38 protein-coding genes (1 of these 38 running past the window's edge) are annotated in these 57,671 nt (G+C 66.6%); 19 read left to right on the plus strand and 19 right to left on the minus strand.

Going from position 1 to position 57,671, the window contains the following annotated elements; translation table 11 throughout:
- Window positions 1-534: 534 nt before the first annotated feature.
- Window positions 535-1,299: an SIR2 family NAD-dependent protein deacylase gene (locus KIH73_RS01920; protein WP_219079996.1), complete on the plus strand. Its 765-nt coding sequence runs from the start codon at window positions 535-537 to the stop codon at window positions 1,297-1,299.
- A gap of 835 nt (window positions 1,300-2,134) precedes the next feature.
- On the opposite strand, the gene ilvA is transcribed toward KIH73_RS01920, so the two are convergent.
- The 7 genes from ilvA to KIH73_RS01955 all read right to left on the minus strand — a co-directional run bounded on the left by ilvA (window position 2,135) and on the right by KIH73_RS01955 (window position 13,552).
- On the minus strand, window positions 2,135-3,400 hold the full coding sequence (ilvA, locus tag KIH73_RS01925; RefSeq protein WP_219079998.1) for a threonine ammonia-lyase: 1,266 nt from the start codon (window positions 3,398-3,400) through the stop codon (window positions 2,135-2,137).
- Window positions 3,401-3,583: 183 nt separating this feature from the next.
- Window positions 3,584-5,404 carry an alpha-glucosidase gene (locus tag KIH73_RS01930; RefSeq protein WP_219080000.1) on the minus strand — a complete coding sequence of 607 codons (1,821 nt, stop codon included), beginning with the start codon at window positions 5,402-5,404 and terminating at the stop codon, window positions 3,584-3,586.
- Window positions 5,405-5,756: 352 nt separating this feature from the next.
- On the minus strand, window positions 5,757-8,120 hold the full coding sequence (locus KIH73_RS01935; RefSeq protein ID WP_219080002.1) for a Sip1-related alpha-galactosidase: 2,364 nt from the start codon (window positions 8,118-8,120) through the stop codon (window positions 5,757-5,759).
- Between the two features lie 350 nt (window positions 8,121-8,470).
- On the minus strand, window positions 8,471-10,246 hold the full coding sequence (locus KIH73_RS01940) for an alpha-glucosidase (protein WP_219080004.1): 1,776 nt from the start codon (window positions 10,244-10,246) through the stop codon (window positions 8,471-8,473).
- 11 nt (window positions 10,247-10,257) lie between these two features.
- Window positions 10,258-11,088, minus strand: coding sequence for a carbohydrate ABC transporter permease (locus KIH73_RS01945; protein WP_219080006.1), 831 nt, complete (start codon window positions 11,086-11,088; stop codon window positions 10,258-10,260).
- Window positions 11,085-11,978, minus strand: coding sequence for a carbohydrate ABC transporter permease (locus KIH73_RS01950; protein WP_219080008.1), 894 nt, complete (start codon window positions 11,976-11,978; stop codon window positions 11,085-11,087). Before KIH73_RS01950 ends, KIH73_RS01945 begins: the two co-directional genes overlap by 4 nt.
- Before the next feature lie 89 nt (window positions 11,979-12,067).
- The gene (locus tag KIH73_RS01955; protein WP_219080010.1) at window positions 12,068-13,552 is read right to left on the minus strand and encodes an extracellular solute-binding protein; all 1,485 of its coding nucleotides are present in this window, start codon (window positions 13,550-13,552) and stop codon (window positions 12,068-12,070) included.
- 324 nt (window positions 13,553-13,876) lie between these two features.
- On the opposite strand from KIH73_RS01955, the gene KIH73_RS01960 reads away from it, so the two are divergent.
- Window positions 13,877-14,899 (plus strand): LacI family DNA-binding transcriptional regulator, encoded by a 1,023-nt coding sequence (locus tag KIH73_RS01960; protein ID WP_219080012.1) that lies wholly within the window; start codon window positions 13,877-13,879, stop codon window positions 14,897-14,899.
- Window positions 14,900-15,591: 692 nt separating this feature from the next.
- On the opposite strand, the gene KIH73_RS01965 is transcribed toward KIH73_RS01960, so the two are convergent.
- The 3 genes from KIH73_RS01965 to KIH73_RS01975 are packed head-to-tail and all read right to left on the minus strand — an operon-like array spanning window position 15,592 to window position 18,686.
- Window positions 15,592-16,473 (minus strand): carbohydrate ABC transporter permease, encoded by an 882-nt coding sequence (locus KIH73_RS01965; RefSeq protein ID WP_219080014.1) that lies wholly within the window; start codon window positions 16,471-16,473, stop codon window positions 15,592-15,594.
- Window positions 16,473-17,372: a carbohydrate ABC transporter permease gene (locus KIH73_RS01970; RefSeq protein WP_219080016.1), complete on the minus strand. Its 900-nt coding sequence runs from the start codon at window positions 17,370-17,372 to the stop codon at window positions 16,473-16,475. The genes KIH73_RS01965 and KIH73_RS01970 overlap by 1 nt, the downstream gene beginning before the upstream one ends.
- Window positions 17,373-17,381: 9 nt before the next feature.
- Window positions 17,382-18,686 (minus strand): ABC transporter substrate-binding protein, encoded by a 1,305-nt coding sequence (locus tag KIH73_RS01975; RefSeq protein WP_219080018.1) that lies wholly within the window; start codon window positions 18,684-18,686, stop codon window positions 17,382-17,384.
- Window positions 18,687-18,936: 250 nt separating this feature from the next.
- On the opposite strand from KIH73_RS01975, the gene KIH73_RS01980 reads away from it, so the two are divergent.
- Window positions 18,937-20,109 (plus strand): ROK family protein, encoded by a 1,173-nt coding sequence (locus KIH73_RS01980; protein WP_219080193.1) that lies wholly within the window; start codon window positions 18,937-18,939, stop codon window positions 20,107-20,109.
- A gap of 221 nt (window positions 20,110-20,330) precedes the next feature.
- Here the strand turns inward: KIH73_RS01980 and KIH73_RS01985 are convergent, their stop codons facing one another.
- Window positions 20,331-22,529, minus strand: coding sequence for an alpha-galactosidase (locus KIH73_RS01985; protein ID WP_219080020.1), 2,199 nt, complete (start codon window positions 22,527-22,529; stop codon window positions 20,331-20,333).
- Window positions 22,530-22,744: 215 nt separating this feature from the next.
- Here KIH73_RS01985 and KIH73_RS01990 point away from each other — a divergent pair, with 215 nt between their 5' ends.
- Entirely contained in the window at window positions 22,745-23,560 is an 816-nt protein-coding gene (locus KIH73_RS01990; protein WP_219080022.1) for a sulfite exporter TauE/SafE family protein, read from the plus strand.
- Between the two features lie 179 nt (window positions 23,561-23,739).
- Here the strand turns inward: KIH73_RS01990 and KIH73_RS01995 are convergent, their stop codons facing one another.
- On the minus strand, window positions 23,740-24,201 hold the full coding sequence (locus tag KIH73_RS01995) for a nucleoside deaminase (protein WP_219080024.1): 462 nt from the start codon (window positions 24,199-24,201) through the stop codon (window positions 23,740-23,742).
- A gap of 242 nt (window positions 24,202-24,443) precedes the next feature.
- On the opposite strand from KIH73_RS01995, the gene KIH73_RS02000 reads away from it, so the two are divergent.
- Window positions 24,444-26,522: a cation:proton antiporter gene (locus KIH73_RS02000; RefSeq protein WP_219080026.1), complete on the plus strand. Its 2,079-nt coding sequence runs from the start codon at window positions 24,444-24,446 to the stop codon at window positions 26,520-26,522.
- A gap of 99 nt (window positions 26,523-26,621) precedes the next feature.
- Here the strand turns inward: KIH73_RS02000 and KIH73_RS02005 are convergent, their stop codons facing one another.
- The gene (locus KIH73_RS02005; RefSeq protein WP_219080028.1) at window positions 26,622-27,383 is read right to left on the minus strand and encodes an alpha/beta hydrolase; all 762 of its coding nucleotides are present in this window, start codon (window positions 27,381-27,383) and stop codon (window positions 26,622-26,624) included.
- Between the two features lie 166 nt (window positions 27,384-27,549).
- Between KIH73_RS02005 and KIH73_RS02010 the strand changes: the two genes are divergently transcribed.
- Both KIH73_RS02010 and dcd read left to right on the plus strand, forming a co-directional pair.
- Entirely contained in the window at window positions 27,550-28,428 is an 879-nt protein-coding gene (locus KIH73_RS02010; RefSeq protein ID WP_219080030.1) for an SDR family oxidoreductase, read from the plus strand.
- Window positions 28,429-29,714: 1,286 nt separating this feature from the next.
- Window positions 29,715-30,296 (plus strand): dCTP deaminase, encoded by a 582-nt coding sequence (gene dcd / locus KIH73_RS02015; RefSeq protein ID WP_219080032.1) that lies wholly within the window; start codon window positions 29,715-29,717, stop codon window positions 30,294-30,296.
- A 166-nt stretch (window positions 30,297-30,462) separates the two neighbouring features.
- Here dcd and KIH73_RS02020 read toward each other — a convergent pair whose 3' ends face one another.
- Window positions 30,463-33,435 (minus strand): cation-translocating P-type ATPase, encoded by a 2,973-nt coding sequence (locus KIH73_RS02020; protein WP_219080035.1) that lies wholly within the window; start codon window positions 33,433-33,435, stop codon window positions 30,463-30,465.
- 472 nt (window positions 33,436-33,907) lie between these two features.
- Between KIH73_RS02020 and KIH73_RS02025 the strand changes: the two genes are divergently transcribed.
- Together KIH73_RS02025 and KIH73_RS02030 are read left to right on the plus strand one after the other, a co-directional pair.
- Window positions 33,908-34,534: a helix-turn-helix domain-containing protein gene (locus KIH73_RS02025; protein ID WP_219080037.1), complete on the plus strand. Its 627-nt coding sequence runs from the start codon at window positions 33,908-33,910 to the stop codon at window positions 34,532-34,534.
- Between the two features lie 344 nt (window positions 34,535-34,878).
- The gene (locus KIH73_RS02030; RefSeq protein ID WP_219080039.1) at window positions 34,879-36,270 is read left to right on the plus strand and encodes an MFS transporter; all 1,392 of its coding nucleotides are present in this window, start codon (window positions 34,879-34,881) and stop codon (window positions 36,268-36,270) included.
- 37 nt (window positions 36,271-36,307) lie between these two features.
- Here KIH73_RS02030 and KIH73_RS02035 read toward each other — a convergent pair whose 3' ends face one another.
- Window positions 36,308-37,633, minus strand: a complete 1,326-nt coding sequence (locus tag KIH73_RS02035; protein WP_219080041.1) for an MFS transporter — start codon at window positions 37,631-37,633, stop codon at window positions 36,308-36,310.
- A gap of 135 nt (window positions 37,634-37,768) precedes the next feature.
- Between KIH73_RS02035 and rlmB the strand changes: the two genes are divergently transcribed.
- Window positions 37,769-38,761, plus strand: a complete 993-nt coding sequence (rlmB, locus tag KIH73_RS02040) for a 23S rRNA (guanosine(2251)-2'-O)-methyltransferase RlmB (protein ID WP_219080043.1) — start codon at window positions 37,769-37,771, stop codon at window positions 38,759-38,761.
- Between the two features lie 165 nt (window positions 38,762-38,926).
- Here the strand turns inward: rlmB and KIH73_RS02045 are convergent, their stop codons facing one another.
- Both KIH73_RS02045 and KIH73_RS02050 read right to left on the minus strand, forming a co-directional pair.
- Window positions 38,927-40,357 (minus strand): DUF4032 domain-containing protein, encoded by a 1,431-nt coding sequence (locus KIH73_RS02045; protein WP_219080045.1) that lies wholly within the window; start codon window positions 40,355-40,357, stop codon window positions 38,927-38,929.
- A gap of 864 nt (window positions 40,358-41,221) precedes the next feature.
- Window positions 41,222-42,349, minus strand: a complete 1,128-nt coding sequence (locus KIH73_RS02050) for an ABC transporter ATP-binding protein (RefSeq protein WP_219080047.1) — start codon at window positions 42,347-42,349, stop codon at window positions 41,222-41,224.
- 624 nt (window positions 42,350-42,973) lie between these two features.
- Between KIH73_RS02050 and KIH73_RS02055 the strand changes: the two genes are divergently transcribed.
- The 5 genes from KIH73_RS02055 to KIH73_RS02075 all read left to right on the plus strand — a co-directional run bounded on the left by KIH73_RS02055 (window position 42,974) and on the right by KIH73_RS02075 (window position 48,631).
- Window positions 42,974-43,933, plus strand: coding sequence for a nucleoside hydrolase (locus KIH73_RS02055; RefSeq protein ID WP_219080049.1), 960 nt, complete (start codon window positions 42,974-42,976; stop codon window positions 43,931-43,933).
- A 51-nt stretch (window positions 43,934-43,984) separates the two neighbouring features.
- The gene (locus KIH73_RS02060) at window positions 43,985-45,388 is read left to right on the plus strand and encodes an MFS transporter (protein WP_219080051.1); all 1,404 of its coding nucleotides are present in this window, start codon (window positions 43,985-43,987) and stop codon (window positions 45,386-45,388) included.
- Between the two features lie 40 nt (window positions 45,389-45,428).
- A complete protein-coding gene (locus KIH73_RS02065; protein ID WP_219080053.1) occupies window positions 45,429-46,388 on the plus strand; it encodes a ribokinase in 960 nt (319 codons plus the stop codon).
- Between the two features lie 207 nt (window positions 46,389-46,595).
- On the plus strand, window positions 46,596-47,312 hold the full coding sequence (locus KIH73_RS02070) for a LytR/AlgR family response regulator transcription factor (RefSeq protein WP_219080055.1): 717 nt from the start codon (window positions 46,596-46,598) through the stop codon (window positions 47,310-47,312).
- A complete protein-coding gene (locus tag KIH73_RS02075) occupies window positions 47,309-48,631 on the plus strand; it encodes an ATP-binding protein (protein WP_219080057.1) in 1,323 nt (440 codons plus the stop codon). Before KIH73_RS02070 ends, KIH73_RS02075 begins: the two co-directional genes overlap by 4 nt.
- Window positions 48,632-48,915: 284 nt before the next feature.
- Here the strand turns inward: KIH73_RS02075 and KIH73_RS02080 are convergent, their stop codons facing one another.
- Both KIH73_RS02080 and gluB read right to left on the minus strand, forming a co-directional pair.
- A complete protein-coding gene (locus tag KIH73_RS02080; protein WP_236022520.1) occupies window positions 48,916-49,554 on the minus strand; it encodes a hypothetical protein in 639 nt (212 codons plus the stop codon).
- Window positions 49,547-51,970, minus strand: a complete 2,424-nt coding sequence (gluB, locus tag KIH73_RS02085) for a beta-glucosidase GluB (RefSeq protein ID WP_219080059.1) — start codon at window positions 51,968-51,970, stop codon at window positions 49,547-49,549. Before gluB ends, KIH73_RS02080 begins: the two co-directional genes overlap by 8 nt.
- 390 nt (window positions 51,971-52,360) lie before the next feature.
- Here gluB and KIH73_RS02090 point away from each other — a divergent pair, with 390 nt between their 5' ends.
- From KIH73_RS02090 to KIH73_RS02105, 4 genes are all read left to right on the plus strand, one after another.
- Entirely contained in the window at window positions 52,361-55,252 is a 2,892-nt protein-coding gene (locus KIH73_RS02090; RefSeq protein ID WP_219080061.1) for a glycoside hydrolase family 3 N-terminal domain-containing protein, read from the plus strand.
- A gap of 262 nt (window positions 55,253-55,514) precedes the next feature.
- Window positions 55,515-56,840, plus strand: coding sequence for an ATP-binding protein (locus tag KIH73_RS02095; protein ID WP_219080063.1), 1,326 nt, complete (start codon window positions 55,515-55,517; stop codon window positions 56,838-56,840).
- A 15-nt stretch (window positions 56,841-56,855) separates the two neighbouring features.
- Window positions 56,856-57,557, plus strand: coding sequence for a LytR/AlgR family response regulator transcription factor (locus KIH73_RS02100; RefSeq protein WP_219080065.1), 702 nt, complete (start codon window positions 56,856-56,858; stop codon window positions 57,555-57,557).
- Window positions 57,558-57,562: 5 nt separating this feature from the next.
- A protein-coding gene (locus KIH73_RS02105) for a sensor histidine kinase (RefSeq protein WP_219080067.1) crosses the window boundary here: on the plus strand, window positions 57,563-57,671 show its 5' portion. It continues 1,190 nt past the right edge of the window; the window shows 109 of its 1,299 coding nt (coding positions 1-109); its start codon is at window positions 57,563-57,565; its stop codon lies off the right edge, out of view.

Consider the following 57,671-nt stretch of genomic DNA (forward strand, 5'->3'; position numbering starts at 1 on the left):
ACCCTCCACAAAAAACCTTGCGAAAAGCCGAAAAACGACTCACAACAAAATGACGGGACATCCTATAAGGAAGGACGTCCACACAAAAACCCCGACACCCCATGAACCGCGCTAACGGACCCCCAAAGGGGCGGGCATCGGACTGGCAATCATTGACTCACAAAAAAAGTAGTACAAACACGCTCTTGAGTTCTCAAACCACCACCACTCGAACCAACCCGGGCACCCCAGGAGGGGAACCCGCGCCGACCGGCAGCAAGGGAATAACTTACACGAAAACCAACCCCAACGCAAACCACCACCCCAAAAACCCCGGAAACAAGCCACTCCACCGGCGTGTCGCACACCACCAAAAACACGACACAACCAACCCCACCACCACCAAACCACCACCACAAACCACACCACCACGGCGTGTCACCAACCAACACCATGCCGACGAAGCACGGACCGCGCATTCCCGGGGCAGGCCCAGACGTCCACATACGATCCACCCGCCGCGCCCGAGCACCCGAAGGCGGGTAGCCTGAAACCATGAAGAAGATCGCAGTACTGACCGGCGCCGGCATCTCCACGTCGGCGGGCATCCCCGACTTCCGCGGGCCGGAAGGCGTGTGGACCAAGCATCCCGAGCAGATGAACGTATACGACATCGACGCCTTCCTCTCCGACCAGGAGGCGCGCGAGTACTCCTGGCGATGGCAGAAGGAGTCGCCCGTGTGGAACGCGCGGCCCGGCGACGCGCACCGCGCGCTGGCGGAACTCGAACAGGCCGGCATGCTCACGCTGCTCGCCACCCAGAACTTCGACGCGCTGCACGAGAAGGCGGGCAACACCGACAAGGTCGTCGTGAACCTGCACGGCACCATCGGCACGTCGCACTGCATGAAGTGCCGCGCGCGGTACGACACCGCGGACATCATGGACCGGCTCGACGACGAGCCCGACCCGCACTGCCACCGTCGGCTGCCGTACAGCGGCAACATGCCGTGCAACGGCCTGATCAAGACCGACGTCGTGTATTTCGGCGAAATGCTGCCGGACGGCGCCATGGAGACCTCGATGCGGCGCGTGGCCGCGGCGGACGAGTTCTGGGTCATCGGCTCGACGCTCGAGGTGTTCCCGGCGGCGTCGCTCGTGCCGGTCGCGGCGCAGGCCGGCGTGCCGATCACCATCATGAACATGGGACGCACGCAGTACGACCGGCTCGCCACCACGCTGATCCACGAGGACATCGCCGTCGCGCTGCCACGGCTCGTGCATGAGACCATCGCGGCGGAGACCGGCGCACAGCGCTGACGCCGCGGCGGCAACGACTCGGCGCCCGCCGAAGCCGGTGCCGCGGCGCCGCCGCGTGAACCGACGCCGTAGAGATGTACGTGACATGACGCCTCGCGGCACGTGAGACCGGCCTGTATCGGGTTCGTGCGGCACCGCCGATGACGCGGCACCGCTCGATGACGCCACGCGGTCCCGATGACGGGCGATCGACGGTCCGTACGGCGTCCCGAAGCCACATAGCTGCATTATCTGTGGCGGATTCGGCGCCTTGCAGACACCCAACTGCGCTACGTGGGGCACCCCGACGGCGCCCTGCCCGGTATGAATGGCGGAATACCGCCATCGATACTCGGGGTCTTCCGATAAGACCGCCTCACCTAATGCAGTTGGATGTCCGCAAACCGCCAAATCCGCTACACATAATCGATAAACCCGTCCATCTGGTGAAAATGCGCCCGGCCAGAGCCAGCCCCGCGCCTCACAGTTGGCCAAACGCCGGCCCACACCGTCCAACGGCTGCCCGGGCCCGGCTCCGAAAACGGCATCCAGCCCACGCTCTACGCCATCGATCGCCGACGGCCGATCGGCACGGCTCCAAAGCAGTAACATCCACGCGACTGGAGCCGCACGCAGCAGCATGGCGGTCTGGTACAGGATGGCGGCCAAGCCCACACATCCTGAACTGTCCGGAAGATGCTCGGTTTGTTCGGGTCGCGGAAACGCCCACATGTCAAAACCCGCACCATTGTCAAGGCGACGGGCACACCGTGCGGGCGGCCCTCCACGCAAAAGCCGTGCGCCCAACACGCTGGGACGCACGGCTTCCGACGATCTCCGGGGACCTGGAACCGGTTCAGTAGATGCGCCGGGGCTCGAACCCCGCGTTGCGCAGCGCCGCGAGGATGCGGTCGATGTGCTCCGGGCCGTTGGTCTCGACGGTGACGCCGAGCGCGACCGCGTTCGTGTACACGCCCGCCGCCTTGAACTGGTCGTGGTCCAGCGCGATGACGTTGGCGCGCTCCTGCGCCAGCAGCGTGGCGACCTTGACCAGCTGGCCCGGGGTGTCCGGCAGCTCGACCTCGAAGTTCATGATGCGGCCGCGCGCGATCATGCCCTTCTGGATCACCGCGCCGATCGTGACCGTGTCGATGTTGCCGCCGGAGATGATCGGCACCACCACATGCGGCCCCGGCGCGGACGCGAACTTGCGGGAGCGCAGGTTGAGATGCTCGAGCGCGGCCAAAGACACCGCGCCGGCGGCCTCGACCACGAGCTTGTGCTTCTCCAGCATGAGCAGGATCATCTCGTTGATGTCGCGTTCGCTGACCGTGACCAGGTCGTCGAGGAACTCGTTGAGCAGCGCGAACGTCAGGTCGCCCGGCCGCTTCACCGCCACGCCCTCGGCGGAGGTGACCACCTGGTCGGCCGCCACCACGCGCCCGGCCGCGAAGGAGTTCTTGAACGCCGGCGAGCCTTCGGGGATCGCGCCGATCACCCGCACCTCGGGCTTGAACGTCTTGACGGCCAGCGCCACGCCGGCGCCGAGGCCGCCGCCGCCGAGCGGCACGACGATGTCGGTGACGTCCGGCACGTCCTCGAGGATCTCCATCGCGATGGTGCCCTGGCCGCACAGCACCTCATAGTCGTCGAACGGCGCCACGTACACCATGCCCTGTTCCTCGCTGAGCCTGGCGGCGTAGGCGGCGGCCTCGTCGAACACGTCGCCGTGCAGCACGACCTCGGCGCCGTAGGCCTTGGTGGCGTCCACCTTGAGCGGCGGGGTGATCTGCGGCATCAGGATCGTGGCCTTGGCGCCGCGCTCACGGGCGGCGTAGGCGACGCCCTGCGCATGGTTGCCGGCCGACGCGGTGACGATGCCGCGCGCCAGCTCCTCGTCGCCGAGCGAGGCGATCTTGTTGTAGGCGCCGCGGATCTTGAACGATCCGGTGACCTGCAGGTTCTCCGGCTTGAGCAGCACCTGGTGGCCGGTCATCTCCGACAGGGCCTGCGAGGGGATCATCTCGGTGTGCCGCGCCGTGCCCTTCAGTCGCTCGGCGGCGAGCCTGAGCTCGGCGGCATGGTCACGCTGCAATGCTTTGAGAACGTCTTTCTGCTCCATAATCCGTATTGTAGGCGGAGGGACGCCGAGACCGCGGTCCGCGTCCATGGACGCGATGCGGGACGGCGAAGCCCGTGGACCCGCAACGACGGCGGACGGCGGAAACGACGGCGGACCGCCCTGCGGCATATGCGCAGGGCGGCCCGCCGAATCGATCGGTTCGCCGGCGACGGCGACGCCGCGTCACAGCCGCACGACCATGCCCTCCCACGGCTCCAGCTCGTTGACGGCCAGCGCGGCGACCGCGTGCTCCGGATCGTACGTGGCGATGACGATGTCGGAGGACTCCACGCCCTCGCCGAGCAGCTCGTCGCATTCGCGCGGCAGACGGGTGCGTTCGCCGGACATGTTCACGATCGTCAGCAGCGTCTCGTCGCCGAGCGTGCGGGTGAACGAGTACACCCGCTCGTCGTCGGCGCCGACCAGCGTCCAGTCGCCGGCGGCGACCGTCGGGTCCTCGTGGCGCAGGGCGATCAGCCGCTTGTAGAACGCGTGCACCGACTGCGGGTCGTCCACCTCGGCGGCCGCGTTGATGGTCGCATGGTTCGGATTGACCGAGATCCACGGCTCGGCGGCGTCCTCGGCGGTGAACCCGGCGTACTTCGAGGCGTCCCACTGCATCGGCGTGCGCGAGTTGTCGCGGCTGCGGCGGGCGAACGCGTCCATCATCGACTCGGGGCTCTGCACCTTCGCCTCCTCCACACGCTGGCGGTAGGCGTTGAGCGTTTCGAGGTCGCGGTACTGGTCGAGGCTGGTGAAGTGGGCGTTGGTCATGCCCAGCTCCTCGCCCTGGTAGACGTACGGGGTGCCGCGGTGCATGTGCAGCAGCAGGCCGATCGCCTTCGCCGAACGCGCGCGCGACTCCTCGCTCGAGTCGTCGCCCCAGCGCGAGACCACACGCGGCTGATCGTGATTGCAGAAGAACAGGCTGGTCCAGCCGGCCTCGGCGACCGCGGCCTGCTGCTCGCCCAGGGTCCGCTTCAGCTCGGTCAGCTTCAGCGGGGTCGGGTTCCACTTGGTGCCGTTCTCGCAGTCGACGTCCATGTGGGTGAACACGAACAGCATGTCGAGCTCGCCATTCCTCGGGTCGGTGATCACGCCGTTGCGCGCGGCGTCGACGCCCGGGGCCTCGCCGACGGTGATGAAGCCCTCGCGCCCGGCGAACACCTCGCGGCGCATCTCGGCCAGATACTCGTCGACGCGCGGGCCGTCCGAGCAGAACGGGAACGGCGACGAATAGCCCTCCTCGCCGACCGGGTTGTCCTCGATCAGCGAGCCGTCCTCGCCGGGCAGCTTGCCGTTGGCGTCGTAGGTCTTGGAAATCTGGGTGATGACGTCCATGCGGAAGCCGTCGATGCCGCGGTCCATCCACCAGTTCATCATGTCGTACACCGCATGGCGCACCGCCGGGTTCTCCCAGTTCAGGTCCGGCTGCTTCTTCGAGTACTGGTGCAGGAAGTACTCGCCGCGCTGTTCGTCGTACTGCCAGGCCGAGCCGCCGAAGTACGAGCCCCAGCAGTTCGGCTCCGCGCCCGGGGTGCCGGGCTCGTGGCCCGGGCGGGCGGGACGCCAGATGTACCAGTCGGCGTGCGGGTCGTCCTTGTCGCGCGAGGCCTGGAACCACGCGTGCTCGTCGGAGGTGTGGTTCACGACGAGGTCCATGATGATCTTCAGGCCGCGCTTGTGCGCCTCGGCGAGCAGCTCGTCCATGTCGGCGAGCGTGCCGAACATCGGGTCGATGTCCTGGTAGTCGGCGATGTCGTAGCCGTTGTCGTCCTGCGGGGACCTGAACACCGGCGACAGCCACAGCACGTCCACCCCGAGGTCGGCGAGGTAGTCCAGGCGCGAGGTGATGCCCTTGATGTCGCCCATGCCGTCGCCGTCGGAGTCCTGGAAGCTGCGCGGGTAGATCTGGTAGACGACGGCGTTCGCCCACCACGGGTTCGGCGTCGCGCCGTTCGTGCGGACACCGTCGGGCAACGCGGTTCGCTGTTCGGTGGTCATGGCTCTTCCTTTCCGCCGGACGTGATGCCATGCGGCGTGCCACCGCAGATCCATGCACGGTGCCGGACCACGTCCGCCGTCACGGCCGACGGCGGTGTCGTTCATGGTTATCGGTCGGCCCCCAAGGGGCGTGACACCGGTCGGACGGCTGGATTGCAGACGCTTTCATGCACCGTCGACGGCATCGCTCACCCAAGTATCCACCAACTTGAATGGCCCGTCAATTCCCGCGTTTCAAGTCGAGGAACCACGCTCGAACCCGTATGAGCCGGCTTGTATACACGTTATTCACATGCTTGCGAGGCATCGCATATGCATACGCATACAGCCCGGGGTGGCGGGTGCCACACGCCTAGCTCATCAGACGAACCCGACGGCCGGCGCACCCGACCAGGCACAGCGCGCCGCGGCGCCCCACCTCGGCGGGCGCGTCGTCGCACAGCACACGCGTGCAGCGGCCGTCGGGGTCGAGGAACGCGAACGTGCCCGACTCGGACAACGTGACGTCAACCGACTCGACGGCGCCCCGCGCATCACGGGTCTCACGGATCTCCTCGATGCAGGCGGGCGCCAGGTACTTATCGATCAGACCGATCGGCACGACGCCGTCCGCTCGTCCGCTCCGCCGTGCCGCCTCATGCACGTAGCACAGCCGCGTCTCGCCGTACGCGAGCTTCACGGAAAACGTCTCGCCGGCCGCCAGCAGACGGGCCGAACGTTCATCCCAGTCGATCAGCCAGCCGCCGTCGGGGCCTGCGCTGATCTCGGCGGTCTGCACACCGTCGGCGAGCAAACCTACGTACGCCGACACCGTCCAGTCGCCGCTGGGCGCCGCGACGCACCACGCGCGATCCGAGCGCGTCGGGTCGGCAAGCAGCGCGCCGCCCACGGGCACGGCGGCGCGGTCGGGGCGCAGCACGCTGCCGTCGGCCAGCATCAGCGGCGTCAGCACCGCCGGGTCGCTGCGTCCGGCGGCGTCCGAACAGTACACCGGCCCGCCGCTGAGCGCGCGCATCAGCGCGTGGGTGCGCGCATGCGGGTGTTCGCTCCAGAACATGTCCCAGTCGCAGCGGTACAGCTCCCCCATCAGCAGCGAGCAGTAGGCGTTCTGCATCAGGTGCTCGGCCAGCGACGACGGGTCGTGCGGCAGGAAGTCGTCGCTGGTGCGCGTCACCGCCGACGACGGCCGGTGCCAGTAGTCCTCCGGGGCCATGCCCATGCAGTTGATCAGCGCGCCGCCCATCTCGCTCGCGGCCATCCGGTCAAGCGCGGCGTGGCGGCCGATCGTCGCCTCGCCGTAGCTCTCGACGCCACGGGTCATCACCGAGGTGGAGCTTTGCGAGTCGATCTTGATGCAGTCGATGCCGGCGCCGCGCAGCAGCGACAGCCACGTGCCCCAGAACATGCCGGCCTGGCGACGGCCCGGCGCGGGGATCAGGCATCCGTTCGAGGTCGCCGTCAGGTGGTCGGCGACCATGCCCGCGGCCGGGCCGCCCGGCTCCAGGCCGCTCCAGTAGCCCTGGAACGCCGCCCAGACGCCCACGTGCCGCACGCCGTACCGCTCGCGCAGCAGCGCGGCGGTGTGCGCCAGACCGTGCGGGAAGCGCTCGGGGTCGGCGTCGAAGCCGATCAGGGTCTCGGCGTCGCGGTCGGTGCGCGACCAGCCGTCGTCGATCATGACCCACGACACCGGGATGCCCTTGGCCCGGAACTCCTCCATCTTCTCGACGATGGCGGCCTCGCTCACGTCGCGGCCGAGCGAATCCCAGGTGCACCAGCCGAATCCGGACAGCGCCCCGGGCAGCGGGCGGTCCTCGACCGTGGCGACGCCGAGCCGCGCGGCCGCGGCCTCGACGCAGGCGCGGACGGCGTCGGACGGGGTGCCGGCGAGCGCCATGTACGCGGCCACGTCGGCGAGCGCGGTGCGGCCGGACCGGTTCGAGGACAGCGCGATATGCAGGCCGGGCGTACGATCGGCCGGCGAGCCGTGGGTCGCCGCGCCGCAGGTCTCCGGCTTCGAGGCCGCCGATCCGGCCGACGCCGGAGATACTCCGGCCCCCACGTCCGAGGTGGACGTTTCGTTGGCGGTACCGTGCGGATCAGCAGTGTCCCGCAGATCGGCGGCACCTTGTGAACCGGCGGCACCGCACGGATCGACGGTTCCGTGCGAGTCGGCGGAGTCATCACACGGATCGGCCGCTTCGCCATGCGCGCCGCCGACGCCGTACAGGTCGGCGCGGGCGTCGTCGCCGCTGACGGCGACCAGCGCGGCCCACGCCTCGCCGTCGCGCCACAGCATCATCTGCGTGCGTTCCGGCACCTGAGCCAACGTATCGCACCACGCGGGGCGCATCCACCACTCCTTGTGCTGGTATAGGCACAGGAACGGCCCGGCGGCGCGGCCGGCGAAGCCGAGCGCCGCGTCGAGGCCGCGGTCCGGGTCGAGCGTGTCCTGCTCCTGGAAGCGCGCGCCGCGGTCCTGCGGCTGCGGGAGCGCGACGTTCGCGTCGATGCGCCACACCCGGTCGTTCTCGGCGACGACGGACAGCGCATCGTCCGGCAGGGGCAACGGCATGGGTGCGGCGGCGCGGCCGGCGAGGCCGCGCAGACCGGAGCGGACGAAGGCGCGCACGCCGCGCGCGGACAGCGGCGCGGCGGCGGCATCGGACGATACAGCAAAACCTGTCGTATGGTCTACAGGCAGGGACAAAGGCATAACGGTCTCCTTCACTCTCATGACCGACAACCATCACTGCATGATATGCAATACCTGCACGATGCAGCATAACAAAATGCCGCAGGAACACCGTTCCCCCCAACGGCATCTCCTCAAGTCGGCAATTGCCACCCGCACATCAGCCAACTCATCGAGACACTCGAAACATTCGGCATTGAAAATGCCGGTAGCCTCACCCCATTAGCGAAGATACGGCTACCGGCCCAGGATGATGCGCCAGTTGCAATCAGCAAAGCCATCATCTGTTCACGACGACACCACGTCAGGCAGCGAATCTCAGCATCTCCGATGCTTCGGGACACCGATCCGTCTGAACGATACAGATCGCCTCAGGCTAGGACTATCGCCTCGTATGGCTCCAACATCAGGGTGTCTCCGGATAACGTTCCTTCACGCCCGACATTGGACAGCAGCACCCGTATCTTGTCGTCCAACGATACGGAGACGGACTCGTGCTGGAAATTGCAGAGCACCCGCACAACGCTGCCATCAGCGCCTACTCGATCGTAGGCCACCACGTTCTCCTTCTGTTCGAACACCGGCGTACATAGCCCTTCGGACAGGCTTGAGCTCCACCGCGGATCCATCCGTAATGCAATCAAGCGTTTGTAATACCACAACACCGACGTATCATCGTCGCTCTCGACTTCAACATTCGTTTTCTGCCAATCGCGATTGATCGGAAGCCACGGTTGCCCTTCCGTAAAGCCCGCGTGCTCGCCCGGAGTCCACTGCATCGGCGTACGGGCATTATCACGGCTGCGGAATGAGACAACACGAAATGCATCCTGCTCGCTTAATCCCGCCTCCAGCGCGACGCGGTACTGATCATGGGTGAAGACATCATCGAATTGATCGATGTCATCGATTGTCGCATTGCCCATGCCCAGTTCCTGTCCTTGATAGATAAACGGCGTACCACGCAGAAGGAAGAACAGCGTGGCCAGCATCGTGACGCTCTCATATGTCGCCTCCGGCAGCAGTCGGCTGATGGACCGCGCCGAATCATGGCATTCCAGATGGGTCGGCGACCACACCCCCAGCCGCTGCTGTTCTCTCTGCGCTTTGAAAACAAGCGCTTTCCATTCCTCGACGCTCCACGGACGCACCGCATACCATGCAAGATTGTCGGGGTCCACATACGGATCTTGATAGTGGAATTCGAATATCATCGAAAAAAATCCATCAGGCCCCGCATAATCACGCAACTGCTCGTAAGGCACATCGCTGGCCTCCGCGACAGTCAGGCAGCCTCGCCGATCAAAAACCTCCTGACGCATCTCGGTGAGGAACGCACCGATGCCGGGCTGGTTGCTGCTGCCCACAGCGACACCGACCAAGCCATCGGGGCCGTCAGCCGGGAAGCTCTCAAAACGCTGATCCTTCTTGATATAGGTAATCGCATCAACCCGGAATCCGTCGACCCCATGGTCCAGCCAGTAGTTGATCATTCGGTACAGCTCATGGCGCAGCCGGGGATTCTCCCAATTCAAATCCGGCTGTTCCTTGGCGAAGACGTGCATATAGTATTCATCAGGGTTGCCCGGCATCGGCTCCCACACGGAGCCACCGAATACGGAGCGCCAGTTGTTCAGCTGATTCTTATGCCGGATGATGAAATACCCATGTTCGTCGCTAAAAGGATCGTTGCACGCTTTTTTGAACCACTCATGCTGATCGGAACAATGGTTGATCACCAAATCGCACAGGACCCGAATACCTCGAGCATGCGCCTGACGCACCAATTCGTCGAAATCCTCATTGGTACCGAATAACGGATCCACATGATAATAGTCCGCGATATCGTAACCGTTATCCACCATCGGCGAGACGAAAAACGGGGAAAGCCAAATCACGTTCACGCCAAGCCATTGCAGATAATCCAATTTACCGATCACGCCGCGTAGATCCCCCACGCCGTCGCCGTCACTGTCGGCGAAGCTTTTGGGATATATCTGGTACACAACCGAAGATCGCCACCATTGCGCATCCGCCATTCCCGAGCTATCGTTCCCGCACTCCGACAGATCTCGACCTTCCGCCCGAACACATGTCTGCATCATAATCTCCCTGTCAGAAGCCGTCTGAACATCCGTCTTACGCATGTCGCATCTCCCTACTCCTTGACGGCGCCAGCCGTCACGCCCTTCATGATCTGCTTCTGCAGAATCAGGAAGATGACGATGATTGGCACGATGCTAACGAGCACGGCGGGGAACACCAAATCCCAAGCATTGCCATACTGGCCGTTCTCAGCTTTGGCGAAGTACACCGATAGCGTCAACGTTTTCAGCGGCTTGTTGCCGATAACGAGGAATGGCAGCATGAAGTCGTTCCACAGCCACATGCCGTTAAGAATCGCGACCGTGGCGGTCGTCGGCTTCAGTAATGGCATGATCACGCGCGTATAGACCTGAAACACGTTGGCCCCATCCACGATGGCCGCCTCTTCGAGGGATTTCGGAATCGACTTGATGAATCCGTGGTACAGGAACACCGACATGGACAGACCGAAGCCGGCATACATGATGATCAGTCCGGGAACATTCTTAAGTCCCATTTTGTCGAACTCTGAAATCAACGGATACATCAACGCTTGGAATGGAATCAGCATCGAAGCGGTGAAGCAGAGCAACAGCACGGTCGAAGCCTTGCCCTTATAACGAACCATCATCCATGCCACCGCAGAGGATATGACCACAATCAGCAGCACTCCGACGACCGTGATCAATAGCGTCACCAAGAACGATGGGACCAGGTCGATTTTCTCAATGGCTGCGGCGATGTACTGAAGATTCAGCCCTTTGGGCAATGCCAACGGAGTCTTGACGATCTCCGTCTGCGATTTCATCGAATTAATCAGCAGAAAGACAATCGGAAAGAGCGTGACCAGCGCTCCGATGATGAGTACCGCGTAAATGATGACTTTTGGAAACTTCCTGCTCATGCTTCAATCTCCTTGCGCTTGGTGAGCACGACCTGCGTGACCGACACGGCGGCCACCATCAGGAAGAACAGCACCGCTTCGGCCTGAGCCAGGCCATAGTTGTTACTGGTGTCCGCCGGCACTCGCATGACCTGCAGCGCAAGCATCCTTGTATCGAACTCGCCATTGGTCAACGCCACATTGGGATCCAACATCTTGAAGCAACCGGACAACGTCATGAAGAACACGATGGTGAAACTGGGCATCAGCATCGGAACGGTCACGTAGAAGAAACGCTGTACCGCATTCGCGCCATCGATCTGCGCGGCCTCGTAGTAGTCGCGCGAAATGTTGGCCAGACCTGTGGTGTAGATCAGCATCATGTATCCGGACTGCTGCCAGACCGTGATGATCAGCATGGCTATGATGTTCTTCCACCGATCTTGCGTCATATTGCATAGCAGGTCGATCGGAATAAGCCCGTCCGGCCCGAATAGCAACTTCGAAAAAATATTCTCGTAAATGAACAGCCAGATGTATCCCATCGCCAAACCACCAAGCAGGTTCGGCAGGAAGAACGTCGCACGGAACAGACCGATGGCATGTCCGATTGAATTAATCAGCAAAGCCTGGGCGAGCGCAACGATATTCACCGCAATCACCGCAACGATCGTAAACACGATCGTATACCCCAGCGCATGTTGAAAATCCTCATCCTGGATGGCGTTCACGTAGTTCTTCAGACCGACCCATGCCTCGAATGCATTGGACCCGCCTTTGTAGTACACACCACGCCATGCCGAGAACGAGTTAATCACGCCGATGATGAACGGCACCAACACCACGATGCCGAACAAAACAATCGCGGGGATGACAAATGGGAAAAACCATTTCTTATAGAACTTATTCATAGCTAGACTTCCAATACCAACAAGATCGCAGGGCGACCGGCTCTCCGTCCGGTCCGCGCGGCGCCGATCGCCCAACGATCATCGTCGAATCACTCGCCGGTCAGGCTCGCCTTCAGTTCCTTCCAATGCGCGATTTCCTTGTCCGCAAACTGCGCATATGTCGAAGGATCCCATTCAGCCTGCACCATGTACTGCTGTTTCATGTCGTCACCGACATCGACCAGCCAGCTTCCCGGAGCCGCGTCAAACGGATTGCTCAGGGTGTCGCCCTGGTCAAGGTAATAGCGCACGGCATCGTTCAGAATATTTTCATTCCTCATGTCAAGATCGTTATAGACGATGAAACCACATTCATCATTGAGGAACTGCTTGCCTCGTTCGGAAGAATACAACCAGACGATAAAGTCCTCTGCATTCTTCTTCTGCTGTTCGCCCGCCTGCTTGTTGATCATCCAGTAGCTGGGCATCACCGGGATCGTGGTGTTGAACGTTTCTGGAGTACGCCCTTCCACCTTGATATCGCTTTGCTCGAACGGCATCTTGATGGGAATGATGTCGAGCGTCTCAAGATTCGACGCGCCGATCTTCTTCAGGTTCGGATAGATCCAACTGCCCTGCTTATAGAACAGCCCCTTGTTGTCGGCGAACAACTGAAGCGAATAGTCATACGAACCGGTGGTGGAGTCGACGAAGCTGGAACCGCGCGGGTTCGGTCCATCCTCACCGGCCGCGTGCGACGTGTTGTATTCCACGACTTCCATCTCTTTGACGATGGCGCTCTTGGCATCCTCGATACGGTCGGCATCGCCGTACACGGCGTCGGAGAAGGTGGAATACACCGTATTAAGGGGGAGATTGATCATATGATTCGCATAAGTCCACGTCTCGGCGCCAGCTTCGACGAAAACTCCGGTCAGGCTGCCGGTCAGATCGGTCTTCTGAGCGGCGGTGGTGTACTCATGCCCGTTCACAGTGACGGTGGACGACTGCCCCTTGATAAAGTCATCCACCGCATCGGTGAAGGAACGGAAATCGTCATAAGAGCATTTCCGCAGATCCTCCACCAGTTGCGCGGCGTCATCGAGATTGAACAAATCACGGAGCATATTGGTGTTGACGATATAGCCATATCCCTCAAGCGTGATCGGGATGGCAAAGGTCTCATCGTCCGGCCCCGTGATACGCGCCGAATCCGGAATCTCATCAAGCAGTTGCTTCAGCTCCTGATTCTGCGTCTGCGACAGGTCCTCGATGAAATCCCCGCCGGACGGCCCCCACGAAAGCAGATCCGTGGTCGCCCAAATCACAGGTGGATCCTGAGAGGTCATTTCCGTGTTCATGATTTCGGTGACGTTCTGTCCGGAACCAGCCGAAAACACTTTTACCTGCACTCCGGTTTCATCCTGGTAGTCCTGCGCAAGCTGTTCGAGCGCAGCGCCAATCTCGCTTTTCCCGTTGAAAATGTATAACGAATTGGCATCAGACGACGAAGAGCTGCACGCAGCCACCGACAACAGACACGCAATCGCCGCCCCTCCGGCTATTGCTTTCTTTGCTTTTGACGAAATACTCATCTTGGTTTCCTTTTCTCTCGCGGATCATCCCACGGTGTCTTCTTCGGCACCACGCCAAGCTGTTTTGCTAAGCGCTTATGCGTAACTATAGGAACACTCAAGTCAGATTGTCAACTCAGCGCTTAGGCACAGGGGGGCCACGGCGTGTCGAACCGGTTTATTGAGGGGTTGCACACTCACCCATCCACCTCCTCCTGTCACACAATGTGTCATAGGACGCGGTTTGATAGCACAGCATTATCTCAGCGCTTAGTGTCATTGCACAAAGCAACGGTATAATCGGTGGCACGGCATCGTTAGGGTGCCTTCAAGGAAGGGATGACCATGCAGAGAGCGACCATCGACGACGTGGCGCGTGCCGCCGGCGTCTCCACGTTCACCGTCTCCCGCGCGCTGCGCGGCAAGGAGCACGTCGCGGCCGCGACCCGGGCCAAGGTGCTCAAGGCCGCCGAGGAGCTCAACTACACCGCCTCGCGCTCCGCCGCCAGCCTGGCGAGCGGGCGCACGAACCGCGTCGCGCTGCTCTCCCGCGAGCGCGTCAGCGGCTGGTTCATCGGCGAGCTCATGGAGGGCCTGGTCGACGTCCTCGCCCCCGCCGGCTACGACCTGACCATCTACCGCATCGGCAGCGGCGAGGAGCGCTCCGGGTTCTTCACCAAGCTGCCCGCGAACCGCAACGCCGACGCGCTCATCGCCACGGGCTTCTCCGTCAACGACGACGAGAAGCAGGCGCTGATGCGCATGAACATGCCGATCGTCTCGGTCAACGCCTCGGACCTGACCTACTGCCAGGCGTCGATCGCCATCGACGACGAGGGGTCGGAGGCCTCCGTGGTCCGCTACCTCGCCACGCTCGGCCACCGCAGGCTGTGCTACGTCGGGCGCGTCGACCCGCTCACCGGCAACGACTGGGGCTTCGACGCCCGTACCCGCGGCTACCAGGACGAGGTCACCGAGCTCGGCCTGCACGACTGCGGCATGTACTTCGTCGACATGACCGACCGGCGGTCCATCCGGCAGACCGTGGCCTCGATCCTCGCGCTGCCCGAACGGCCGACCGCGCTGTGCGTGTGGTCCGACCAGCTGGCGGTCATCATCCTCAACGACCTGCGGTCGCTGGGCATCCGCGTGCCGCAGGACATCTCCGTGTTCGGCTTCGACGGCTCGGACGCCGCCACGACCGCCAACCTGAGCACGATGACCCAGCCGGCGCGGCAGATCGGCCGGCTCGCCGCTCAGCGCGCGCTGACGCTGATCGACGGCGGGACGCTCGACGAGACGCACACGGTCGTGCCCACCGCGCTCGAGCCCGGCGCGACCGCGGGTCCGGCGCCGGCGGACCGGTAGACGACGGGCGGGCCGCGCCGGCGGACGCGGCCGCGGGTCCGACTCGGCGGACCGTCAATCGGCATCCGAACCGCATGCTGGTCGGGCCGGCGAGTCAGGTGGCGGACCGAGTCACGTCGAGAGGTCAGGCTGCGCCGGCTGCTTGGGACATCCCGGCTGCCCGAACCGTCCCAGCCGATCGAAACACCCCGACCGACCGGACCGCACCTCCTTCGGCGTCGGTTTCGCCGGAATTTCACGGTGCGCTGTGCTACCGAACCGACACTGGGATCGGGCCAGTGTCGGTTCGGTAGCACAGCAGCGGCTGCTAAAACGCCTTTACCGACGCCGGCGGCAGCCACCCGCCGGCGGACGACGGAAAAGGCCCGGCGTTGCCGCCGGGCCGATGGAGGAAACCAACGGGAAAGGGACCGTTGGGCGTCCGGAGCGGGTCATCGGGGGAAACCGCACCCCTCCGCTGCTTCGGACACGAATGGACATGGGCCGTCCGCGGTTCACCCAGACGGATCAATCGCCGACGGACACATTGTACGGTGCCGAGGGACCGGAATCCGGCCCCTCAGGCCAATTCCGACGGACACATTGTGCGCGTTGGGGAATGACCGGACCGAACTGCCGGACCGGTCCCGGACGGACACATTGTGCGACTGGGACTCACCGATCCGACGGTTCCGGTCCCGCGCATCGCGCCGCTACTTGACCGCGCCGCGCATCACGCCGGAGATGACCCACTTCTGGGCGAAGACGTAGACGATGAGCACGGGGGCCATCGCCATCAGGTACGACGCGAAGGCCATCGGGTAGTTCGAGGTGAACTGGCTCTGGAAGACGTACTGCGCCAGCGGGATCGTCTGGTTGCTCTGGTCGGTCAGCGTGATCAGCGGCAGCAGGAAGTCGTTCCACGCCCACAGCACCGTGATGATCGCGATCGTCGAGTTGATCGGCCCCATCAGCGGGAAGATGATCGTCCAGAAGATGCGCCAGGTGCCGGCGCCGTCCACGCGGGCGGCCTCCTCCAGCGACACCGGGATCGAGCGGATGAACCCGATCGCGATGAACAGGTTCGAGCCCAGGCCGAGGATGGTGTACAGCAGCATCAGGCCGAGCTGGTTGTCCAGGTGCAGCGAGCCCATCTCGTGCGCGATCGGCAGCATGATGACCGTGAACGGCACGAACATCATCGCCAGGAAGAAGTAGTACAGGAAGCGGAAGAACCTCTTGTCCATGTTCCGGGCGACCGCGTACGCGACGAAGGTGTTCGTCAGCAGCGTCAGGCACACCGCGACCACGGTGATGATCGCCGAGTTGAGCGCCGCCTTCGGATAGTCGATGTAGTTCCACGCGTCGACGAAGTTGTGCCACTCCCACGTCGTCGGCAGGCTGAACGTGCCCGCCTCCGCCGGGGTCTTGAGCGCGGTGACGATCGTGAAGTACAGCGGGACGAGGATGGTCAGCGAGAACACGGCCACGACCGCGGTGAGCCACCAGTTGATCCGGTGGTCCTTGCGGAAGCCCTCCTTCTTGCCGGACCTGCGCGGCCTGCGGGTCGCGGCCGACTTGGTTGCACTGGTCATCAGATCTGCTCCTTGCTGCTGAAGAACTTCAGCTGAACGAATGCCAGAACGGCCAGGACGATGAAGAACGTCACGGCGTTCGCCATCTGGTAGGCGTACTCGCCGTTGCCGAGGCCGTTCGAGAAGATGAGGTACGAGACCGTTTCGGTCTTGGAGTCGGGTCCGCCGCCGGTCAGGGCGACCACCTGGTCGAACATGCCCAGCGCGCCCTTGAGGCTGAGCACCATGTTGATCGTGAAGAACGGGCCGATCAGCGGGAACGTGATCCGCCAGAACATCTGCCAGGCGTTCACGCCGTCGATCTCGGCGGCCTCGTAGACCTCGGTGTCGATGGTCTGCAGGCCGGCCAGGTACAGCAGCGTCGAATACGCCACGCCCTGCCAGACCGACAGGAACACGATCGGGAACCACGCCAGGTCGGGGTTGGTCAGCATCGACGTGGACAGCCAGTCGATGCCGAGCGCCTGGCCGAGCGCCGGCAGCGGCACCATGAAGATGTACTTGAACACGTAGCCGATGACCAGCACGCCCAGCGTGTACGGGATGAAGTAGATCGCGCGGAAGCCGTTCTTGAACGCGATGCGCGAATTGAGCAGCACCGCGAGGAACAGGCCCAGGAAGTTCTGCGCGATCGTGATGATCACCGCCATGACGATCGTGAACAGGTAGGCGTGGCCCACGCGGCTGTCGGAGAACATCGCGATGTAGTTCTTCAGCCCGATGAAGTCCCAGCTGCCGTAGCCCTGCGAGTTGGTCAGCGAGTAGAACGCGCCCTGCAGGAACGGCCAGTACAGGAAGATGCACACGAGGATCGCCGCCGGGACGGTCATCCAGTAGAACGCCGGGTCGACCTTGCGGGTGGAGAACCGGCTCACCTTCTTTTTCCTTGCGTTTGCCATGTCTGCCTCCTACCTGAAGTTACGGGCCTGGACTTTGTCGTATTCGGTCTGCATCGAGTCGAGGAACCGGCCGACGTCGCCGCTGGTCACCAGGGTCTGCAGGAAACCGCCGGTGTTGATGCTCGCCGGCACGTAGTGGTCGCAGAAGTCGGTGATGCGGTTCTCCGCGAAGAACGGCAGCACGTTCTCCAGCGCGGGCTCGCCCACGTAGGTCTCCTTGAGCGGGCCGAACGCGGACTGGTTGTCGCAGTAGTCCTCGATCGTCGACTCCTCCATCAGGAAGTCGACGAACTCGCGCGCCTCGTCGTAGTGCTCGGTGTGCGCGCCGATCGTCAGCATCACGTCGTCGCCGGCGGTGAGCTTCTGCTCGTCGGGGTCGTCGGTCGCCGGCATCTGCGCGAACACCAGGTCCATGTCCTCGTCGATCAGCCGCACCTGCGGGATGGCGTAGGTGCCCAGCGGCAGGATCGCGGCCTTGCCGTTGGCGAAGTCCTGCGTGGCCTGCGTGTAGGTGACCGAGGGGTTGGCCTGCGTGTAGTTCTGGAAGATCTCGACGAGCTTCTCGGACACCGGGCGCCACAGGTCGGCGAAGGTCTTGGTGCCGTCCTTGAGGTACTGGTATTCGCTTTCCGGCACCAGCGTCGAGTTCAGCGACGACAGCGGCGCCTGCAGCGTCCACGAGTCGGCCAGGCTCGCCTCGACCGGGGTGATGCCGGCGTCCTTGAAGGTCTGCAGCATGTCGATGAACTCGGTCCAGGTGGTGGGGGGGTCATACGGGTCCAGACCGACCGACTTCCACAGGTCGACGTTGATGATGTAGCCGGAGGCGTTGCCCGCGTACGGGATCGCATACAGCCGCTTGGCGTCCGGGTCGTCGGTCTGCACGAGGTTCCGGGCGATCTCGACCATGCCCTCGTTGAGCTCGTCGACGATCGGGTCGTCGGTGAAGTCGTGGAAGACGCCGGCCTCGGCCAGCAGGCCGAAGTTGATGTCGCCGTTGATCGTGATGACGTCGGGCTCGCGATCCTTGACCAGGCGGGTGCGCAGGTCGGTGACCGCGTTCGGGGAGTTGTTCACCGTGATCCTGATGTTCGGGTGGGTCTGCTCGAACTCGTGCGCCTTCTGCGTGAACCAGTCGCTGGCCTCGGTCTTGTACTGGAAGAAATCAATCGTCACCGTGCCGGCGCTGTCGGCACCGCACCCGGCGAGCGACACCCCCAACGCCAGCGCGACCGCGGCGCCGGCGGCGCGGCGCAGCCATGCCGGCCCTCGCCCCGCGCTTGCCCGCCGCTCCGTGCGGAAATCAGGTTGCATATCGACTCCTTTATCTCCTATCCTCGGCCGGGGCGTCGTTACCCCGTCCACGGCCAACGTTGCCACCGCGCGGTTTTGTTTCCCAGTTTTGGCGAGTCCCCGGCGCAACGGCGGCGAACCTCCCGTTTTTTCTTTCCGTGCGCAAGAAAACGCCTATACTGAAGACGGATTCCGAACCGACAAGGGGGCGCCCATGGCCACATCCGACACCGCATTCACGCCGACGGCACGATTCGGCGACCTTCCGGTCATGGCGATGCCCCGCTGGTTCCAAGGTTCGGAGCACACCCACCGCGTGGCCGCCGACGTGCTCAAACACGGCCCGATCTCACGCACCTCGCTGGCGCAGTCGCTGGGGCTGTCGCAGGGCGCGCTGTCGCGCATCACCAGCGACCTGATCTACGCCGGGGTCATCGAGGAGCTGCCCGCCGGCGACGCCGACCGCACACAGTCCCGCGACCGCCGCGGCCGCCCGCAGACGGCGCTGGCGATCCGGGCGCAGGACCGCACCTTCATCGGCGTCAAGATCCACACCCATCTGGCCGTCGCCGTCGCCATCGACGCGCGCAGCCGGATCGTCTCGCACAGCCACGTGCGCGAGTTCGACAGCCAGACGCCGCAGTCGCTCGCCCCGCTCATCGCGCGGCTGGCGGACGAATGCGCCGCCGAGCTGACCGCGCAGGGGCTGCCCGCGCCCACCGCCATCGGCATCGCGATCGGCGGGCACGTGCTCGACCATACCGTCATCACCTTCGCGCCGTTCCTGCACTGGGAGGGCACGGTGCCGCTCGCCGCGCTGGTCGAGCGCGAGGCCGGGCTGCCGACCCGGCTGTTCAACGACATCGACTCGCTGCTCATCGACGCCTGCTGGTTCGGCGGCGGCGTCGGGCACGACGCGTTCGCGGTGCTGACGATCGGCACCGGCATCGGGTATTCGCTGGCGTTCCACGGCGAACCGCTGGACTACCCGGACAAGACCTACGGCCTGGCCGGGCACATCCTCGTCGACCCGGAGGGGCCGCGCTGCACCTCCGGCCACCTCGGCTGCTCGCAGTGCCTGACGAACAACGCCATCGCCGAGGAGTACTCACGGCAGATCGGACAGGCCGTCACCTTCGACGACTTCCGGCGCGACGCCCTCGCCGGACGGCCGCAGGCGACCCGTCTGGTCGACCGCACCTGCTTCCGGCTCGGCGTGTTCATCGCGACCGTGGCCAACCTCGCGATGCCGGACAAGGTGATGATCGCCGGGGAGTCGGCGTTCATCGCGCAGCTCGGCACGACCTCGATCCGCGACGGCATCGCCACGTACCGGCACAGCCAGAGCGCCCCCGTGCCGTTCGAGATCGTCGAGCACGACTGGGCGCTGTGGGCCAAGGCCGCGGCCAGCCGCGTGCTCATCCAGCATCTCGAACGGCAGTAGGCCGCTCCCCTATTCCTTTACCGCCCCGAACAGCACGGCCTGCGCCGGCTGAGCCGCCAAGCGGGAAGTCCAGTGGACTTCCCGCAGGCGAAGTGCCGAGGCGTCAAACGAACGGCCCAGTGGGGCGCTCGTAGCCGAGGTGCGCAGCCGCCAAGGCTGCGAAGTACGCGCGACAGCGCGTAACCGCCAAGGCTGCGAAGGCATCCGGCACAGGCCGTCCGTCATTCCTTGACGGCTTCAAAAAGGACGGCCTGCGCCGGATGCAGCGCCGGCGGGCGGATGCCGTAGGTCTCCAGCGCGCGGCCGGTCATCGCCACGCCGTCCTCGGTCCACCAGCCGAGCGGGCTCTGGCCGTTCCCGGACCACCCCAGCTCCAGGTTCACGCCCAGCGGCCGAACGCGGTACGTCGCCTCCGGGTCGAGTCCGGGCAGGCGCACCGGACCGGCCGGGTACGTCATCGACGTGGTCAGCTGCGTGAAGCGGTACACCGCGCGCCGTCCGTCGGCGCTGACGACGCCGTCCAGACGCACGGCCGGATCGCCCTCGTCGCCGTGCACGACCGCACCCGTCGCGAAGTCGGCGCGGTGGCGCTTGAACTCGGCGACCCAGCGGCCGAGCTTGTCGATGTCCGCCTGCGGCTCCTTGAGCAGGTTCCATTCGATGCCCATATGCCCGAAGAACGCCATGCACATGCGCAGCTCCTGGCTGGTGTCGCGGTGGGTCGAGTGCGCGGGCGAGGCGCCCACGTGCTCGCCGATCATCTCGGGCGGCACCAGCAGCGAGGTGTACCGCTGGATGTCGGCGCGCTCCACCGGGTCGACGCAGTCGGACGCCCAGATGCGGTCGGCGATCTCCAGGATGCCGACGTCCACGCGGCCGCCGCCGGACGAGCAGCTTTCGATCTCCAGCCCCGGATGCGCGTCCTTGAGCCCGCGGAAGATCCGGTAGACGGCGAGCGTCTGCTCGTGCACCGCGGGCCGGCCGGTGCGCGGCGACACGGCCTCGGTCACCAATCGGTTGTGGTCCCACTTGATGTAGTCGATGCCCAGCTCGTCGATCAGCCGGTCCATGCAGCCGTAGACGTAGTCGTACGCCTCGGGGTTGGTCAGGTCGACGACCTGCTGCGAGCGCCCCTGCATCGGCAGGCGGGTCGCGGTGGGCCGCAGCGTCCAGTCGGGGTGGGCGCGGAACATCTCGGAGTCGGGGTTCACCATCTCGGGCTCGAACCACAGGCCGAACTCCATGCCCTTGCCGTGCACGTAGTCGGCGAGCGCCTTGAGGCTCTTCGGCCCCTGCGGCCAGACCTCCGGCGCGATCCACCAGTCGCCCAGGCCGGAGGTGTCGTCGCGGCGGGAGCCGAACCAGCCGTCGTCGACGACGAAGCGCTCGACGCCGCTTTCCACGGCCTTGTCGGCGAGCGCGGTCAGCGTGTCGTAGTCGTGCCCGAAGTACACCGCCTCCCAGGTGTTGAGGATCACCGGGCGCGGCTTGGCCGCGATGTTCGGGTGGCGGGAGCGCAGGTAGGCGTGGAAGCGCGAGGCCACCTCGTTCAGGCCGTCGCCGTACGAGCCGTACACCCACGGGGTCTCGTAGGATTCGCCGTGGGCCAGCGCGATCTCGCCGCCGAACAGGTACTCGCCGCCGCCGATGACGCCCTGCGTGTACACCGCGCGCTCGGCGGACAGCATGCTGTTGCCGCTCCAGCCCACATGGACCGAGTACACCTCGCCGTGCTCGAAGCCGAATCCCGGCGCGCCCGCGGACAGCAGCAGCGAGGCGTCGAAGTCGGGGCGGCCGACGACGGAGACCTTCTCGAACCGGCCGACGTTCAGGGCCTGGCGCTGCGGGGAGCGCTCGCGCAGGTGGTGGCCGGCCGTGGTCATGACCTCGCGCGCCCAGGCCGGGACGGAGAAGCCGAGCTCCACGCGGCCGACCTCGAGCTCGCCGTCGCCCAGGTTGCGCACCTCGGCGCGCACGCGCAGCAGGCCGGAGGGGTCGAGTTCGGCGGTCCACACCAGGCCGACCTGCAGTTCGGCGTCCTGCGCGGCCACGACGACGCGGGGCCGGTCGCCGTCCTCCGTGGCGACGTCGGTGACCGCGAACCGGCAGAACAGCTCGACGCCGTCGCGGCGCAGGCTCAGCCGCGGCTCGCCCGTCCAGCTCTCCGACTGGGTCGGCAGCACGCTCGGCCACGGGGTGTCGTCGAGCGCGCCGGAGACGCGCTGCGGGCGGTACGCGTCGGCCGTCGACAGCACCGTCTCCGGCGCCGCGAGCGGCCTGCCCCAGTGCGTCAGCCGGGGCAGCCCGTCGCCGGGGAACACCAGCGCGCATGCGACGTTCGCCGGCGCCTGCTCGAGATATACGGCGGAAAGTGCGGTCCCGTCGGATGCGGAACCCTGGAATGTTGCAATGCGCGTCATCGCACAACCTCTTTCTTGGCAAAACGGTTCGATACCGATAGTTCGATGGTACGGCGGCGGCCTTTCCTTGACCTGAACCGGAGTGTTCCCGGTTACGGAAAGAAATGCCGTCCGACCTGCGGAGGCGCCCCCGTCGCGGCGACACGCGCGGTATACACTGGCGTTGTCCGCGCGACGGGCGCGGCTTTTTCAAGGGACGAGACGGAAGGGACGGCATGGAGGAGCAACGCGGCGCAGGGCGGGGCATCGGATCGGTCGCGGCGCTGATAGCCGTCGGGCTGGCGTCGGGGCTGCTGTCGGGACTGTTCGGCATCGGCGGCGGCACCGTGATCGTGCCCGCGCTGGTGCTGGTCGGGCTGTCGCAGCGCCATGCGGCCGCCACGTCGCTGGCCGCGATCATTCCGACCTCGGTCTCCGGCGTGGTCTCGTACGCCACGGACGGCGACGTCGACTGGGTCGCCGCGCTGCTGCTGGCCTGCGGCATGGTCGTCGGCTCGCAGATCGGCAGCTGGCTGCTGGCGCGGCTGCCGGAGCTGTTCCTGCGGTGGATGTATGCGGTGTTCCTGGTGTTCGTCATCGTCTCGCAGCTGGTGTTCACGCCGTCGCGCGACGCGGCGATCCGGCTGAGCGTGCCGATGGGCGTGCTGCTGGCGCTGCTGGGCGTCGTCATCGGGGTGCTGCCGGGGCTGCTGGGGATCGGCGGCGGCGCGGTGGCCGTGCCGGCGCTGTCGCTGCTGTTCGGCGCCTCCGACCTGATCGCCCGCGGCACCTCGCTGCTGGCGATGTTCCCCAGCGCGATCGCCGGCACCGCGGCGAACTGGCGGCGCGGCATCGTGCATCTCAAGCACGGGCTGATCATCGGCGTGGCCGCCGCGCTGGCGGCGCCGCTGGGCACGATGGCCGCGGGCGCGCTGACGCCGCGCATGGGGGCGAATCTGTTCGCCGTCTACCTGGCGGTGCTGCTGGTGCGGTGCGTGTGGACTGCGCTGACGATCACGCCGGGCGTGCGGGAGCGGCTGGCGCGGCGCTGACGGCGCGGCGGAAAACGACCGGCAGACGGTAAGACAGGGCGGGTTGGGCGCGCACCGGCCGCGGTCGGGCCGAGGCCTACACCCACCGGCGGCGCGGTCGGCGGCGGAGGCCGCGCGGCCCGGTGCCGCGGCGCGATTCCGCATTGTCGCCCGGCTATTTTCTTGCGCCGCGCAGGCAATTACCGCCGGGACGCAAAAAAATCGGCCAGAATGCGCGCGCAGTCGCCCTCGCGCATGCCGCCGACGACCTCCGGCGTATGGCCGATGTGCGGGTCGCGCGGGATGTCCCACACCGAACCGCAGGCGCCGAGCTTGGCGTCCCACGCGCCGAACACGATGCGGCCGACATGCGTCTGCAGGCAGGCCCCGGCGCACATCGGGCACGGCTCCAGCGTGACCACCAGCGTGCAGTCGGCCAGGTTCCAGGCGCCGCGGGCCGACGAGCGCCGCGCGGCCGCCCGCCGCATCGCCAGCACCTCCGCATGGGCGAGCGGGTCGGCGTCGGCCTCGCGGCGGTTGCGCCCCTCCCCGACCACGGTCCCCGTCGCGTCGAGCACGACGGCGCCGACCGGCACCTCGCCGTCGGCGGCCGCCTCGCCGGCCAGCGCAAGCGCCCGATCCATCGCCTCGTCTATCGTCATGCCGGCCAGTCTACCCGCCCCGCCGCCTCACCGCCCGCCGGCGGCCCGGCCCCTCCCGGACGGCGCGCCGGATCCCGCCGGCATGACGGCCGGGAACGACACAGGTCATCGCGTCGCAACAGCGCCGGACGTATCGTAGAAATGAAGCCGCGGGCGCAACTACCTTACGGTGTTTACCATTTTTATCATCGTCGCCGCGCGCGGACGCCCGAACATCACACGTCAAGGTCGAAGGGAGACTTATGAGCACGTTCACGCTGATCCTGTGCATCCTGGCGGCGGTCGTGCTCTCCTCGTTCCTCAGCCGGTTCATCCCGAAGGTCTCCACCCCCCTGGTGCAGATCGCGCTCGGCATCGTCGCCTCGCAGCTGCCGTTCTTCCCGGACACCGACCTCGACCCGGAGCTGTTCATGGTGCTGTTCATCGCGCCGCTGCTGTACCTCGAGGCGCACGAGATCGACAAGTCGTCGCTGCTGAAGTCGCTGAAGATCTCGCTGTCGCTGGCCATCGGCCTGGCGATCGCGACGATGGCGGCGGTCGGCCTCACAGTCAACACGTTCTGGCCCGCCATCCCGCTCGCCGCCGCGTGCGCGCTCGGCGCCGCGCTCGGGCCGACCGACGCGGTCGCCGTGTCGTCGCTCGGCAAGGAGGCCTCGCTGACCCAGCGCCAGCTCGGCGTGCTGCAGGGCGAGTCGCTGTTCAACGACGCCTCCGGCATCGTCGGCTTCCAGTTCTCCATCCTCGCCGCGGTGACCGGCACGTTCTCGATCGGCGAGGCCGCCGGCGAGTTCGCCCTGTCGTTCGTCGGCGGCACGCTGCTGGGCCTGGCCATCGGCATCGTGGTCAACTGGGTGTTCGAGACGATCCGCTCGCTCGGCTGGGAGACGACCACCACGCGCATCCTGATGGAGCTGTTCCTGCCGTTCCTGCTGTACCTGGCCGCCGAGGACATCGCGCACGTCTCCGGCATCCTCGCCGTGGTCGCCTGCGGCCTGTTCGTGCGCTTCGACCACACCGGCGTCGGCCCGAACGTGGCCCGCACCAACATCGTGTCGAACAGCGTGTGGACGGTGCTCTCGTTCAGCCTGAACGGCGCCGTGTTCATCCTGCTCGGCATGCTGCTGCCCGACGCGATGAGCCGCAGCTGGGAGGACCCGGGCGTCAGCAACACGATGCTGATCGAGGTGATCCTGCTGGTCTCGGCGGTGGTGATCGGCATGCGGTTCCTGTGGGTGTCGCTGATGCTGCGCATCACCAAGGACGAGCACACCGGGCAGCGGCGGCGCATGACGCCGGAGCGCTGGCGGTCGGCGGCCGTCATGACCTTCGGCGGCGCGAAGGGCACCATCACGCTGTCGCTGATGCTGACCATCCCCTACTTCCTGTCGTCCGGCGAGCTGTTCCCGATGCGCGACGAGCTGATCTTCATCGCGTCCGGCGTCATCATCGTCACGCTGCTGCTCGCCAACTTCCTGCTGCCGCTGATCGCGCCGAACCGGTCCACGGACAACTCCGCCGAGATCAACTCGATCACCATCGAGGTGCTGCGCCAGACCGTGGAGGAGCTCACCCGCCGCGTCACGCCGGAGAACCGCCGCGCCGTGCTCATGGTCATCGACTCCTACACCAAGCGCATCACGCGGCTCAAGCAGCGCATCGGCGACACCGACCCGCAGGGCTACGAGCAGCTGCAGATCGACGCGCTGCACTGGGAGAAGGACTACGTCAAGGAGCATCTGGCCGCGATCCGCCAGCATCCGCTCGGGGACGCGCACGAGCAGGAGCTGGAGGTCGAGGCCTGCGAGCGCATGCTCGACCAGATCATGAACACGCTGCGCCACGCCTCGGCGAACTCGTCGCGGTCCGGGCGCGCGGTCTCGCAGTTCCGCGGGCGCTTCCGCGCGCTGCAGCGCCGCGTCATCGCGCTGGTGCGCCGCCTCGACAGCAAGATCCGGCGCACGACGCCGCTGATGAACGAGAACGAGCTGCTGGTCCGGGTCCGCCGGCTGCAGACCGAGGCGATCGAATGCGTGATCAACCGCCTGTACGACGAGATCCGCCGCGACAACTACAACACCGAGCACTGCTCGTCGCTGCTGCTGGACTACCGTCGCGCGGACTCGGCGCTGCGCTCCCGCCCGACCGCCGAGGGCAGCACGGCGGCGCTGAGCATGGCCGAGGACGTCAAGCGCGAGAGCTACGGCATCGAGCTCGGCGTCATCCAGGACATGTTCGAGGCCGGCGACATCAGCCGCGCGCAGGCGCGTGCGCTGCGGCGCAACGTCTATGTGATGAGCGTGGACGCCGATTCGAGCATGTGACGTCGGCCGTCACGGCGGCCGACGCACGGAGGCCCGTCCGCCGAGGCGCCGCCATGCCAAGGCAGCCGCAAAACGGCCGGCGGCGTACCCCGCCGGCCGTCACAGCACGCCGGACGCGATGTCGTGCGCGACCAGCCACTGCCGGAGGTCGGCGAACTCGTCGAGGTTCACCGCATGGTCCAGGCCCCGGTACCGCCGCGACGACAGCCAGGCGTGCTCCTCCAGCCACGCCTCGGTCGCCTGCAGCTCGCTGCGCGGGATGACGCCGTCGCGGTCGCCGTACCCGTAGAACACCGGGATCTCGAGTTCGGCGATGCGGCCGTCCGCCGGCGCCGTGCCCTCCACACGCCCCGGCGCCAGGAATCCGGACAGGCTGACCGCCGCGCGGTACCGCTCCGGGTGCACGCGCAGCAGATGGACCGCCAGCAGGCCGCCCTGCGAGAACCCGAGCGGCACCACGTCGCGCTCCGCCGGGACGTTGGCCGCCACCCACCTGTCGATCGCCACGGCGGCCGCGTACGCGTCGCGGTCCAGATCGTCGCCGGCCGGCACGGCGTCGTGCAGCCACGAGTACGCGCCCGCGCCGAAGCCGAACTCCCCCGCGCCGGACCCCTGCAGCACCAGCGGCGCGCGCAGCGACGCGTAGTCGTTGTACGGCGCGACGTAGCGCATCAGGTCCGCGAGGTCCTCCTCGTTCGACCCCCAGCCGTGCAGGCACAGGAACATCGGGCGCCCGGGCGCGGCGTTCCCGCCGCCCCGGGAGAAGACGGCGCGCGCGACCGTCAGCGGCTCGCCGAAGCGGCCCGGCACCACCGTGGATTCGCGGCCGACATGCGGCTCGTACGATTCAAGTTCGCTCATACCCCACCACTATATCCGCTGCGGGCGCGCCGGCCGGCGGCCGTCCCTCCGCCCCGCGGACGGCGGCGCCGTCCGCTCGACGCATTGCCCGCGCTCCCGGCCGACGACGATAGAATGCAGCTATCGCGCGACGCCACGCGCGGATCGATGGAACAAGGAGGTTGCCATGAAGGATTACTTCGGTTATGCGGGCACGACGGCGGTCGTCACCGGGGCCGCCAGCGGCATGGGCCGGGCGACTGCGGAGATGCTGGTCGACCTGGGCGCCGACGTGTACGCGCTCGACCGGGCCGACATCCCCGTGCCCGGGGTGAAGGCCGCGATCCACACCGATCTGGGCGTCAGGGACTCCATCGACGAGGCGTTCGCCCGGATCCCCGACCATATCGACTCGTTCTTCGGCATCGCCGGGGTATCCGGCAGCAACTGCGATTTCCTGACCACCACCAAGATCGACCTGATCGCCAACAAGTACATCTGCGAGAAGATCCTGCCCGGGCGCATGAGCGAGGGCGGCGCCATCGCGTTCATCACGTCGACCGGCGGGGTCGGCTGGGAGCTCGAGGGCAACAAACAGGTCTACCTGCCGGTCGTGCAGGCGGACGGATGGGACGGCGCGGTAGCCGCGGTCGAGGGCTCGGTGCTGGCGCATCTACCCGGCACGCTCGGCTATCCGTTCTCGAAGATGGCGATGAACTACTACGTCGCCCAGCTGCAGGCCGTCTACGCGTCCCGGGGCATCCGGGTGAACGCCGTGCTGCCCGGGTCCACGTCGAGCGGGCTGTCCGACGAGTTCGCGCGGATGAGCGGCGGCGAGGAGAGCCTGACCAGGCACAACGGCTACAGCAACCGCCTCGCGCGCCCCGAGGAGATGGCCGCGCCGGTGGTGTTCCTCAACAGCGCCATGGCCTCGGACGTCTCGGGCGAGCTGATGATCGTGGACTACGGCTATACGATCGAGCGCACGGCCGGCATCGTGCAGGAGCCGCCGATCGAGTTCTCGGCGATACTCGAGCAGATCGCGAAGGCCGCGCAGCAGCAGTAGCGGGTCGGCGGCGCAAGGCCGGACGACGGCGCAAGGCCAGGCGACGGGCAAAGCGGGGGTCGGCGCGGGCGGGCGGCGGCGCCAAGCCGAACGGCCGGTGAAGCGGCCGGCGGCGGCGGATGCACGTGGGCGCCAGCATCCGGCGATTGCGGCGAGCCGTCGGCCGCGGCCATCTTCCGCAACCCGCGCACGGGCGCAGGCGCATGTGCCGCGGCTTGGAGAGGCAGTTGCCTTAGGTGTAGCGGATTCGGGCCCTTGCAGACATCCATCTGCATTAGGTGAGGCGCCCGGACGGCCATACCCCTGGGTATGGATGGCGGCATTCCGCCATCCATACTCGGGGTGGGCCGGATATGCCGCCTCACATAACGCAGATAGGTGTCTGCAGCCGCCCGAATCTACCGCACATAATCCAGTTACCCGCAGATTCCCACAGATTCCCGTCTCGCGGTGCGCCCGGCGTGCGCCGCGAGACGGGGCAGGCCACGCAATCCGACCATCGCCGGCGTCGATCGGGGGCCGGTGAGCAACGAGGCGCCCTAGGATTCCTGATCGGATACGGCCCGCGCCTCCGTCTGGCTCATGTACTCGCCGTCGAAATCGGGATTCCCGATTGGATACGGCTCGCACCCCTCCAGCGTCGGTTGTGGTTGATGAACAACGATGCGACTGCGTTTTACCCGACGCTGGGCGATTCCCAGTGTCGGTTCGGTAGCACAGGTGCCGCCGCAAGTGCCACCGAACCGACGCCCGGGCGGAACAGACGACCGGGACGCGCGCAACACGCCCGGATGAGACCAACAAGAAGAACATGCTGCAGACCATCGCGCACACAACACGCGCCCGGACAAGACCCGCATCGCAACCCTTAGCCTTAAACACCGCATTCGGCCCCACGGCCGGGCATAGGCCCACGTGTCGTCGCCCCGCACCCCGTCCCTGGCCGCACAAGAAAGAACCCCGGTGGGGAGACCACCGGGGCGAGAAAGGAGAGAGAAGAAGAAAGGGTTCAATTGTCGGGAACTGCTGCGGCTCCTGATCAGCTTGTGCTGACAGTTATTATGTAACCACCCGTTTCTGTGCGCAGGTCTGAAGTTTTCTGATAACTTCCTGAGAATTATGACATTCCGGTGAACGTGACGCGCCTCATCGGCGCCATTCCCCCATTTCGACGTCATTTCCCTGACACCGGCCGTCGCGCCGGGTCCAGGCGTTAGACTTGAGGCAGAGCCAACCGTATGCCGCCGGCGAACACACCCATGCTCGGCGATGACGAAGGAGAATCGATGCTGCTGTCCGACCGTGACATTCTCGCCGCCCAGGCCGACGGCCATATCTCGCTTGACCCGTGGACGCCCGAGATGGTGCAGCCCGCCTCCATCGACGTGCGGATCGACCGGTTCTTCCGGCTGTTCAACAACCACGCCTACACCTACGTGGACCCGGCGGAGAACCAGGGCGCGCTCACCGAGCAGTTCGAGGTCGCCCCGGACGAGCCGTGGATCCTGCACCCCGGCGAGTTCGCGCTCGGCTCCACCTGGGAGTACGTCAAGCTCGACAGCACGATTGCCGCGCGCCTGGAGGGCAAGAGCTCGCTCGGCCGGCTCGGCATCCTGACGCATTCGACCGCGGGGTTCATCGACCCCGGATTCGAGGGGCACATCACGCTGGAGCTGTCGAACGTGAGCACGCTGCCGGTCAAGCTGTGGCCGGGCATGAAGATCGGCCAGATGTGCTTCTTCCAGCTGTCCTCGCCCGCGGAGCACCCGTACGGCTCCAAGGAGACCGGCTCGCACTACCAGGGCCAGCGAGGCCCGACGCCGAGCCGCTCGTACGAGAACTTCTACCGGGCCGTCATCGACGACTGACCCGCCCCGGGCGCATGCCACCCGGCCCGCCCGGCCTCCCGGCGACGGAAAAGCCGCACACCCGGTTCGGGATGTGCGGCTTTTCGTTATGGTTCAGGCGCCCGCATCCTCACCCGCTACGCCTCCGGGCGCCCCGGAGACGCGGCGGGGTGGGCGACGCGGGCGATCAGTCGCGCAGCGCCTTGCCGCGGGACTTGTCGATCGCGCGCATCACGGCCTTGTAGATCTCGGAGGCGATGAGCACGATCGCGGCCAGGCAGATGCACTCGACCCAGGCCATCGGCTGCAGCGGCGTGGTGCCGAACGCGGTGTTGAGGAACGGCACGTAGATCACGAGCAGCTGCAGCACGATCGAGATGCCGATCGCGCCCCACAGCCACTTGTTCGCGAACAGGCCGACGAACGCGGACTGGCGGGCCGAACGCGAGGCGATCGCGTTGAACAGCTGGGCGAACACCAGGATCGTGAAGCCCATCGTGCGGGCCTCGGTCAGCTGCGCCTCGTGGCCGAGCGCGTCGACGGAGCGGTCGGTGAACAGGCCGCCGGACAGGTGCATGTCCATGCCGATCAGCGTGACCGCGGCCATGATGATGCCGATGAACGCGATGTCGATCCACATGTCCTTGTCGATGACATGGTCGGTGAGCCGGCGCGGGCGACGGTTCATCACGTCCTCGGTCTGCGGGTCGACGCCCATCGCCAGCGCCGGGGCGGCGTCGGTGAGCAGGTTGATCCACAGCAGCTGGGTGGCGAGCAGCGGCACGGTCACGCCGACCGAGCCGGGCTGCGTGATGCCGAGCACGCCGGCGAGCATGACGCCGCCGAACACGGTGAACACCTCGCCCACGTTGGAGCTCAGCAGGTAGCGCAGGAACTTGCGGATGTTGTCGAAGATGCCGCGGCCCTCGCGCACGGCGGCGACGATGGTGGAGAAGTTGTCGTCCGCCAGGATCATCTTGGCGGATTCCTTCGTCACCTCGGTGCCGGTGATGCCCATGGCCACGCCGATGTCGGCGGTCTTGACGGCCGGGGCGTCGTTCACGCCGTCGCCGGTCATCGCGACGATGTTGCTCTGGCGCTGCAGCGACTCGACGATCTTGAGCTTGTGCTCCGGGGCCACGCGGGCGTACACGGACACCTCGGAGGTGGCCTTGTCGAACTCCTCCTCGGAGCCCATCGCGTCGAGCTGGTCGCCGGTCAGCGCCTTGCCGTCCTTGGCGATGATGCCGAGGTCGGAGGCGATGCGGGCGGCGGTCAGCGGGTGGTCGCCGGTGATCATCACGGTGCGGATGCCGGCGCGGCGGGCCTCGGCGACCGAGTCGCGCACCTCGGTGCGCGGCGGGTCGATGATGCCGACCATGCCGGTCCAGATCAGATCCTTCTCGATGATGTCGCTCTGCTCGGCGATGTCGGAGACCTCGCCGGCGGCGTTGGCACGGATGCCGGGCAGCTTGGAGAGCGACTTGGTCTCCAGCGGGCGGTAGGCCTCGCCCAGCGTGCGGTAGGCCTCGCCGGACAGGCGCTCGACGTCGGCGAGGATGTCCTGGCGGTCGCCGTCGGTGAGCGGGCGGACCTGGTTGCCCACGGCGATGCGCGAGCAGAAGCCCAGCAGCACGTCCGGGGCGCCCTTGGCGAACACGGTCAGGTTGCCGTTGTCGGTGTTGTCCTTGGCGATGACGGACATGCGCTTGCGCTCGGAGGTGAACGGCACCTCGGCGACGCGCGTGAAGCGCTCGGCGGCCTTGTCGGCCTTGGTCTTGCGGGCCGCGACGATCAGCGACACCTCGGTCGGGTCGCCGACGATCTCCCACTTGCCGTCGGCGTTCTGGCGCAGGTCGCCGTCGTTCGCGAGCGTGCCGGCGACCAGCGTCGACAGCACCTCGGCGTGGGTCTGCTCGCTCAGCTCGGCGCCGTCCGCGCCGACCATCCGACCGACCGGCTCGTAGCCGGTGCCGGTGATCGAGGCCTCGCCGGAGGGGGTGACCACGCGCTCGACGGTCATCTCGTTGCGGGTCAGCGTGCCGGTCTTGTCGGAGCAGATCACGGAGGCGGAGCCCAGCGTCTCGACCGAGCTGAGCTTCTTGACGATCGCGTTGTGCTTGGCCATGCGCTGCACGCCGAGCGCCAGCACCACGGTCATGATGGCGGCCAGGCCCTCCGGCACGGCGGCCACGGCCAGCGAGACGGCCAGCAGCAGCGAGTCGATGATGTCATGGACGCTGTGGAAGCCCTCGGTGACGAACAGGGCGACGATCACCAGCACGGCGATGACGCACACGGCGATGCCCAGCACCTTCGAGACGCGGGCGATCTCCTTCTGCAGCGGGGTCGCCTCGTCGTCGGTCTGCGAGAGCATGTCGGCGATCTTGCCGACCTGCGTGTTCATGCCGGTGCCGGTCACGATCGCGCGGCCGGTGCCCTGCGTGACGGACGTGCCGTTGAACACCATGTTGGCGCGGTCGCCCAGCGCCTTGGCGGACGCCAGCGTGTCGGGCTTCTTGCCGACCGGCACGGATTCGCCGGTCAGGCTGGCCTCGGCGATGCGCAGGCTCGCGGCGGCGAACAGTCGGCCGTCGGCCGAGACGGTGTCGCCCTCGCCGAGCACGACGATGTCGCCGGGGACCACGTCGGCGGTGCTGACGCGCGCGACCTGGCCGTCGCGCAGCACGGAGGTCTGCGGAGCGGTCATCTGGGCCAGGGCCTCGACGGCCTGTTCGGCGCGGGCCTCCTGGATGTAGCCGAGCACCGCGTTGACGATCAGGATCAGCACGATCACGATCGCGTCGAACGGCAGCGCCTCGCCCCCCTCCTCGCCGGGGGCCATGTTGGCGCGCTCGACGAACCAGGCGATCAGCGAGATCGCGGTGGCGGCGAGCAGCAGATAGACCAGCGGGTCCTGGAACTGCGCCAGGAACTTCTTCCATTTCGGCACCGGCGGCGCGCTGGCCAGCTCGTTCGGGCCGAACTTGTCAAGACGGCGCTTGGCTTCGTCGGAGCTCAGGCCGGTGGCCGGGTCGACGTTCAGCGCCTTGGCGACCTCGTTCGCATCGGTGAGCGACGGATCGACGTCATGCAGCAGTGATTCCTGTAGTTTCGTGCTTTCGGACACGACGGCTTGATCAGTTGCCTGATCGACCATAGTTGTTCTCCTCGGTCAGCCGCGGAGTAGTCAGTCCTCACGACGCGCGACGGAATCGGGTTCTGCGGGCGTCGTGGCAAGACTGCGCGGTTATGGACGCCGGGGCATGTGCCCTCGGCGCATATACTGCCATTATTTCACACGGCCCGAACCGCGTTCCGCCCAGAGCACGCCGCGCGCGCCTCCCCCGGCGGCCCTCCGGGGCCCATGCGGCGATGCGGTTCCGGGTGCACGGTTTCCCGCCATCCGATCCGCGGTGACGACCATACACCCATGACACATTGTGCGCGTGCGTCCTGTTGCGCGGGCTGCGTCAGCACCCCGGCGGCGTCCCGCCGGCATCCCGGAAACGCCGGTTTGATTTATACGAGAATTATCGTACGATATTTCTCGTAGGTTTCCACGAGAAACGTCGTAGAATATCCAACAGAGGCGCCGGCCCACCGGCGCAACCACAAGAAAGGAGCGGACCATGGACGATACGACCGCAGGCACGACCACGGCGGGCACCGCTCCGCAGCAACCGAACCAGGCCGGCACGGCGGACGAGGCACGGCGCGTGGACGGGGTCGCCCAGCTGCGCGCGGTGTCGCATCCCACCCGCCTGCGCATCATCTCGCTGCTCGGCGGCGCCGGCCCGATGACCACCGGCGCGGTGGCCGAGGCGATCCACGAGACCGTCGGGACCGTCAGCTACCACCTGCGTCTGCTGGAGCAGAACGGCCTGATCGACAAAGTCCCCTCGCCGGACGGCGACCGACGCAAAAGCTACTGGGCCGTCCCGCAGGACGGCATCACCGTGAACCTCGACCGGCACACGCTCCCCACGTCGGGCGAGGCGCTGCTGCATGCGGCGCGCCAGAACCGCGACCGGGCCTATGACCGGTTCCTGCACGCCGCGCAGGACCTGCCCCAGGAATGGTCGAGCGCCCGGGACATCGACTTCGTCACGCGGCTGACCGCGCAGGAATGGAGCACGATGCTCGACGAACTCGCCGCGTTCATGGGCCGCTGGGAGGCCATCGGCCGCCGCCACACGGACGGCGACGACTCCCGGATGGTGATGACCGTGCTCACCAGCTTCCCCTACGAGCCGTAGGCCGCCGCCGCACCGCCGTCACGCGCCCTCGACGCGGCATCGCTCGGCGGCGGAATCCCGCGTTTTTTCTTCCGACATCCCCGATACCCAGGCGCAAGCCATGCCCGTTTCCGGCCGTCGACCGTTGCCGCGCCGCGATCCGCACGTGCACGGCGCTTCGGCGAACCGTCCCAGCGGCCAGCGCCACGACAACACCCAGAACCGACAGCCGACAAGGAATCACCATGGAACCCCACACACAGTCGAGCGACACGACCGAAGCATCGAACGGCGACCGAACCACGTGCACCGGACGCCCGCCACGCGCGGCGCAACCATCGCGCGATACCCACCTAACGCACAATGTGCCCTCGTCCGCCGAGCGGCAGGCACCCGCCGCCCAAGCATCGCAGGCCGCCCAAACGGCACCCGCCGCCGTCGCACCGCCCGTCACCGACGCGGCGACCACCGCCCCGCCGCATGACGCCCAGCCATCCGACGCCCGACCAGACAACACCGCAGACCCGTCGCCGTGGAGCAGCCCGCAGTACCGCAGCTGGTTCACCGCCGACACCGCCTCGGCCGTCGGCGCGGCGCTCAAGGGCTTCGCTATCGCTCTGATCGCCTTCTCGCTGTGCGGCTCGGTGGTCATGGCCGGGTGGGTGACCACCGCGGCGGCGATCGCCGGCCAGGTCACCGGCCTGTTCGGCGGCACCGTGGTGGACCGGCACAACCGCAAGCGCCTCGTCATCGTCAACGCGGCGGCCGGCGCCATGCTGTGGGGCGTCATCACCGTGCTGCTCGCCGCCGGCGCGCTGCCGTTCGCGCTGTTCGCCACGCTGGTGGTCGCCGTCTCCGCGATCAACGGCCTGCTCGGCGGCGCGACGAACGCGCTGCTGCGTTCGATCGTCGAGCCGGCCGCCTATCCGAAGGCGCAGACCACGAACCAGGCGCGCGACTCGGTCATCCAGCTCGCCGGATCGCCGCTGGGCGGGCTGCTGTACGCCGTCACGCCGTGGCTGCCGTTCGCGGCCGCCGCCTTGATGTACGCGATCTCCGGGGTCAGCGCCACGCGGATCGCCGTCAGCGAGCGCATCCGCGAACGCCTGACGGACAAGGCCTCACGCCCCTCGTTCGTCCATGATTTCACGGCGGGCTGGGCGTGGGTGATGCGCCGTCGCCGGGTCGTCATCATGATCGTCATCGCCTCGCTGATCAACTTCGGCATCAACGGCGTCATCGGCGCGGCCGAGCTGCACCTGGTGGGCACCGGCACCGACTCGGTCCGCATCGGGGTGTGGAACGCGGTCGCCGGCGTCGGCATGCTGATCGGCGCGCTCATCGCCTCGAAGCTGGTCACCCGCGTCTCGGTCGGCGGCGGTGTGCTGCTGCTGTCGGTCATCGAACCGCTGACGCTGCTGCCGCTGCTGTTCACCGACAGCTATCCGGCGATCCTGCTGTCGACGCTGCTGGTCGCCCTGCCGGTGCCGCTGGCCAGCGCGCTGCTGTCCGGGTTCATGTTCACCAAGACCCCGCAGGAGATGCAGGGGCGGCTCGGCTCCGTGGTCAACGTCATGGCGACGCTGCCGATGGCGTTCTGCTCGGCGCTGGCCGGCCAGCTGCTCGCCTCGTTCGGGTTCGCCGTGGCCGTGGCGGTGTTCATGGCCGTTCTGGCGGCCAACGTCGTCATCGTGCTGGCGGCGCCGTCCGTCCGTCGGCTGCCCGCCGCCGACCGGTGGGCGCAGACCGAGCTGTAGCCCGGCGCACGACGCCGGGCGCGGCGCCGAGCGCGCGTCAGACCGCGACCTCCTGCAGGCTGCGGGTGCTTTCGCGCTCGCGCGAGCGGCGCGTCGCCCACATGCCGAACGCGACGAGCGCCAGCAGCGCCGTGCACGCCACCCACAGCGTGCGCCCGCCGGCGTGGCTGATGACCCAGCCGCCGGCCAGCGGCGCGAACGCGATAGACAGCGACTGCAGCACGTTGTACACGCCCTGGTAGGTGCCGCGCGCCTGCGCCGGCGCCATCGCCGCCACCGTCGTCGTGGCGATCGGGAACGTGCCGAGCTCGCCCAGCGTCCACAGCACGGTGGCGAGCGCGAACCCGCCCCACGAGTCGGCCACGATCTGCAGCGCGTAGCCGGCCACGGTCACGGCCAGGCCGCAGACGAGCACGCGCGAGTTGCCCATGCGGCGGAACAGCCGCATCATCGGGATCTGCAGCAGGCACAGCATGCCGCCGTTGATGCTCAGCAGGATCGAGTACTCGCCGGTGCCCATGCCCAGGTCGGTCATCGCGATCGGCAGGCTGCTGGTGCTCTGGAAGTAGGCGATGAAGTAGCCGAACATCAGCATGACGAACGCAAGGAACGGCACGTCGGAGAGCACACGGCGGTAGTTGGACAGCATCGACGCCCCGGCGGGGGCCGCCGCGTCCGGCCCCGAGGGCTCCGCGGGGGCCGCGCCGGCGCCCGCACGATTCCCGCAGGCCTCGCGCCCGCCGCCGGCGGCCGGGGCCAGCAGGCCGTGCACGCGCGCCTCGTGGAAGAACACGGCCAGCAGCGCCGTCACGCCGACCAGCACCGCGGCCTCGACGTAGAACATCAGCGCGTAGGAGACCCGCACCAGCTGGTTGGCGACGACCGGACCGATCGCGTAGCCGAAGTTGATCGCCCACGACTGCAGCGTGTAGGCGCGCTGCCGGCTCTCGGGCGGCACCACGTCGGCGATGTACGCGGCGATGGCCGGGCTGGCCAGCGAGGAGACCGCGCCGTAGGCGAACAGCGCCACGCCCAGCGCGACCGGATCGGCGAGCGCCGAGACGACCAGCAGCGTCGCCGCGGCGCCGAGCTCGCCGACCACGATCATCGGCTGGCGCCCGAAGCGGTCGGACAGCGCGCCGCCGAACAGGCAGCCGACGATCGAGCCGAAGCCGTACATCGACACGACGGTGCCGACGACGCCCTCGTCGATATGCAGGTCGGACACCAGGTAGATCGACAGGAACGAGGTGACGAAGCGGCCCATCCACAGGATCAGAATCGCCAGCCACAGCCCCCAGTACAGCATGGGCAGCCCGAACGGGGCACGGCGCGCCCCGGCGCCCTTCGTCGATACGGCCATCTCGCTCTCCGTCGTCGTCTCTCGAACCTGTCAGTACACAAACCAGACCAGTGTATATCGGCGCGCGTCCGGCGCGCCCGCGCCCGCCCGGCCGCGCGGGCGCGCCGGTTGAGGGGTGCTGGGAGAATGGAACCTATGGTTACGAAGAAAGGACCGACCAAGGGGTCGGGTGGCAAGCATCGCAACGCGCTCAGGGGCAAGGGGCCGACGCCCAAGGCCGAGGACCGCGTCTACCACAAGGCGTACCGCGCCAAGAAGGCCGCGGACCGCCGCAAGATGGCCGACCCGCGACTGGCCGCACGCCGTCGCGCGGCCAAGTTCACGTCGGACTCCGACGATCTGGTCATCGGCCGCAACGCCGTGCTCGAGGCGCTGCGCGTCGGCGTGCCGTCGTCGACGCTGTACATCGCGACCCGCATCGAGCACGACGACCGCACGCGCGACATCGTGCGCCTCGCCGGCACGCAGGGGCTGAACCTGATGGAGGCCGACCGCCTGGAGATGGACCGCCTCGCGCGTTCCAGCAACCACCAGGGCGTGGTGCTCAAGGTGCAGCCGTTCCAGTACAGCTCGCTGCACGAGCTGGTCGAGCGCGCCGACAAGAAGGCCAAGTCCCTGGACGGCGTGAACTCGCAGGCCATGCGCCTCGCCTCGCGCCCGCTGTTCATCGCGCTCGACGGCGTGACCGACCCGCAGAACCTGGGCGCCGTAATCCGTTCCGCCGCCGCGTTCGGCGCGAACGGCGTCATCCTGCCGGAGCGCCGCTCGGCCTCGGTGACGGCCGCCGCGTGGAAGGTGTCGGCCGGCGCGGCCGCGCACATGCCGGTGGCGCGCGTGGTGAACCTGACCAAGGCGATCGAAAGCCTCAAGGAACGCGGCTACTATGCGGTCGCGCTCGACGGCGGCGGCGACAAGCTCGTCGGCGAGACCGGTTTCGAGACCGATCCGCTGATCGTGGTGCTCGGCTCGGAGGGCAAGGGCGTCAGCCGCCTGGTCCGCGAGACGTGCGACGCGGTCGCCGGCATCCCGATCTCCGACATGGTGGAGTCCCTGAACGCGTCCGTCGCCGCGGGCATCAGCCTGTACGCGGTCGCCCGCGCCCGCCGCGAGGCCGCGGCGGCGCAGTAGACGTTCCGTCCGCTCTCGCATACGGCGGCAACGCATCCGCCCCCGCATACGGCAGCGGCCGTGCGTCCCGGTTCGTCGGGACGCACGGCCGCTTTCGTTTACGCGCAGGCGCCTAGCGCTTGGGGTGGGTCGCCACGCCGGTGCGGGCGATGCCGGCGACCGTGCTCAGTGGCTCCACACCGCCGCGTCGGGGTCGTCCTCCGGGTTGTAGCCGTCGTCGTCCGCGGAGCCCACGGAGCCGACCGTGTCGTAGGTCGCCTCGTCGTCGATGACGCCGGAGTCGGCGTCGGCGTTGATCGCGTCCATCACCGAATCGTCGATCTTGTACTTCGGCAGCACGCTGGCGATGTAGCTTTCGACGGCCTCGTCCATCGGCACGTCGTGCCCGGCCTGCTCGGCGAGGAACCAGCGGTGCGTCAGCACCTCGTGGAAGAACTGCGCCGGCTCGATCTGCGAGCGGTACTCGGCCGGAATCATGCGCACGGTCGGCTCGAAGACCTCGCGCATCCAGTCGGTCGCCACGATCTCCATGTCCTCGCCCTGGCGCCACGTCGAGGCGCGGTAGGCGTCGAGGTCGTTGAGCAGGCGCTTGGCCTGGTTCTCCTGCACGTCGAGGCCGGTGAGGCGCAGCAGCTTGCGCGACGCATAGCCGGCGTCCACGACGCGCGGGCGCACCAGCACGCGGTTGCCGTCCGGCGTGGTGTTCATCTCCAGCTCGTCGACGTCGAAGCCCAGCTCGTTGAGCTTGTTCACGCGCTTCTCGATCTTCCACATCTCGTCGGGGCTGAAGCTGTCGACGTCGGTCAGCGCGCTCCACAGCGAATGGTAGCGGTCGACCAGGCGGTTGCCCACCTCGACCTCGTCGACCTCGCTCGGCAGCAGCGAACCCGAGCTCAGATCCATAAGCTCGCCGATGATGTTCGTGCGGGCCAGGTCGATGTCGTACTCGCGCTGGCCCTCGGTCAGCCGCACATGCAGGTCGCCGGTCTCGGCGTCGACCAGGAACGCGGAGAACGCGTCCGCGTCACGCAGGAACAGGACGTTCGACAGCGACACGTCGCCCCAGTAGAAGCCGGCCAGGTGCAGCCGCACCATCAGCACGGCGAGCGCGTCGATCAGCCGCTCGGCGGTGTCCGGGCGCAGGTTGCGGGCGAACAGCGCACGGTACGGCAGCGAGAACTTCAGATGCTTGGTCACGAGGATCGCCTCGAGCGGCTCGCCATCGCGATTGTGCCGGCCCGTCACGACGGCGATCGGCTCGACGGTCGGCAGCTCCAGCTTCTCCAGCCGGCGCAGCAGCTCGTACTCGCGCTCGGCGACGTTGCGGGTGATCTCCTTCATCGCGTACACCTCGTCGCCGACGCGCACGAAGCGCACGACGTGGCGGGAGATGCCGCGCGGCAGATTCGCCAGCAGATCCTCCGGCCAGGTCGCCAGCGGCTTCTCCCACGGCAGCGTGAACATCCTCGGATTCGAACTCGCCGCAGTGATCTTCAACGCCTGCGGCTCCGCGGTCGGCGGTGCGGTCGGGTCGGCCTTCACGGAGGTCGCCTTCAGCACACGCGGATCCATCTGGTTCAGATCTGTGATTTCCATAGCCTCTAATGTAACCCGCACTCCGGGCAACTCGCCCGGTGCGGCCGGCGGGCGGCGCAGTCCTCACCAAACCTTGCCAAACCGCGCGACCGCCGTCCGTCCCGCCCGCCCGGCAGCCGCCCGTCCGCCCGTTCGACAGCCATCCGTTCCGCCCATGCGACCGCCGCCCATCCACCCGCGCGGCAGCCGCCCATTCGGTGTTCCAGTGCTCGGGGCCGACGCGGGCCGGCGCGAGTATCGTCGGCACCATGCGACCGGATGGTCGGCCCCCAACGCATGGAATCCAGTGCCGGAGTAGGCGGCCGAACAGACCGACGCGGCCGGCATTCCAACGAGCGAACCCCGGTACCCACCGCTCCCCCTCTTCACCCGTCAACGTCCGAAGAAGCCCGTGACCACGGCCCGGCGACGGCCAGCGTCGGTTTGGGTTGATAAACAACGTCGCGACTGCGTTTTACCTGGCACTGGGCGACGCTCAGTGTCGGTTCGGTAGCAGCCATGCCTCCGCAAGTGCTACGGAATCGACGCCCGCGCAGAAGACATCCGGAACACGTGCGCGGCATCGCCCGCAACGCCCCCATCACACATTGTGCGTTGGGGGCACGGGCGGAATTTATGGGAAACGGCGCGATTCGGAGTCGATGCTTAGCGCACATTGTGCATTGGACAGATCGTGCTGGCGGGACTAGGGGCCGGACATGACCGGACTGCGCAAGCAGATTCTGGACAGGGCGCGCGGACGGGGCTGCGGCGGGCATAAAAAAGGCTCCGCAGCCATGCGGAGCCTTTCCAACGAGGCCAAAGAGAGGAAGAGAATGCCTCGTTTAATGGTTGGCGGGACCCGATGGGTCCCGCCAAGCATCATTAGTTCAGACGCAGCTCGGTCGACGGAGCGAACAGGTGCATCTTGGTCGGGTCGATCTTGATCTTGACCGTGTCGCCGATCTTCGGCAGCTTACGCGGGTTCACACGAACCGTGGTGAGCTTGTTCTGATCGGACATCATCGTGGAGGCCTCGGCGGCCGAGCCATCGGTGACGATGTTGCCGTAGATGTAGCCGTCGGAGCCCAGGTCCTCGACGTTGACGACCTTCAGCGAGAAGGCGTTCGGGTCGTCGGAGGCGGCGAGGTCGGCGTCCTCCGGACGGAAGCCGACGATGATCTGGCCCTTGTCCTCGGCGGTCAGCTTGGCGACGGCCTCGCGCGGCAGGTCGACGGTGTCCTCGCCGATCTTCGCCTGGCCGTTGACGACCGGGTGGGCGTTGATGTTCATCGACGGGGAGCCGATGAAGCCGGCCACGAAGACGTTCGCCGGGTGATCGTACAGCTCGGTCGGGGCGCCGACCTGCTGCAGGATGCCGAGCTTGATGACGGCGATGCGGTCGCCCATCGTCAGGGCCTCGGTCTGATCGTGGGTCACGTACAGGGTGGTGACGCCCAGCTGGCGCTGCAGAGCGGCGATCTGAGTACGGGTCTGCACACGGAGCTTCGCATCGAGGTTCGACAGCGGCTCGTCCATGAGGAAGACCTTCGGCTCACGCACGATGGCGCGGCCCATGGCGACGCGCTGACGCTGACCACCGGACAGAGCCTTCGGCTTGCGGTCGAGGTACTCGGTCAGGTCGAGGATCTGGGCGGCCTTCTCGACGCGCTTGCGGATCTCGTCCTTCGGGGTGCCGGCGATCTTCAGGGCGAAGCCCATGTTGTCGGCGACGGTCATGTGCGGGTACAGAGCGTAGTTCTGGAACACCATGGCGATGTCGCGGTCCTTCGGCTGCATCGTGGTGACATCCTTGCCACCGATGAGGATGCGGCCCTTGTTGACCTCTTCCAGACCGGCGAGCATACGAAGCGTGGTGGACTTGCCGCAGCCGGAGGGGCCAACCAGAACGAGGAACTCGCCGTCCTTGATATCCAGATTCAGATCATCCACCGAGGGCTTGTCGTTGCCGGGGTAGATACGAGTGACATGGTCAAATACGACTTCTGCCATGATATATGTCATCCTTTCAGAGGCAGGTACGTGCCTCACGATCCGTTGTGGAAGGTGGTTATCGCTGTGCCGAGGTCCACGGCGGCCTACTTCGGAAACCGCAGACTCCAGCGTTTACTTTTTTCCGGTCCATTGAAGGTTCTCTTCGTTGAGCCACGCTCCACTATACACCAGTCATCGGATTTGGCAACCGGAGTGTTCCGCCGAATATATGGTCAGCATCCGCCGCCGTGCCCAACGGCGATGCTCCGCAAGCATCGAGCTTTGTGCTCCATAATGGGGAACTATGCCATTCACTCACCCGGCGCCCTGCGTCCGCGATCCGGACCGCAGGCCGCGCCGCCCCGCCTGTAGGCCGCCCCCGACCGCACCCGACCGGCACTCGTGATGTAACGTTTTAGCAACACGCCGACGCAACCCCTGCAAACCTTGGGATTCGCGGAATGCCGCGGTTTTCTCCACTATCATGGGAACCACGCGGAACGCACCCGCCGCAGTGGCCGTTTCGCCAGGCTGTATTGCTAACCGATCAAAGATGAAACGGCGGCAGCCGCCGAGTCTCCGGGCCGACCACTTTGCCCGGGCTCACGCCCTCCGCGAGAGGGCTTTTGCAGGGAGGAAACAATGACGAAGAAACTCATTCTCGATCTCGACACCGGCGTCGACGACGCGCTGGCCATCTCCTACGCCCTCGGCAGTCCCGAGGTCGAACTCATCGGCATCACCGGCACCTACGGCAACGTGCTGCTGGAGCAGGGCGTGCGCAACGCCCTGGCCATCACCGACCTGCTCGGCCACCCCGAGGTCAGGGTCTACAAGGGCCTGCCCCACGCCAGCACCGCCGACGGCTTCGAGGTGCTCGAGGTCTCCAAGTTCATCCACGGCAACAACGGCATCGGCGACGTCGACATCCCCGACTCCGACCGCGACGCCGAGACCGAGCCCGCGGTCGACTTCATCATCGACGCGGTCAAGACCTACGGCAAGGACCTCGTCTACGTGCCGACCGGCCCGATGACCAACATCGCCGCGGCCATCCGCAAGGCCCCGGAGATCAGGGACGAGATCGGCGGGATCGTGCTGATGGGCGGCGCGCTCACCGTCTGCGGCAACGTCAACTGCTGCGTCGAGGCGAACATCTCGCAGGACCCGGACGCCGCCGACTACCTGTTCCGCTCCGGCGCCCCGGCCACGATGGTCGGCCTCGACGTGACGCTGCAGACGCTGCTGACCTACGAGGAGACCAGGCGGTGGCGCGAGCTGGGCACCAAGGCCGGCGCGTTCCTGGCCGACATGACCGATTTCTACATCAAGGCCTACGAGACCACCTCGCCGCATCTGGGCGGCTGTGGCCTGCACGACCCGCTCGCGGTGGGCGTGGCCGTCGACCCGACGCTGGTCACCACGCTGCCGATGAACATGCAGGTGGACGTCGAGGGCCCGACCCGCGGCCGCACCATCGGCGACAACACCCGCCTGAACGACCCGGTCAAGACCATGCAGGTGGCCGTCGGCGTCGACGTGCCGCGCTTCCTGGACGAGTTCATGACCCGCATCACCGGCCTCGCCGAGTCCGCCGCCTGACCGCGACCGGCCGCACCGCACACGCAAGCAAGAAAGGAATCAAGGACAATCATGGCTGAGACCACCCCCGCAGTCGCGAATGATGTCGATGACGCCACCAACCGGATGGCCATCAGGGCGCTGATCCCCCTGCTCATCACCTTCGTCCTGGGCACATTGTGCCTCCAGGGCTTCAACCTCGTGTTCCAGCAGGTCGGCGCGGACGTCGGCGCGCCCGACCAGGCCTCGCTGATCACCGCGTTCCCGAGCCTCGTGCTCGGCATCGTCTGCTTCATCTACGGCTCGCTCGGCGACTTCATCTCGCTGCGCAAGCTCGTCACCGTCGGTCTGATCGTGCTGTTCGTCGGCTCGCTGTTCGGCTTCTTCGCCAACTACTTCCTGCCGGCGAACCTGTGGACCGTCATCATCGCGCGCGTGCTGCAGACCGCCGGCGAGCAGGTCGCGGGCTCCGCGTTCCTGGTCGTGGCGACCAAGTACCTGAAGAACTCGCTCAAGGTGATCTTCTTCGGCCTGTACACCGCCGCCTACCAGCTCTCCGCCTCGATCGGCGTGTTCGCCGCGGGCTTCCTGAGCACCATCAGCTGGCAGTTCCTGTTCCTGATCCCGGCGGTCACCATCCTCTTCCTGCCGATCCTGCTCAGGAACCTGCCCAGCAGCAACGGCAACGGCGACAGGATCGACGCCGCCGGCTTCGTCATCTTCGGCGTGGCCACCGCGTTCCTGACGCTGTTCTTCTCGTACATGAGCTGGTGGATGCTCCTCGTGGCCGCCGTGCTGTTCATCGGCTTCGGCGTCTACATCTCCAAGGCGAAGAACCCGTTCATCACCCCGGCGTTCTTCAAGAACACCCGCTGGCTGATGGCCATCTCGCTGATCGCGCTGTTCTACTTCACCAACTACGTCGTCTCCCCGTTCTACAACGCCATCGGCGGCGCGCTGTACGGCATGGACTCCTCGCAGGTCTCCACCTACCTGGTGTGGGCGTTCGTCTGCGCCGCGGTCGTGGGCACCTCCTCGGGCGCCATCGTCGGCAAGATCGGCCGCCAGGCCGCCATCATCACCGCGGCCTGCCTGATCATGTGCGGCTTCGCCGGCGCGGCGTTCTGCGTGGACAAGGGCTTCCTGGCGCTGACGCTGTGCGCCTGCGTGCTGTACTGCGGCGTCGGCCTGCTGTACTCGCCGGTCGTCAGCACCGTGCTGGGCACGCTGACCACCGAGGAGTCGGGCCGCGGCGTCGGCCTGAACGACCTGGTGATGAACGTCTCCCCGTCCATCGGCATCGCCATCTTCGGCAGCCTGCTGGCGACGGTCCCGGCCGAGGGATCCAGCATCGTGGGCACCGCCGGCGCCGCCGCGGGCTACTCGAACCTGCTGCTCATCGCGGCAGCGGTCATCCTGCTCGGCCTGATCGTCTACCTGGTCTTCCGCAAGCACATCTACGGAACGGCCAAGTAGGCGCGCCGACACCCGCCACTATCGAAGGAGAGAAGCAACCATGCACGACATCCTCGCCAAACTGGACGACATCCACGGCTCGGTCTCCGTCATCGGTTCGATGAACGCCGACTACACCGTGTCCACCGAACGCCTCCCCGGCCCCGGGGAGACCGTCAACGGCGGCCCGCTGCAGGTGCTGCCCGGCGGCAAGTCCGGCAACCAGGCCGCGGCGGCCGCCCGCATCGGCGCCAACGTGCGCATCTTCGGCGCGGTCGGCTCCGACGCCAACGCCGACTTCCTGCTCGGCAAGCTCAACGAGGCCGGCGTGGACACCCAGTACGTGCGCCACGTCCTGGGACCGAGCGGCACCACGGTCATCGCCGTGGACGCCAACGGCGAGAACACCATCATCTATTCGCCGGGCTCCAACGCGCAGGTGACCGTCGAGTACGTCGAGTCGATGCGCGAGGCGATCACCAGCGCGCCGACCATCGGCCTGTGCCTGGAAAGCCCGATCGACACGGTGACGGCGGTGGCGCGCATGGGGCACGAGGCCGGGGCGACCGTGCTGCTCAACAACTCGCCGTTCACCACCGAGCTGCCGGGCGAGCTGATCGAGGCCGCGGACATCCTGCTCGTCAACGAGCACGAGATGGCCCAGCTGCTGGGCATCGCCGAACCCGAGGACGACGACTGGGACGGCGTGGACTGGCACGCGATCGCCGACGCGATGCACGACTACGGCTTCCGCAAGGCCGTGGTCACGCTCGGCGGCGACGGCTCGGTCGTCATCGACGGCGACGACGTGCACCGCATCGCGCCGGTGCGCGTGCAGGCCCTCGACACCACCGGCTGCGGCGACTCGTTCATGGGCACGATCCTCGCCGGCCTGTCCTCCGGCATGACGCTGGTGGACAGCGCGCAGCTCGCCTCCTACGTCTCCGCCTACGCGGCGACGAACTACGGCGCGCAGGCCTCCTACGGCAACGCCGCGCAGATCCGCGCGGCCTTCGCCTGACCGGCAGCCCGCCGCACGACCCCGCGACCCCGCCTTGGCCGCCGCACTCCGGCGCCCGCGGCGGGGTCGCGCCGCATCCGGGCCGCCACGCCCGCGGGCGGGCGGCGACACGCGGCCGCGGGCGCCGCGGTTCCGCGCACGCGGTCCGCGCCCACCGAACAACAAACGGTATGCTATTGGTCAGGCAAACATGAGAGGCGGTGGTGCATGCGTCCCATACGGATCGGTGTGGTCGAGGACGACCCCGCCAGCTGCCAGCTCGTCGTGGACTACCTCAACCGCTACCAGAGCGAGCACGGCGAGGAGTTCGTCGTATCCGTCTTCGACGACGGCGCGACGCTGGTGGACCACTACGCCCCGATCTACGACATCCTGCTGCTCGACATCGAGATGAAGCGGATGGACGGCATGGAGGCCGCCCGCCGCGTGCGCGAGCGCGACGACAGCGTCGTCATCGTGTTCATCACCGCGGCGCCGCAGTACGCCATCAGCGGCTACGAGGTGCGCGCGCTGTCCTATCTGCTCAAGCCCGTGCCCTGGTTCGCGTTCAGCCAGGAGATGAAGCGCTCCATCGACGCCGTCCGGCGCAACACCGACGAGTCGCTGCTCGTCGAGACCGGCTCGAAGCAGCTGCGCGTCGAGCTGGCCGAGATCGTGTACATCGAGTCGATCCGCCACACCATCGTCATCCACACGCTCGGCGGCAAGCTGTCCATCACCGGCACGCTCAAGGAATTGGAGGCGCGGCTCGCCGGGGCGGACTTCTTCCGGTCGAACTCCTGCTATCTGGTCAACCTGCGGTACGTCGTCGCGGTCGAGGACCAGGACTGCGTGCTGTCCACCGGCGAGCGGCTGCGCATCAGCCGGCCGCGCAAGAAGGCGTTCCTGGCCGCGCTGGCCGACTATATGGGCGGCAGCCGATGACCGGCACGATCATCAACGCGCTGCCGGACATCCCTCGCGTCTGCACGGCGATCTGCGAGTGGCTGGCCTGCATCGTGTACGTCGCGGTGATATACCGGCGCGTGCCGCTGCGCCGCAGCGTCGTGGTCTGCGCCGTGGGGCTGCCCGCGCTGGTGGCGGTGCAGTACTTCGCCGGCATGATGACGCTGCCGTTCTGGATCCTCGGCATGTTCCTCGCCGCCGCGGGCATGTACCTGATCATCCTGCTGGGCACCGGGGCGGGCAAGCGGGAGAGCCTGTACATCACGGCGCGCGCGTTCATCCTGGGCGAGCTGGTCGCCTCGCTGCACTGGCAGCTGGCCATGTTCGTCGAACGCACGCTCGACCGCGCCCCGAACACGCTGGAGATCAACGCCCTGCTGGTGGCCGTATACGCGATCTGCTTCCTGGTCGCCTGGCGCGTGGAGAACGGCAACTTCAGCCAAAGCGAGCCGACGCTGCCGACGGTCTCCACGACCGTGATGACCGTGGCGACCACGCTGATCACCTTCGCGATGAGCAATCTGAGTTTCGTCTCGACGAACACGCCGTTCTCCGGCACGGTCGGCCAGGAGGTGTTCTACATCCGCACGCTGGTGGACTTCTGCGGCTTCGCGATCCTGTTCGCGCAGCAGGAGCAGACGCGACGCATCGCCTCGAACCTGGAGCTCGCCTCGATCAACGCGCAGCTGAAAAGCCAGCACCAGGAGTACCTGCAGTCGAAGGAGAACCTGGAGTCGATCGGCCGTCTGGCGCACGACCTCAAGCACCAGATCGCGGCGCTGCGCGCGGAGGTGGACCCCGGGCACGTCGCCAAGGGCTTCGAGCAGCTGGAGGCCTCGGTGCAACGCTACAGCACCCAGCAGCACTCCGGCAACCCGGTGCTCGACGTCATCCTGACCACGAAGACCCGCACGTGCGCGGACCACGGCATCACGTTCACCGCGGTGGCGGACGGCAAGCTGCTGGCCGGCATGTCATCGATGGACATCGCCTCGCTGTTCGGCAACGCGATCGACAACGCGATCGAGGCGACGTCGAAGCTGCAGGACCCCCAGCAGCGGCTCATCCGCCTCGCGCTGTACGGGCAGGGGCAGTTCATCGTGATCCGCGTGGAGAACTACTACGACTCCACGCTGCGCACCGACGCCGAGGGCAACCTGCGCACCACCAAGCGCGACGCCCGGTCGCACGGCTTCGGCGTCAAGTCGATCCGCCACATCGCCCAGCAGTACGACGGCGAGGTCACCATCCGCACCGACGACCACTGGTTCACCCTCACCGTCCTCATCCCCCGCTGACCGCGGGCCGGGCAGTGGGGCCGATGCGCGGAACCGGACCGTACGCCGTCCGCACGCGCCGTCATGCATCATCGGCATGCCGCCTCCGCCGGGTCGCCGGAACGAACCCGCCGTCGGCACCCTCCCACGCCCGGATCGGGCGCCTCCCGTCCGCCCCCCATAACCGCCCGCTCCCGCCCGCCGCCGCAAACCGCCCGCGGACAACGGCGAAGGCCGCGCGCCCGAACTGCGGACGCGCGGCCTTCCTGTGTTCCTCTCTTGGGTTCGGGGCGACCCCGAACGGCTCAGTCCTCCTTCTTCGCCTCGCCCTCCGGGAAGATGATCTTGAAAACGAAGAAGAAGATGATCATCGAGACGCCGCCGGTGATGAACGTCACGAGGATGTTGTAGACGGCCACCGGCACGTAGGCCTGCGCGATCGGCATCCACAGGTTGTTGAAGCCGTTGCAGATCAGCGAGATCAGCACCCAGGCGATGAAGTACCACATGGCCTGGTAGACCGGGTTGCCGTGGCTCTTGAACGTGATGTTGCGCTGCAGCGGGAAGTTGATGCACTGCGCGATGAACGAGCCGACCTCGTAGCTGATGAAATAGCCCAGGCCGCCGCCGATGGCGACCGCGCCGGCCGAATCATAGACCACGTTGTAGCCGAGCAGGCTCCAGGTGAAGTCCACGCCGAACAGGCTCATGTGCACCTGCGGCCACATGAACTCGGTGCCGGCCAGGCCGGTGCCGAGAATGTACGGCATGATCGTGAAGATCAGGTACTGGACGATGGTCACGCCCATGCTGAACACGAAGAAGTAGAAGATCTGGTAGACCCACTTGGCGAGCTTGGCGTGCTCGGACTCGAACTTCTCCCACTTCGGCATCCACCACGCCATGAAGGCGTTGGAATACTTCTTCTCCGTCGTCTCACTCATTCTCGAGCTCCTTTTCTGTACGCTTGTTGGCGGACTGGTTGCGGAAGAATCCCGCGATGAACGAACCGATGCCCCGGAAGGTGTGGCGGTTCGCGATCTTGACGATGGCCTGGACCATCGCCGAATCGATCATGCCCTGCGTCATCTTGCTCATGGCGCGCGGAGGCATGTTGAGGATGAACAGCGTGTTCAGATCGGGCTGGCCGGTCTTCTCGCGGACCTTCGCCTCGCGCTTGGTGAGCGTCTTGGCGATGGTGCGGGCCACGAACCCGCGCGAGTCCACCCAGGAGGAGATCGGGTCGTTGACGCCGAACGTCACCGGCTTGCCGGGGGCGACGACCCAGTGGCCGAAGAGCGCGGTCATCTCGTCGTCGGTGACCTCCTTGACCTTGCCGGTCAGGTAGGAGCCGAGCGCCGGGTCGGCCGGCTTCGGGTCGACGTCGCCGGCCACGGCGAACGCGGTCCGCAGCCTGATGTCCTCGGCGTTCGCGCCGACCATCAGCGTCCACTCGCCGGACTCGATATGCCAGGCGTTGGACTCGACGTCGAAGTGACGGAAGGTGGTGCGGTCGAACTCGATGCGCACGGTCTTGGACTCGTGGGCGTCGAGCCGGACCTTGGCGAAGCCCTTGAGCTCGCGGTCCGGGCGCAGCACGCCGCCCTTCGGGCCGCGCACGTACAGCTGGGCAACCGTCGAGCCGGGCACGTCGGAGTCGTTCGTGACGGTGAACTCGACGCCGGTCTCGTCGGCCTTGAGGTCGGAGTACGAGAACGTGGAGTAGCTCAGGCCGTAGCCGAACGGGAAGCGGACCGGCACGCCGGCGGTGCAATAGTAGCGGTAGCCGACGAACGGGCCCTCGCGGTAGATGGCGTCGCGGCCGATGGCCGGGTACCAGCCGGAGTTCGGGCAGTCCTCGTACTTCAGCGGCCAGGTCTCGGCCAGGTGGCCGCTCGGGTTCACCTTGCCGGTCAGCACGTTGACGGCGGCGGAGGCGCCGGCCTGGCCGGACAGGCCGATGTACAGGACGGCGGCGACGTCGTCGAACCACGGCAGCTCCACCGGGGAGCCGGCGACCAGCACGATGACGACCGGCTTGCCGGTGTCCTTCAGCGCGGCGACCAGGTCGTTCTGCACCTGCGGGATGGCCATCGTGGAGCGGTCGAGGCCCTCGGACTCGCTGCGCTCGTCCAGGCCGACCACGGCGACGATGACGTCGGCGCGCCCGCCGAGCGCCACGGCCTCGTCGATCAGGCCCTGGTTCGCGGCGCCCTGGCGGTCGTAGCCCTGCGCGTAGCCGACCACGTTCACGCCCTCGGCGGCGGTCAGCTCGTCGACCAGGTTCTCCTCCTTGGTGGCGTTCACCTTCGAGGAGCCGGAGCCCTGGTAGCGGGCGGTCCTGGCCATGTCGCCGACCACGGCGACGTTCACGCCGGCGGGCAGCGGCAGGGTCGCGCCCTCGTTCTTCATCAGGACGCTGGAGCATTCGGCGACGTGGCGCGCGACCACGTGGTGCGCGGCGGCCAGGTCGTCGTTCAGCAGGTCGTCGCGGCCGACGCCCTCGACCTTGGTCAGCCGGGCGATCTTGGCGATCTCCGCGGCGCGGGCGTTGAGGTCGGCCTCCGCCAGCGTGCCGGCGGCCACCGCGCCGGTCAGCTCGCGCACCGACGTGAAGCCCGGGGTCGGCATCTCCAGCGTGCCACCGGCCTTGACGGCGTCGACGGCGGAGTTCGAACCGCCCCAGTCGGAGACGACCATGCCGTCGAAGCCCCACTCGTCGCGCAGAATCTCCTGCAGCAGGTGCTTGTTCTCATGCGCGTACACGCCGTTGATCTCGTTGTACGAGGTCATGATCGTCCACGGGTGCGCCTCGCGCACCGCGATCTCGAACGCGGTCAGGTAGATCTCGCGCATCGTGCGCTCGTCGACGACGCTGTTCGAGGCCTGGCGGCGCAGCTCCTGGCTGTTGACCGCGAAATGCTTCGGGCAGGCCGAGATGCCGTTGCTCTGGATGCCCCGGACCAGGCCGCTGGCCATGCGGCCGGCCACCTGCGGGTCCTCCGAATAGTATTCGAAGTTGCGCCCGCACAGCGGGTTGCGCTTGATGTTCATGCCGGGACCGAGCAGCACGTTGACGCCGAGGTCGTGGGCCTCCTTGCCCAGCGCCTCGCCCATCTCCTCCGCGAGCGCCGGATCCCACGAGTTGGCGACCGTGCCCGCCGTCGGGAAGCAGGTGGCGGGCTTGGACTGCCCCAGACCGAGATGGTCGCCTGCGCCGAGCTGGCGGCGAACGCCGTGGGGACCGTCGCTCATCACGAAGCTGGGAATGCCGGCGCGGTCGTTGCCGCGCGAATCCCATTCGGACGCGCCGGAAAGCAGGGACGCTTTCTCCAACACCGAAAGTTCTTCGAGTTCCATGGTTCTCCCTTGCACTGTTTTCTCGAACGAACCATATGCGCGGCATCGCGCATGATCCGCCTTCACCATTTATTCAATCAGGTTTTTCCGCGTGGGCGCGCGGGGTTACACAACCTGTCGTTTTGCTCGCACAATCGGTCGGCGGGGGTGTGGCACGCGGCGACGCGCCGTCATCCATCGAACGAAATCGACCATGTGGGGCGATCGGGGCCGGACCGAACCGACGGACTGCTGGAATGGGTACAGCGACACGACGCGGCGTCGCCGTCTTCGCCGACCGCCGATGCCGGCCGTGCCGGTCGCATGCAAACCGCAAGGAGAGGAACGGGCGCGGCCGCCGCCATGTCGGAGGCCGGAACCGACGCCCGGGACTATCAAGGAGGAGGTCCCATGATCGAGATCAACTGGAGCGACGTCATCAACGTCGTCTCCTCGATCGCCCCGCAGCTGATCGCCATCGGCGTGGTGCTGGCGCTGGCGATCGTCGTAACCGTGGCCGTGAACCGGCGTACGGTCGCGGACCAGGCGACGCGCAAGCTCGTCCACGCGCAGTCGTGGCTGGTGTTCCTGGTGGCGGCCGTAGTGGCCGTGGCGATGATGGTGTTCGGCCCGCTCGCCACGCTGCTGAACAACGCGACCGCGGAACGCCACATGCTCTCCGACGAGACGATCGCCACGGCGAACGAGCTCGGCGCCGAGGTGCAGCGCGAGGGCATCACGCTGCTGAAGAACGACAACGGCAGCCTGCCGCTGAGCGACACGAACGTCAACGTGTTCGGCTGGTCGTCCACCAACCCGGTGTACGGCGGCACCGGCTCCGGCTCGCTGTCCGACACGTACCCGACCGTCTCGCTGATCGACGGCCTCGAGGAGGCCGGCATCACCGTCAACGACGACCTGACCGACCTGTACACCTCGTACCGCGCCGAACGCCCTGAAGTCGGCATGTGGGAGCAGGAGTGGACGCTGCCCGAACCGCCGGTCTCCGACTACTCCGACGAGCTGATCGCCGACGCGCAGGCGTTCTCGCAGAACGCGCTCGTCGTGTTCTCGCGCCCCGGCGGCGAGCACATCGACCTGCCGACCGACATGGGCGCCGACGGCCTGAACTACACGCAGAACTCCGGCGACTACAACGACTACGAGTCCGGCGAGCACCTGCTGCAGCTCAGCCAGAGCGAGGAGAACCTTCTGGAGATGGTGACCTCGGACTTCGAGAACGTGACCGTGGTGTACAACGGCGCAAACACCCTGCAAATGGACTTCCTTGACGAGTTCCCGGGCGTCGACTCGGTGATCTGGTGCCCGCCGGCCGGCCAGAACGGCTTCTACGCGCTCGGTGAGGTGCTGACCGGCGAGACCAACCCGTCCGGCAGGACCTCCGACACCTTCGTCAACGACCTGACCTCGACCCCGTGGTGGAACAACTTCGGCAGCTTCACCTACGACAACATGTCCGAATTCGCCGTCCCGGACGACGATCCGTACATGCCGGGCCAGACCCCGACGTTCGTGAACTACGTCGAGGGTATCTACGTGGGCTACAAGTTCTACGAGACCGCGGACGACGAGGGGTTGATTGACTACGAGGCGACGGTCCGCTATCCGTTCGGCTACGGCCTGAGCTACACCACCTTCTCGCAGGAGATGGGCGACGTGACCTACGCCGACGGCACGGTGAGCTTCGACGTGACCGTGACCAACACGGGCGACGTGGCGGGCAAGGACGTCGTCGAGGTGTACTACAACCCGCCGTACTATAACGGCGGCATCGAGAAGGCCAGCGCGAACCTGGTCGCGTTCGACAAGACCGACCTGCTGGAGCCGGGCGAGTCCCAGACCGTGACCGTCTCGTTCGACGATGACGACATGGCGTCCTACGACACGTACGGCGCGGCCGCCTGGGTGCTGGAGGCCGGCGACTACCGGATCTCGATCAACTCCGACTCGCACAATGTGCTCGACGAGGCCACCGTGACCGTGCCGGAGACCATCACCTTCGATTCCGAGGACAACACCCACAACGGCGACGCCGTCCCGGCCACCAACGAGTTCGCGAGCGCCGAGGGCGACATCACCTACCTGTCGCGCGCCGACGGCTTCGCCAACTATGCGGAGGCCACCGCCGCGCCGTCGACCACGCTGTCCGACGAGCTCAAGGCCACGTTCGTGAACAACGGCAACTACGATCCGGCGGACTACGACAACGCGGACGACACGATGCCGACCACCGGCGCCGACAACGGCGTGGAGCTCTACCAGCTGTACGGCCTCGACTACGACGACCCGCAGTGGGACGACCTGCTCGACCAACTGACCGTCGACCAGATGCGGAACCTGATCGCCATGGCCGGCTACGGCACCCAGGCCATCGACTCGATCGGCAAGGTGCAGCAGTTCGACGTGGACGGCCCGGCCGCGCTGAACAACACGTTCACGGGCGTCGGCTCGATCGGATTCCCGTGCAACACCGTGTTCGCCTGCACGTGGAACACCGACATCGCCCGCCAGTTCGGCGACGTGATCGGCCGGATGGGTCTCGACATGCAGATCACCGGCTGGTACGCCCCGTCGATGAACATCCACCGCACCGCGTTCGCCGGCCGCAACTTCGAGTACTTCTCGGAGGACGGCTTCCTGTCCGGCGCGATGGCGGCCGAGCAGGTGGCGGGCGCCCGCGAGCACGGCATCTACGCGTTCGTCAAGCACTTTGCGCTCAACGACCAGGAGACCAACCGCTGGGGCATGCTGTGCACGTGGTCGAGCGAGCAGGCGATCCGCGAGATCTACCTCAGGCCGTTCGAGATCGCGATCAAGGACGGCGGCGCGCAGGCCGTGATGAGCTCCTACAACTACATCGGCACGACGTACGCGGGCGCCTACGCGCCGCTGCAGCAGACCGTGCTGCGCGGCGAGTGGGGCTTCGACGGCATGGTGCTCTCCGACTACTTCGCCGGGTTCGGCTACCAGAACGCCGACCAGATGACCCGCAACGGCACCGACGCGATGCTGGCGACCATCCAGGGCACCAACTACACCACCGACGATTCGGCCACCGCCGTGATCGCGATGCGTGACGCGGCGCACAACATCCTGTACACCGCGGTGAACAGCTGGGTGTACGCGGACGGCGCGCCCGCCTCCGCGCTGCCGATCTGGCAGGTCGCCGCCTACGTGGTGATCGCCGTGGCCGCGGTCGTGTTCATCCTGCTCGAGGTGCTGGCCGTCAGGCGCTACCTGAACCGCAGGAAGGCCGCGACGGTGGCCGTCGCCGGCGAGTAGGCCCGGCAGCGGCATTTCGCCAAGACCGCCGGAGGCACCCGCTTCCGGCGGTCCCCGCCAGGGCGGCGTTCGGAGCGTTCCGGACGCCGCCCTGGCGTATTCCGGCGAATAATGCATGCATTCCGTGCCGTTTCCGTGGATTTTTGCTGTTTTTCGGGCCATTTTCCGTCGAATTATGTTGCTGGAACCGCGGCGTCAAGATGGAATTTTGCTATTCTAGAGGCCATCAGACGTATGTTTTTTGCTACGAAAGCGGCACGAAATGCTACAACGCAAAGCCTATCGGCAGTTGCAGGACTGGAAGACCAACAAGACGAACGAAAGCCTGCTGGTCTGTGGCGCGCGGCAGGTGGGCAAGACCACGCTGATCCGCCGGTTCGCCGCCGACAACTACGACTCGTTCGCCGAGATCAACTTTCTCGACAACCAAGCCGCGATCGAAACGGTCTCGCAGGCGCGCGACGCGGCCGACCTGCTGTTCCGCCTGACGGTCGTCGCACGTCGGCGGCTCGTCCCGGGACGATCGCTGATCTTCCTCGACGAGGTGCAGGCCTGCGGGGATCTGATCACCTGGGTGAAGTTCCTCAAGGAACAATCGTCCTATGACTTCGTGCTCTCCGGTTCCCTGCTGGGGCTCGACGCCTTCAACGTCCGTTCGGTCCCCGTCGGGTTCCTGCAGACGCTGACCATGTATCCGCTGGACTTCGACGAGTTCTGCCTTGCCAACGGCATCCCGGCCACGGCGCTGGACAGCGTGCGGACCTCGTTCGCGGACCGCGCTCCCGTCCCCGACTTCCTGCATGCGCAGCTCGTGGACCTGTACTACCGTTACCTCCTCGTCGGCGGCATGCCCGCCGCCGTCCAGTCCTACGTCACGCACAACGACATGCAGCAGGTGCGCGCGACCCATCGCAACCTCATCGACACCTACGAGGCCGACATCTCGCAATATGTCGCCGACAAGGTCGAGGCGCGCCAGATCAAGACGGTGTACGAGGCCATCCCCGGACAGCTGAACTCGGAGAACAAGCGGTTCAAATACACACGATTGAGCAAGACCGCCCGGTTCGCCAACATGGAGACCGCGTTCGACTGGCTTGCCAGCGCGGGAGTCGCGCTGCCCGTCTCCAGGGTCACCGACATCGCCTACCCTCTTGGGCTCAGCGAGAACCGCAACCAGTTCAAGCTGTTCATGAACGACGTCGGGCTGCTCACCTCCCGGCTCATGGGCAACGCCGACCTCGACATCCTCAACCGCAGGGACACGATCAATTTCGGCTCGATCTACGAAAACGTAGCCGCGCAGGAGCTGCTGAGCCGCGGTTTCGGACTTCATTATTACAATGCCGCCAAGGTGGGCGAGGTGGATTTCGTGGTGCAGACGCACCGGGGCGAGGTGCTGCTGTGCGAGATCAAGTCGGGCAAGGACTACAGGCGGCACAGCGCGCTCAACAACCTGATGGCCGCGTCGGAGGCGGACAACGTGAAGGCCTACGTGTTCTGCAATGGCAATGTCCAGGTCGAGGGCAACGTCACCTATCTGCCCATCTATATGCTTGGATGCCTGTCGCCGGACGGCTTACTATGAGGGCGGGAGGCACGCATGATGAACATCGCCGTCGTCGACGATGACGACCGGGACGCCGCCGTCACCATCGAGCTGATCGACCGGTATTACGCCGGCGACGAGACCCGGTATGCCGTCACCCGGTACGGCGATGGCGGCACGTTTCTGGAGGGTTACCGCGCCGACTTCGATCTGGTGGTCCTCGATGTGGAAATGCCCGGCCTCGACGGCCTGGAGACCGCCCGTCGGCTGCGTGAGATCGACGGGAACGTCGTGCTGGTGTTCACCACGAAGATGGCGCAGTACGCGGCCGCCGGCTACGACGTGGACGCCATCGGCTACCTGCTCAAGCCGCTGGAGTACTTCAACCTGGCGCTGAAGATGCGCAAGGCCGAGGAGCTCGTGCGATCGCGCCGCGGCGTGACCATCCCGCTGTCCGTCGACGGCGGGATGCGGTTTCTGTCCTCGCACGACGTCCGTTACGTCGAGGTGTTCAGACACGACCTCGTCTACCACACGGGCGACGGCCCGTGGAGGGTTCGCGGCAGCCTCAAGGAGGCCGCCCGACTGCTCGAACCTGCCGATTTCGTCGCCTGCAGCCGTTTCTGCCTGGTGAATCTGGAATGGGTTCGGGCCGTGACCGACAACGACGTACGCGTCGACACGTTCACCCTGCCCGTCAGCCGTTCGAAGAAGAAGGCGCTGATGCAGGCGTTGGCGCGCTATTACGGGAGATGACCGCCATGCCGAGTTTCATTCTGTTTCCGCTCACCTTCGTCTGCGGGACGCTGGTGTTCTGCCTGCACGTCGAGTGGCGACGCTCGTGGCGCATTCTGGCGATCCCTGCATTCG

The organism is Bifidobacterium phasiani (assembly GCF_019331775.1).
In the GTDB taxonomy this organism is placed as follows: Bacteria; Actinomycetota; Actinomycetes; order Actinomycetales; family Bifidobacteriaceae; genus Bifidobacterium; species Bifidobacterium phasiani.

Excerpts from the sequence above, each read along its gene's own strand:
- KIH73_RS02025 (WP_219080037.1), top strand. The coding sequence starts at position 33,908 with ATGGACGATACGACCGCAGGCACGACCACGGCGGGCACCGCTCCGCAG.
- KIH73_RS01940 (WP_219080004.1), bottom strand. The coding sequence starts at position 10,246 with ATGCGTAAGACGGATGTTCAGACGGCTTCTGACAGGGAGATTATGATG.
- KIH73_RS02090 (WP_219080061.1), top strand. The coding sequence starts at position 52,361 with ATGATCGAGATCAACTGGAGCGACGTCATCAACGTCGTCTCCTCGATC.
- gluB (WP_219080059.1), bottom strand. The coding sequence starts at position 51,970 with ATGGAACTCGAAGAACTTTCGGTGTTGGAGAAAGCGTCCCTGCTTTCC.
- KIH73_RS01980 (WP_219080193.1), top strand. The coding sequence starts at position 18,937 with ATGGCGATGCCCCGCTGGTTCCAAGGTTCGGAGCACACCCACCGCGTG.
- KIH73_RS01930 (WP_219080000.1), bottom strand. The coding sequence starts at position 5,404 with ATGACCACCGAACAGCGAACCGCGTTGCCCGACGGTGTCCGCACGAAC.
- KIH73_RS02055 (WP_219080049.1), top strand. The coding sequence starts at position 42,974 with ATGACGAAGAAACTCATTCTCGATCTCGACACCGGCGTCGACGACGCG.
- KIH73_RS01955 (WP_219080010.1), bottom strand. The coding sequence starts at position 13,552 with ATGAGTATTTCGTCAAAAGCAAAGAAAGCAATAGCCGGAGGGGCGGCG.
- KIH73_RS02020 (WP_219080035.1), bottom strand. The coding sequence starts at position 33,435 with ATGGTCGATCAGGCAACTGATCAAGCCGTCGTGTCCGAAAGCACGAAA.
- KIH73_RS01935 (WP_219080002.1), bottom strand. The coding sequence starts at position 8,120 with ATGCCTTTGTCCCTGCCTGTAGACCATACGACAGGTTTTGCTGTATCG.
- KIH73_RS01975 (WP_219080018.1), bottom strand. The coding sequence starts at position 18,686 with ATGCAACCTGATTTCCGCACGGAGCGGCGGGCAAGCGCGGGGCGAGGG.
- KIH73_RS01920 (WP_219079996.1), top strand. The coding sequence starts at position 535 with ATGAAGAAGATCGCAGTACTGACCGGCGCCGGCATCTCCACGTCGGCG.
- KIH73_RS02000 (WP_219080026.1), top strand. The coding sequence starts at position 24,444 with ATGAGCACGTTCACGCTGATCCTGTGCATCCTGGCGGCGGTCGTGCTC.
- KIH73_RS01985 (WP_219080020.1), bottom strand. The coding sequence starts at position 22,529 with ATGACGCGCATTGCAACATTCCAGGGTTCCGCATCCGACGGGACCGCA.
- KIH73_RS02035 (WP_219080041.1), bottom strand. The coding sequence starts at position 37,633 with ATGGCCGTATCGACGAAGGGCGCCGGGGCGCGCCGTGCCCCGTTCGGG.
- KIH73_RS02100 (WP_219080065.1), top strand. The coding sequence starts at position 56,856 with ATGATGAACATCGCCGTCGTCGACGATGACGACCGGGACGCCGCCGTC.
- KIH73_RS01970 (WP_219080016.1), bottom strand. The coding sequence starts at position 17,372 with ATGGCAAACGCAAGGAAAAAGAAGGTGAGCCGGTTCTCCACCCGCAAG.
- KIH73_RS02060 (WP_219080051.1), top strand. The coding sequence starts at position 43,985 with ATGGCTGAGACCACCCCCGCAGTCGCGAATGATGTCGATGACGCCACC.
- KIH73_RS02010 (WP_219080030.1), top strand. The coding sequence starts at position 27,550 with ATGAAGGATTACTTCGGTTATGCGGGCACGACGGCGGTCGTCACCGGG.
- KIH73_RS01960 (WP_219080012.1), top strand. The coding sequence starts at position 13,877 with ATGCAGAGAGCGACCATCGACGACGTGGCGCGTGCCGCCGGCGTCTCC.
- KIH73_RS02080 (WP_236022520.1), bottom strand. The coding sequence starts at position 49,554 with ATGAGTGAGACGACGGAGAAGAAGTATTCCAACGCCTTCATGGCGTGG.
- KIH73_RS01990 (WP_219080022.1), top strand. The coding sequence starts at position 22,745 with ATGGAGGAGCAACGCGGCGCAGGGCGGGGCATCGGATCGGTCGCGGCG.
- KIH73_RS01950 (WP_219080008.1), bottom strand. The coding sequence starts at position 11,978 with ATGAATAAGTTCTATAAGAAATGGTTTTTCCCATTTGTCATCCCCGCG.
- KIH73_RS01965 (WP_219080014.1), bottom strand. The coding sequence starts at position 16,473 with ATGACCAGTGCAACCAAGTCGGCCGCGACCCGCAGGCCGCGCAGGTCC.
- KIH73_RS02075 (WP_219080057.1), top strand. The coding sequence starts at position 47,309 with ATGACCGGCACGATCATCAACGCGCTGCCGGACATCCCTCGCGTCTGC.
- KIH73_RS02005 (WP_219080028.1), bottom strand. The coding sequence starts at position 27,383 with ATGAGCGAACTTGAATCGTACGAGCCGCATGTCGGCCGCGAATCCACG.
- KIH73_RS01945 (WP_219080006.1), bottom strand. The coding sequence starts at position 11,088 with ATGAGCAGGAAGTTTCCAAAAGTCATCATTTACGCGGTACTCATCATC.
- KIH73_RS02095 (WP_219080063.1), top strand. The coding sequence starts at position 55,515 with ATGCTACAACGCAAAGCCTATCGGCAGTTGCAGGACTGGAAGACCAAC.
- KIH73_RS02050 (WP_219080047.1), bottom strand. The coding sequence starts at position 42,349 with ATGGCAGAAGTCGTATTTGACCATGTCACTCGTATCTACCCCGGCAAC.
- KIH73_RS01995 (WP_219080024.1), bottom strand. The coding sequence starts at position 24,201 with ATGACGATAGACGAGGCGATGGATCGGGCGCTTGCGCTGGCCGGCGAG.
- ilvA (WP_219079998.1), bottom strand. The coding sequence starts at position 3,400 with ATGGAGCAGAAAGACGTTCTCAAAGCATTGCAGCGTGACCATGCCGCC.
- KIH73_RS02070 (WP_219080055.1), top strand. The coding sequence starts at position 46,596 with ATGCGTCCCATACGGATCGGTGTGGTCGAGGACGACCCCGCCAGCTGC.
- KIH73_RS02065 (WP_219080053.1), top strand. The coding sequence starts at position 45,429 with ATGCACGACATCCTCGCCAAACTGGACGACATCCACGGCTCGGTCTCC.
- rlmB (WP_219080043.1), top strand. The coding sequence starts at position 37,769 with ATGGTTACGAAGAAAGGACCGACCAAGGGGTCGGGTGGCAAGCATCGC.
- dcd (WP_219080032.1), top strand. The coding sequence starts at position 29,715 with ATGCTGCTGTCCGACCGTGACATTCTCGCCGCCCAGGCCGACGGCCAT.
- KIH73_RS02045 (WP_219080045.1), bottom strand. The coding sequence starts at position 40,357 with ATGGAAATCACAGATCTGAACCAGATGGATCCGCGTGTGCTGAAGGCG.